The 56384-nt window shown below is 64.6% G+C and carries 54 protein-coding genes and 2 tRNA genes (2 of these 56 only partly in view); 27 read left to right on the plus strand and 29 right to left on the minus strand.

The window, feature by feature from the left end; translation table 11 throughout:
- Together AC58EF_RS17780 and AC58EF_RS17785 are read left to right on the plus strand one after the other, a co-directional pair.
- Positions 1-141, plus strand: partial view of an alpha/beta hydrolase gene (locus tag AC58EF_RS17780; protein WP_497277682.1) — the final stretch only. Its footprint begins 822 nt before the window's first position; only the last 141 of its 963 coding nucleotides appear in the window; its start codon lies off the left edge, out of view; it ends in the stop codon at positions 139-141.
- 67 nt (positions 142-208) lie between these two features.
- On the plus strand, positions 209-1381 hold the full coding sequence (locus AC58EF_RS17785; RefSeq protein ID WP_497277683.1) for an acetyl-CoA C-acetyltransferase: 1173 nt from the start codon (positions 209-211) through the stop codon (positions 1379-1381).
- Between the two features lie 57 nt (positions 1382-1438).
- Here the strand turns inward: AC58EF_RS17785 and alr are convergent, their stop codons facing one another.
- The 11 genes from alr to AC58EF_RS17840 all read right to left on the minus strand — a co-directional run bounded on the left by alr (position 1439) and on the right by AC58EF_RS17840 (position 14153).
- The gene (gene alr, locus AC58EF_RS17790; RefSeq protein WP_497277684.1) at positions 1439-2485 is read right to left on the minus strand and encodes an alanine racemase; all 1047 of its coding nucleotides are present in this window, start codon (positions 2483-2485) and stop codon (positions 1439-1441) included.
- Positions 2486-2510: 25 nt separating this feature from the next.
- Positions 2511-4100, minus strand: a complete 1590-nt coding sequence (locus AC58EF_RS17795; protein WP_497277685.1) for an MFS transporter — start codon at positions 4098-4100, stop codon at positions 2511-2513.
- Positions 4101-4765: 665 nt separating this feature from the next.
- Positions 4766-5206: an anthrone oxygenase family protein gene (locus tag AC58EF_RS17800; RefSeq protein ID WP_497277686.1), complete on the minus strand. Its 441-nt coding sequence runs from the start codon at positions 5204-5206 to the stop codon at positions 4766-4768.
- 225 nt (positions 5207-5431) lie between these two features.
- The gene (locus tag AC58EF_RS17805) at positions 5432-5803 is read right to left on the minus strand and encodes a tRNA-binding protein (protein ID WP_497277687.1); all 372 of its coding nucleotides are present in this window, start codon (positions 5801-5803) and stop codon (positions 5432-5434) included.
- Positions 5804-5969: 166 nt separating this feature from the next.
- A complete protein-coding gene (locus AC58EF_RS17810; protein WP_497277688.1) occupies positions 5970-7970 on the minus strand; it encodes an ATP-binding protein in 2001 nt (666 codons plus the stop codon).
- A 143-nt stretch (positions 7971-8113) separates the two neighbouring features.
- The gene (locus AC58EF_RS17815) at positions 8114-8353 is read right to left on the minus strand and encodes a hypothetical protein (protein ID WP_497277689.1); all 240 of its coding nucleotides are present in this window, start codon (positions 8351-8353) and stop codon (positions 8114-8116) included.
- Entirely contained in the window at positions 8350-9357 is a 1008-nt protein-coding gene (gene bioB / locus AC58EF_RS17820; protein WP_497277690.1) for a biotin synthase BioB, read from the minus strand. Before bioB ends, AC58EF_RS17815 begins: the two co-directional genes overlap by 4 nt.
- Positions 9358-9469: 112 nt before the next feature.
- Complete coding sequence (scpA, locus tag AC58EF_RS17825; RefSeq protein WP_497277691.1) at positions 9470-11635, minus strand: methylmalonyl-CoA mutase; 2166 nt, start codon at positions 11633-11635, stop codon at positions 9470-9472.
- Positions 11636-11727: 92 nt separating this feature from the next.
- On the minus strand, positions 11728-12165 hold the full coding sequence (gene mce / locus AC58EF_RS17830; RefSeq protein ID WP_497277692.1) for a methylmalonyl-CoA epimerase: 438 nt from the start codon (positions 12163-12165) through the stop codon (positions 11728-11730).
- A 49-nt stretch (positions 12166-12214) separates the two neighbouring features.
- On the minus strand, positions 12215-12505 hold the full coding sequence (locus tag AC58EF_RS17835; RefSeq protein ID WP_497277693.1) for a GIY-YIG nuclease family protein: 291 nt from the start codon (positions 12503-12505) through the stop codon (positions 12215-12217).
- Between the two features lie 115 nt (positions 12506-12620).
- Positions 12621-14153 (minus strand): acyl-CoA carboxylase subunit beta, encoded by a 1533-nt coding sequence (locus AC58EF_RS17840; RefSeq protein ID WP_497277694.1) that lies wholly within the window; start codon positions 14151-14153, stop codon positions 12621-12623.
- A gap of 155 nt (positions 14154-14308) precedes the next feature.
- On the opposite strand from AC58EF_RS17840, the gene AC58EF_RS17845 reads away from it, so the two are divergent.
- The gene (locus tag AC58EF_RS17845; protein WP_497277695.1) at positions 14309-15724 is read left to right on the plus strand and encodes a helix-turn-helix domain-containing protein; all 1416 of its coding nucleotides are present in this window, start codon (positions 14309-14311) and stop codon (positions 15722-15724) included.
- A gap of 5 nt (positions 15725-15729) precedes the next feature.
- Here the strand turns inward: AC58EF_RS17845 and AC58EF_RS17850 are convergent, their stop codons facing one another.
- Both AC58EF_RS17850 and AC58EF_RS17855 read right to left on the minus strand, forming a co-directional pair.
- Positions 15730-17028, minus strand: a complete 1299-nt coding sequence (locus AC58EF_RS17850; RefSeq protein WP_497277696.1) for a chloride channel protein — start codon at positions 17026-17028, stop codon at positions 15730-15732.
- Positions 17029-17096: 68 nt separating this feature from the next.
- Positions 17097-17537: a DUF983 domain-containing protein gene (locus tag AC58EF_RS17855; RefSeq protein WP_497277697.1), complete on the minus strand. Its 441-nt coding sequence runs from the start codon at positions 17535-17537 to the stop codon at positions 17097-17099.
- Positions 17538-17689: 152 nt separating this feature from the next.
- On the opposite strand from AC58EF_RS17855, the gene ychF reads away from it, so the two are divergent.
- The gene (gene ychF / locus AC58EF_RS17860; RefSeq protein WP_497277698.1) at positions 17690-18790 is read left to right on the plus strand and encodes a redox-regulated ATPase YchF; all 1101 of its coding nucleotides are present in this window, start codon (positions 17690-17692) and stop codon (positions 18788-18790) included.
- A gap of 61 nt (positions 18791-18851) precedes the next feature.
- On the opposite strand, the gene AC58EF_RS17865 is transcribed toward ychF, so the two are convergent.
- A complete protein-coding gene (locus tag AC58EF_RS17865; protein WP_497277699.1) occupies positions 18852-19874 on the minus strand; it encodes a DUF2167 domain-containing protein in 1023 nt (340 codons plus the stop codon).
- Positions 19875-19927: 53 nt separating this feature from the next.
- Between AC58EF_RS17865 and AC58EF_RS17870 the strand changes: the two genes are divergently transcribed.
- From AC58EF_RS17870 to AC58EF_RS17885, 4 genes are all read left to right on the plus strand, one after another.
- On the plus strand, positions 19928-20446 hold the full coding sequence (locus AC58EF_RS17870) for a DNA-deoxyinosine glycosylase (protein WP_497277700.1): 519 nt from the start codon (positions 19928-19930) through the stop codon (positions 20444-20446).
- Positions 20447-20524: 78 nt separating this feature from the next.
- On the plus strand, positions 20525-21796 hold the full coding sequence (locus AC58EF_RS17875; RefSeq protein ID WP_497277701.1) for an alkaline phosphatase family protein: 1272 nt from the start codon (positions 20525-20527) through the stop codon (positions 21794-21796).
- An 11-nt stretch (positions 21797-21807) separates the two neighbouring features.
- Positions 21808-23361 (plus strand): alkaline phosphatase D family protein, encoded by a 1554-nt coding sequence (locus AC58EF_RS17880; protein WP_497277757.1) that lies wholly within the window; start codon positions 21808-21810, stop codon positions 23359-23361.
- A 55-nt stretch (positions 23362-23416) separates the two neighbouring features.
- Positions 23417-23884, plus strand: coding sequence for a MaoC family dehydratase (locus AC58EF_RS17885; RefSeq protein ID WP_497277702.1), 468 nt, complete (start codon positions 23417-23419; stop codon positions 23882-23884).
- A 7-nt stretch (positions 23885-23891) separates the two neighbouring features.
- Here AC58EF_RS17885 and mutL read toward each other — a convergent pair whose 3' ends face one another.
- Entirely contained in the window at positions 23892-25682 is a 1791-nt protein-coding gene (gene mutL / locus AC58EF_RS17890; RefSeq protein WP_497277703.1) for a DNA mismatch repair endonuclease MutL, read from the minus strand.
- A gap of 159 nt (positions 25683-25841) precedes the next feature.
- On the opposite strand from mutL, the gene AC58EF_RS17895 reads away from it, so the two are divergent.
- The 6 genes from AC58EF_RS17895 (at position 25842) to AC58EF_RS17920 (ending at position 31729) form a co-directional block, all read left to right on the plus strand.
- On the plus strand, positions 25842-26888 hold the full coding sequence (locus tag AC58EF_RS17895; RefSeq protein ID WP_009821586.1) for a rod shape-determining protein: 1047 nt from the start codon (positions 25842-25844) through the stop codon (positions 26886-26888).
- A 17-nt stretch (positions 26889-26905) separates the two neighbouring features.
- Positions 26906-27823, plus strand: coding sequence for a rod shape-determining protein MreC (gene mreC, locus AC58EF_RS17900; RefSeq protein ID WP_497277704.1), 918 nt, complete (start codon positions 26906-26908; stop codon positions 27821-27823).
- A complete protein-coding gene (gene mreD, locus AC58EF_RS17905) occupies positions 27820-28347 on the plus strand; it encodes a rod shape-determining protein MreD (RefSeq protein ID WP_497277705.1) in 528 nt (175 codons plus the stop codon). Before mreC ends, mreD begins: the two co-directional genes overlap by 4 nt.
- A complete protein-coding gene (mrdA, locus tag AC58EF_RS17910) occupies positions 28344-30422 on the plus strand; it encodes a penicillin-binding protein 2 (protein ID WP_497277706.1) in 2079 nt (692 codons plus the stop codon). The genes mreD and mrdA overlap by 4 nt, the downstream gene beginning before the upstream one ends.
- On the plus strand, positions 30419-31531 hold the full coding sequence (gene rodA / locus AC58EF_RS17915) for a rod shape-determining protein RodA (RefSeq protein WP_497277707.1): 1113 nt from the start codon (positions 30419-30421) through the stop codon (positions 31529-31531). The genes mrdA and rodA overlap by 4 nt, the downstream gene beginning before the upstream one ends.
- Before the next feature lie 122 nt (positions 31532-31653).
- Positions 31654-31729: transfer RNA gene (locus AC58EF_RS17920), tRNA-Lys, on the plus strand.
- A 23-nt stretch (positions 31730-31752) separates the two neighbouring features.
- On the opposite strand, the gene AC58EF_RS17925 is transcribed toward AC58EF_RS17920, so the two are convergent.
- The gene (locus AC58EF_RS17925; protein WP_497277708.1) at positions 31753-32730 is read right to left on the minus strand and encodes a GlxA family transcriptional regulator; all 978 of its coding nucleotides are present in this window, start codon (positions 32728-32730) and stop codon (positions 31753-31755) included.
- A gap of 109 nt (positions 32731-32839) precedes the next feature.
- Here AC58EF_RS17925 and AC58EF_RS17930 point away from each other — a divergent pair, with 109 nt between their 5' ends.
- A complete protein-coding gene (locus AC58EF_RS17930) occupies positions 32840-33478 on the plus strand; it encodes an HD domain-containing protein (RefSeq protein WP_497277709.1) in 639 nt (212 codons plus the stop codon).
- Here AC58EF_RS17930 and AC58EF_RS17935 read toward each other — a convergent pair.
- Positions 33467-33540 (minus strand) — tRNA-Gly (locus AC58EF_RS17935). The genes AC58EF_RS17930 and AC58EF_RS17935 overlap by 12 nt on opposite strands.
- A gap of 47 nt (positions 33541-33587) precedes the next feature.
- Positions 33588-34496: a sugar kinase gene (locus tag AC58EF_RS17940; RefSeq protein WP_497277758.1), complete on the minus strand. Its 909-nt coding sequence runs from the start codon at positions 34494-34496 to the stop codon at positions 33588-33590.
- A gap of 178 nt (positions 34497-34674) precedes the next feature.
- On the opposite strand from AC58EF_RS17940, the gene AC58EF_RS17945 reads away from it, so the two are divergent.
- Both AC58EF_RS17945 and AC58EF_RS17950 read left to right on the plus strand, forming a co-directional pair.
- Positions 34675-36636, plus strand: a complete 1962-nt coding sequence (locus AC58EF_RS17945) for a hybrid sensor histidine kinase/response regulator (RefSeq protein ID WP_497277759.1) — start codon at positions 34675-34677, stop codon at positions 36634-36636.
- A 252-nt stretch (positions 36637-36888) separates the two neighbouring features.
- Complete coding sequence (locus tag AC58EF_RS17950; protein WP_497277710.1) at positions 36889-37815, plus strand: alpha/beta fold hydrolase; 927 nt, start codon at positions 36889-36891, stop codon at positions 37813-37815.
- Here AC58EF_RS17950 and AC58EF_RS17955 read toward each other — a convergent pair.
- Positions 37785-38717 (minus strand): NAD(P)H-dependent flavin oxidoreductase, encoded by a 933-nt coding sequence (locus tag AC58EF_RS17955; RefSeq protein WP_497277711.1) that lies wholly within the window; start codon positions 38715-38717, stop codon positions 37785-37787. The genes AC58EF_RS17950 and AC58EF_RS17955 overlap by 31 nt on opposite strands.
- 135 nt (positions 38718-38852) lie before the next feature.
- Between AC58EF_RS17955 and AC58EF_RS17960 the strand changes: the two genes are divergently transcribed.
- Both AC58EF_RS17960 and AC58EF_RS17965 read left to right on the plus strand, forming a co-directional pair.
- Positions 38853-39911, plus strand: coding sequence for a hypothetical protein (locus AC58EF_RS17960; RefSeq protein ID WP_497277712.1), 1059 nt, complete (start codon positions 38853-38855; stop codon positions 39909-39911).
- Positions 39912-40325: 414 nt separating this feature from the next.
- Positions 40326-40646, plus strand: coding sequence for a hypothetical protein (locus AC58EF_RS17965; RefSeq protein WP_497277713.1), 321 nt, complete (start codon positions 40326-40328; stop codon positions 40644-40646).
- A 413-nt stretch (positions 40647-41059) separates the two neighbouring features.
- Here AC58EF_RS17965 and AC58EF_RS17970 read toward each other — a convergent pair whose 3' ends face one another.
- The 5 genes from AC58EF_RS17970 to AC58EF_RS17990 form a co-directional block, all read right to left on the minus strand.
- A complete protein-coding gene (locus tag AC58EF_RS17970) occupies positions 41060-41674 on the minus strand; it encodes a F0F1 ATP synthase subunit B family protein (protein ID WP_497277714.1) in 615 nt (204 codons plus the stop codon).
- Complete coding sequence (locus AC58EF_RS17975) at positions 41667-42161, minus strand: F0F1 ATP synthase subunit B family protein (protein ID WP_497277715.1); 495 nt, start codon at positions 42159-42161, stop codon at positions 41667-41669. The genes AC58EF_RS17970 and AC58EF_RS17975 overlap by 8 nt, the downstream gene beginning before the upstream one ends.
- Positions 42162-42249: 88 nt before the next feature.
- The gene (locus AC58EF_RS17980) at positions 42250-42477 is read right to left on the minus strand and encodes a F0F1 ATP synthase subunit C (protein WP_004207392.1); all 228 of its coding nucleotides are present in this window, start codon (positions 42475-42477) and stop codon (positions 42250-42252) included.
- A 53-nt stretch (positions 42478-42530) separates the two neighbouring features.
- The gene (locus tag AC58EF_RS17985) at positions 42531-43316 is read right to left on the minus strand and encodes a F0F1 ATP synthase subunit A (protein WP_497277716.1); all 786 of its coding nucleotides are present in this window, start codon (positions 43314-43316) and stop codon (positions 42531-42533) included.
- A gap of 46 nt (positions 43317-43362) precedes the next feature.
- The gene (locus tag AC58EF_RS17990; protein ID WP_497277717.1) at positions 43363-43686 is read right to left on the minus strand and encodes an AtpZ/AtpI family protein; all 324 of its coding nucleotides are present in this window, start codon (positions 43684-43686) and stop codon (positions 43363-43365) included.
- A 191-nt stretch (positions 43687-43877) separates the two neighbouring features.
- Between AC58EF_RS17990 and AC58EF_RS17995 the strand changes: the two genes are divergently transcribed.
- The gene (locus AC58EF_RS17995) at positions 43878-44183 is read left to right on the plus strand and encodes a metalloregulator ArsR/SmtB family transcription factor (protein ID WP_497277718.1); all 306 of its coding nucleotides are present in this window, start codon (positions 43878-43880) and stop codon (positions 44181-44183) included.
- A 164-nt stretch (positions 44184-44347) separates the two neighbouring features.
- Here the strand turns inward: AC58EF_RS17995 and AC58EF_RS18000 are convergent, their stop codons facing one another.
- The 3 genes from AC58EF_RS18000 to AC58EF_RS18010 are packed head-to-tail and all read right to left on the minus strand — an operon-like array spanning position 44348 to position 48179.
- The gene (locus tag AC58EF_RS18000) at positions 44348-44761 is read right to left on the minus strand and encodes a YdbL family probable chaperone protein (protein WP_497277719.1); all 414 of its coding nucleotides are present in this window, start codon (positions 44759-44761) and stop codon (positions 44348-44350) included.
- Positions 44758-44946 (minus strand): YnbE family lipoprotein, encoded by a 189-nt coding sequence (locus tag AC58EF_RS18005; RefSeq protein ID WP_497277720.1) that lies wholly within the window; start codon positions 44944-44946, stop codon positions 44758-44760. The genes AC58EF_RS18000 and AC58EF_RS18005 overlap by 4 nt, the downstream gene beginning before the upstream one ends.
- Positions 44943-48179, minus strand: a complete 3237-nt coding sequence (locus AC58EF_RS18010) for an intermembrane phospholipid transport protein YdbH family protein (RefSeq protein ID WP_497277722.1) — start codon at positions 48177-48179, stop codon at positions 44943-44945. The genes AC58EF_RS18005 and AC58EF_RS18010 overlap by 4 nt, the downstream gene beginning before the upstream one ends.
- A 138-nt stretch (positions 48180-48317) precedes the next feature.
- Between AC58EF_RS18010 and radC the strand changes: the two genes are divergently transcribed.
- Positions 48318-49013, plus strand: a complete 696-nt coding sequence (gene radC / locus AC58EF_RS18015; RefSeq protein WP_497277723.1) for a RadC family protein — start codon at positions 48318-48320, stop codon at positions 49011-49013.
- A gap of 174 nt (positions 49014-49187) precedes the next feature.
- Here the strand turns inward: radC and AC58EF_RS18020 are convergent, their stop codons facing one another.
- On the minus strand, positions 49188-49688 hold the full coding sequence (locus tag AC58EF_RS18020; RefSeq protein WP_497277724.1) for a hypothetical protein: 501 nt from the start codon (positions 49686-49688) through the stop codon (positions 49188-49190).
- 305 nt (positions 49689-49993) lie between these two features.
- Positions 49994-51103 carry a glycosyltransferase family protein gene (locus AC58EF_RS18025; protein WP_497277760.1) on the minus strand — a complete coding sequence of 370 codons (1110 nt, stop codon included), beginning with the start codon at positions 51101-51103 and terminating at the stop codon, positions 49994-49996.
- A 68-nt stretch (positions 51104-51171) separates the two neighbouring features.
- Here AC58EF_RS18025 and AC58EF_RS18030 point away from each other — a divergent pair, with 68 nt between their 5' ends.
- The 6 genes from AC58EF_RS18030 to AC58EF_RS18055 all read left to right on the plus strand — a co-directional run.
- Positions 51172-52038: a lysophospholipid acyltransferase family protein gene (locus AC58EF_RS18030; protein WP_497277761.1), complete on the plus strand. Its 867-nt coding sequence runs from the start codon at positions 51172-51174 to the stop codon at positions 52036-52038.
- A 33-nt stretch (positions 52039-52071) separates the two neighbouring features.
- Positions 52072-52716, plus strand: a complete 645-nt coding sequence (locus tag AC58EF_RS18035; RefSeq protein WP_497277725.1) for a phosphoribosylanthranilate isomerase — start codon at positions 52072-52074, stop codon at positions 52714-52716.
- Positions 52717-52812: 96 nt separating this feature from the next.
- The gene (gene trpB / locus AC58EF_RS18040) at positions 52813-54054 is read left to right on the plus strand and encodes a tryptophan synthase subunit beta (protein WP_497277726.1); all 1242 of its coding nucleotides are present in this window, start codon (positions 52813-52815) and stop codon (positions 54052-54054) included.
- 8 nt (positions 54055-54062) lie between these two features.
- A complete protein-coding gene (gene trpA / locus AC58EF_RS18045; protein ID WP_497277727.1) occupies positions 54063-54884 on the plus strand; it encodes a tryptophan synthase subunit alpha in 822 nt (273 codons plus the stop codon).
- A complete protein-coding gene (gene accD, locus AC58EF_RS18050; protein ID WP_497277728.1) occupies positions 54881-55729 on the plus strand; it encodes an acetyl-CoA carboxylase, carboxyltransferase subunit beta in 849 nt (282 codons plus the stop codon). Before trpA ends, accD begins: the two co-directional genes overlap by 4 nt.
- A gap of 37 nt (positions 55730-55766) precedes the next feature.
- Positions 55767-56384: the 5' end (the start) of a bifunctional folylpolyglutamate synthase/dihydrofolate synthase gene (locus AC58EF_RS18055; protein WP_497277729.1), read on the plus strand. It continues 717 nt past the right edge of the window; only the first 618 of its 1335 coding nucleotides appear in the window; the start codon lies at positions 55767-55769; its stop codon lies off the right edge, out of view.

Here is a 56384-nt window from a genome sequence, read left to right on the forward strand (position 1 = left end):
ATCGTGCCCGCCGCCGCTGGCCCTCGTCTTAGCGAGGAACGCAGCCTCTCGCTCGGCCATGTCGGCATGGTCGTGGGCGGGCGGGCGCGCGAAATGCTCTGGGAGCCGCTTTCGCTCTGGCTTTCCAGCCATGGCGGTTGATGCCCGATGACCGTTGGTGCTATGTGCGCTTGCGAAAAAATATTCACCATCAACGAGGATCAAGGCATTGTCAGACATCGTCATCACCGCCGCCAAGCGCACGCCGGTCGGCAGCTTTCTGGGGGCCTTCGGTTCCACTCCTGCGCATGAACTCGGTCGGCAGGCGATCCTCGCCGCGCTTGCTCAGGCCGGCGTCGCGCCCGAGGAAGTGGATGAAGTGATTCTCGGCCAGGTTCTCGCCGCTGGTCAGGGACAGAATCCCGCACGCCAGGCTGCCGTCAACGCCGGTATCCCGGTGGAGCGCACCGCGATCGGCCTCAACCAGCTTTGCGGTTCGGGCCTGCGCGCCGTCGCTCTGGCCGCCCAGGCCATCCGCGCGGGCGACGCCAGCATCATGGTCGCCGGCGGCCAGGAAAGCATGTCGATGGCGCCGCACGCCCAACTGCTGCGGCCCGGTGCGAAGATGGGTCCGGTGACGTTGGTCGACACCATGATCCATGATGGCCTGACCGACGCCTTCAACAATTATCATATGGGCATCACCGCCGAGAATCTGGCGGAGAAATATCAGATCAGCCGTGAGGCGCAGGACGTCTTCGCCGTCGCCAGCCAGAACAAGGCGGAAGCCGCGCGCGCGGCGGGCCGCTTCGCCGACGAAATCGTGCCGGTCACGATCAAGGGGCGCAAGGGCGACACGATCGTCGACCAGGACGAATATATCCGCGCGGGCGCGACGATCGAAGCGATGCAGAGCCTGCGCGCCGCGTTCAAGAAGGACGGCACCGTCACGGCCGGCAATGCGAGCGGCATCAATGACGGCGCGGCCGCGCTGGTGCTGATGACCGCCGATGCCGCCGCCAAGCGCGGCGCGACAGTGCTGGGCCGGATCGCCGGCTTCGCCACCTGCGGCGTCGATCCGTCGATCATGGGCATCGGCCCGGCCCCGGCCAGCCGCAAGGCGCTGGAAAAGGCGGGCTGGTCCATCGCCGACCTCGACCTGATCGAAGCCAATGAAGCCTTTGCCGCGCAGGCGCTGTCGGTTGGCCAGGAACTGGGCTGGGACCCGGAGAAGGTCAACGTCAATGGCGGCGCCATCGCCATCGGCCATCCGATCGGCGCTTCGGGCGCGCGCGTCCTGACCACCCTGCTCTATGAAATGGGCAAGCGCGACGCGAAGAAGGGCCTCGCTACCCTGTGCATCGGCGGCGGCATGGGCGTTGCCATGTGCATCGAGCGCTGAGGCGGAACTGACGGACGGAAAGGGCCGCCGGTCGAAGGATCGGCGGCCCTTTTCCTGTCACGTCCAGAGCCGGTCGTAACGGGCGCCCAGCCCGGTCAGCAGCTCATATTGCGACAGGCCCGACAGGGCGGCGGCTTCGCCAAGATCATAAGAGATATCGAGCCAGTCGCCTTCTCCGACGTCCGGTTGCGCGCTGACGTCGATGGCGACGAGGTCCATCGACACCCGGCCCAATAGCGGAAGGCGCGTGCCACCGCATAGGGCGGCGCCACGGCCGGAAAAGCCGCGCAGATAGCCATCGGCATAGCCCAGGTTCAACACCGCGACTTCCAGGTCCCGGTCGGCCCGATGCGTGGCGTTATAGCCGATCGTGTCCCCTGCCGCGACGCGCCGCCGCTGTAGAATCTGCGCCTGGGGCCGGACGACCTGCCGGATATGCGGCGCGGCAATTTCGGAGGGCAGGCCGCCATAGAGGGCGAGGCCCGGTCGTGTCAGATCGAAACCATAATCCGCGCCGAGGCAGATGCCCGCGCTGTTGGCAAGGCTGTAGCGCGGGGCGGCGACCCGCGCCCGCACCTGACGGAAGCGATCCAGCTGGGTCGCATTGAGCGTCGTTTCCTCGTCGGCGGAGGCGAGATGGCTGAGCAAGGTCCCGATCTCCAGCGCCTGCGTCCATGTCGCGACATCGCCGCGCCAGTCGAGACCGAGCCGGTTCATGCCGGTGTCCACCATCACGTCGCACGCCCCGCCGCCAGCCGCCCGCCAGCGGGCGATCTGGGCCGGTGTGCAGAGCACGGGATGCGCGCGCGAACCGAGCGCTTGATGCATATCCTCTTCCCGCACACCGTGCAGGACCGACAGGCTGATCCCATCCTCCAGAAGATGCTCGATGGCCGCGGCCTCGCCCCAGTTGGATACGAAGAAGTCGCGGCATCCTGCACCCAGCAGCCGGCTCATGACTTCGGCCGCGCCCAGGCCATAGCCATTGGCCTTGATCGCCGCGCCACAGGCCGCCCCGCCGCTCATGGCCGCAAGCCAGCGCCAGTTGGAGACAAGCGCATGGCCGTCGAGGCGCAGGCGCAGCGGAGCGATATAGCCGTGCATGTGGCTGCCGATAGCGCCCCCGGCCTCAGGCGTCGAGGGGGCGATCCTTGGTTTCCGGCAGCGCGACCAGACAAGTGAGCAGCGCCAGCGCCACCACGGCCAGCGTATACCACAGGCCCGCATAGGGATCGCCCGTCCGCGCAACGATATATTGGCTGACCAACGGCAGGAAGCCGCCGAAATAGCCGGTGCCGATATGATAGGGGATGGAGAGCGAGGAATAGCGGATGCGCGCCGGGAAATATTCCGACAGCAGCGCCGCAACCGGCCCGTAGGTCGCGCCTGACAGCGTCCAGAGCAGCAGCAGCGCGCCGAACAGCATCAGGGCGCGGGGCCAGTCCGGCGTCACCGTGCCGAAATCATAGCCACGCGCGGTCAGCGCGGCGTCCAGTCCCTTTGGCGTGAGATCGTGCACGGGAACGCCGCCGATCGCCACGGCGGGCATGGCCGCTTCCGTCTTGTCATAGGGAATGCCGCGCTTGGAAAAATGATCGAGCAGCTTGCCGCAGGACGTGGCCTGCACCTTCGCGAAGGGATCGAAACGGCAATCGGGGCCGCTCACCACCACCGGCGCGCGGGCGGCGGCCGCTTTCAGGTCGGGGTTCGCCGTCGCCCCCATGAACTGATAGAGCGGTAGCGCCAGCAGCAGCACCAGCGCATAGCCGATGACGATCGGCGCTTTACGTCCCACGCGGTCGGACAGCCAGCCGAAGAAGATGAAGCTCGCCACCCCGGCGAAGGCACTGCCGCCGACCAGCAATTGCGCGATGCCCGGCGCGACATGCAGGCCGTTCTGGAGGAAATAGAGCGCCTGGAACATCACCGTATAGGCGATGACGGTGAAGCCCGCCGCGATGCCGATCATCGCGACGAACATGCGCCGGATATTGCCCGGCGCGGTAAAGGCTTCCTTGAGCGGGTTCTTCGCCTGCGCGCCCGCCGCCTTCATCGCGGTGAAGACCGGGCTTTCGCGCAGCATGAGCCGCATCCAGAGCGATATGCCCAGCAGCGCCAGCGACAGGATGAAGGGAATGCGCCAGCCCCAATCGTCCCAGACCGCCTTGCCGACGATCCATTGCGTGCCGACCACCACGATCAGCGACAGGATGAAGCCGCCGATCACCCCGGCCTGGATGAAGCTGGTGTAGAAGCCGCGTTTTCCCGCTGGCGCATGTTCCGCGACATAGATGGCCGCGCCGCCATATTCGCCGCCCAGCGCAAGCCCTTGCGCGATGCGCAGCAGAATGAGGATGATGGGCGCGGCGATGCCGATGCTGGCGGCCGATGGGGTCAGGCCCACGCCCGCCGTCGCCACGCCCATGAGGACGATGGTGGCGAGAAAGGTATATTTGCGCCCCAGCCGGTCGCCCAGATAGCCGAACAGCATCGCCCCGATCGGCCGAAAGGCGAAGCCGATGGCGAAGCCGGCGAGCGTGTAGAGCAGCTCGACGGTCGGATTGTCGGTCGGAAAGAAGGTGCGCCCGATGATCGGCGCCAGCACGCCGTAGATGTAGAAATCATACCATTCGAACACGGTCCCGAGCGCCGAGGCGGTGATGACCAGCCGGTCCCGCCGCGCGTCCATCACATAGTCGCTGCCGATCGTTTTCGTCATCCTGCCCCCGAAGTTCACACCGTCGCTGGACGGCGTAAAAAGCCCGTTCGTCCCGAAGTTCACACCGTCGCAGGGCAGTGCCGAGCGGCTGCGGCGCCGAAGTTCACACCGTCACAGGGCGTTGCCGAAACGACGGTCGCCTTGTCGCAAATGTCCCCGCGATCGTCATTGCGTCGAAGTTCACTCCCTTGTTGAAATCCTGTTTCACCCGGCCGCCATCCTGCATAACGATGCCCCTCCCCAACAGATCGCCGCCGCCCCTGCCCTGCGCCCGCAGCCCGCCACTGCTCGACTATGACGCGAAGATCGCATGTAGGACAGCCCTCATTCCGTTTTGTCGCGAACATGGGCCGTCATGGAATCGGAGCGAGCCTTGCTGCACGGTTTTGCATTGGTGCAAGTTGGGATGCAGGGGATGGGGTAGGGAGCGGACCTTGCCTAACTCCGTCATCCCGGCACACGCCGGGATGACGGAGTGGCTGTGCACAACCCTGGATGCTGACTTTCGTCAGCATGACGGGAAAGGTGGGTAGCTGCCGGACATCACTTATCTCGTCATTCCCGCGAAGGCGGGGATCCATCTCTCCAACGCCGGGCTGGACGCAAGGTCAGGAGATGGGTTCCCGCCTTCGCGGGAATGACGAGTAAGGGTGGATATGCGACCGTCAGCTTATCGACGCCAAAGCCCATGCAAAAAGTAGTGTCGATGCAAGGCCCAACAGGCTTCTGACATTATGCAGCCTACCCCAGGACAGAAGCAACCGGCGACTATCCGCGCCTGCTTGATCCGGCGCTATCGCCTTGAGCCGGTTGTTCGTCGGCATTATCGCCAAAAGCGTGAAGGGCCAGTTTGCAAGCAGTGCCACGCTTCCCGCCAGCCATAGCCATTCGCTTGACAGATACCATGCGGCGATCCCGGTAACACCGCCAGCTATCGCTAGGCCTGACTGAATTGGCAGCGCGCTGTTGTAGCTCGGTTTCCACTGCGCCAGTAACGGTGCGTCATCCAGTCGTAATCGGGCAGGGTGTTCGACGAGAGTGATGTAACCCGCCGCGCCAGTGAACAGAGCCGCACAAATCAGAGCGATGATTGAGGTCAAAATCATGAGTATCTCTTGGCCTAAGCCGGGAAGACGCAGAACCCATAAACAGCGTCTTCCCAAGCAGGTTGGGTCAACGCCGTGGCAGGGAAGAACCCGCTAGACGGGCGCAGGAGCTACCGACCTGCTACTCTATTTTCGGCATCCTATATTTTGTCTGAGGTTTGTAAAATATCAAGAGGGCGTCCGCAGATGGTCGTTAGCCGATAGTGCGATTGACTTCGCTCTGGTTCAGAACAGCCGCGATCCGTTCGGCACGGGCTTGTCCGGGGCGAAGAGGATGACGGCGCCGGTATCGTCGGCGAAGCCCAGGGTCAGCACTTCGGACAGGAACTTGCCGATCTGGCGCGGCGGGAAGTTGACCACGGCGGCGACCTGACGGCCGGGCAGATCCGCCAGCGCGTGATTCTCGGTGATCTGGGCGCTGGATTTTTTCTTGCCGATCGCGGGGCCGAAATCGATCAGCAGCTTATAGGCGGGCTTGCGCGCTTGCGGATAGGGTTCGGCCGAAACGATCGTGCCGACGCGGATGTCGACCTTCAGGAAATCGTCGAAGGAAATGGTGTCGGCGGCGGGAGCGCCGGGGTCGTGGGTCAGGTGCAATCCAAACCTCCGTTCGAGCTGAGCTTGTCGAAGCCCTGCACTTCTCTTCAAGAAAAGAACAGCCCCCTTCGACGCCGCCTGCGGCGTCGCTCAGGTTCAAACGAGGCACGTGACTCGTTTGAAGCTTCGACAGGCTCAGGGTGAACGGAAGTTGAAGATTGAATCTCTACTCCAATTCCAGGATCACCGCATCCACCGGCAGGCTCTCGCCCTGCGCGGCCGATACGCTCTTGACGGTCCCTGCCTTCCCGGCGCGCAGGATATTCTCCATCTTCATCGCCTCGATCACGGCGAGCGGCTGGCCGATCTCAACCTTGTCGCCTTCCTTGACGTTCAGCGCGACCAGCAGGCCGGGCATCGGGCAGATGAGGAAACGCGACAGGTCCGGCGGAATCTTCTCGATCATATGCGCGGCATAGGGCGCGGCATGAGCGGGCAGGATGCGCAGCCTGTGGCTGGCGCCGTGCGCCGTCAGCACGAAGCCCGAACGGACCGGAGCGATCTTCACCGCCAGCGCGTCCTCGCCGAACTCCGCCTCGATCAGGCGGTCGCCGGGCGTATATTCCAGCGCCATGTCGATCGCCTCTCCATCGACCGTGACATCGTCCCCGTCGATCACCACGTCATGGATCGAGTCCCCGATCTTGACCTGCCAGCCGGTCGGCGGCGCAAGGCGCTTGCCTAGCTGGCCGTCGATGCGACGGGCGCGGTCGGCCTGCGCCATCGCCGCGAAGGCCCCGATCGCCGACAGGCGCTGGAGCAGTTGCGGCGACGCGGGCGCGCCGGTGAAACCCTCGGGATATTCCTCGGCGATGAAGCCGGTGGTGATGTTGCCCGAACGGAAGCGCTCATGCTGCATCAGGGCGGAGACGAAATCGATATTGTGGCCCGGCCCCTCGATCTCGAACTTGTCGAGCGCTTCGATCTGCTTGTCGATCGCTTCAAGGCGCGTGGGCGCCCAGGTGATCAGCTTGGCGATCATCGGATCGTAGAAGATCGATACCTCACCGCCCTCCTCCACGCCGTCATCGACGCGGATCAGCGCGCCGCTTTCGTCCGCGCCGGTTTCGGGCGGGTTGTAGCGGATCAGGCGGCCGGTGGACGGCAGGAAGCCGCGATAGGGGTCTTCGGCATAGACGCGGTTCTCGATCGACCAGCCGTTGATCTTCACATCGGCCTGGTTGAAGCTCAGTTCCTCGCCATTGGCGACGCGGATCATCTGTTCGACCAGATCGACGCCGGTGATTTCCTCGGTGACGGGATGCTCGACCTGGAGCCGGGTGTTCATTTCGAGGAAATAGAAGCCGTCGCCGGTCTTGTCCTCGCCGCTGACGATCAGTTCGACCGTGCCGGCGCTGAAATAGCCGACCGCGCGGGCGAGCGCGACGCATTGTTCGCCCATCTTCCTGCGCATTTCGGGGCTGACGAAGGGCGACGGCGCTTCCTCGACCACCTTCTGGTGGCGGCGCTGGATCGAACATTCGCGCTCGTTGAGGTAGACGATATTGCCGTGCTGATCGCCAAGGATCTGGATTTCGATATGGCGCGGGCTTTCGATGAACTTCTCGATAAAGACGCGGTCGTCGCCGAAGCTGTTGAGGCCCTCGCGCTTGGTCGCCTCGAAGCCTTCGCGGACATCCTGCTCGCTATAGGCGAGGCGCATCCCCTTGCCGCCGCCGCCGGCCGAGGCCTTCATCATCACCGGATAGCCGATCTCGTTGGAGATGCGGACGGCATGGTCCGTGTCCTCGATCACGCCGACATAGCCGGGGACGACGTTGACGCCGGCTTCCTTGGCGAGTTTCTTGGATTCGATCTTGTCGCCCATCGCGGCGATGGCATTGGCGGGTGGGCCGACGAAGATGATGCCCTCGGCGTCCAGCGCCTTGCGGAAGCTTTCGCGCTCGGAGAGGAAGCCGTAGCCGGGGTGGACGGCATCCGCGCCGGTGGCCTTGCACGCTTCGATGATCTTGTCGGCCAGCAGATAGGACTGGGCGGCGGGCGACGGGCCGATATGCACGGCTTCATCCGCCATCAGCACATGCGGCGCGCGGGCGTCGGCATCGGAATAGACCGCGACGGTCTTGATGCCCATCTTCTTGGCCGTGCGCATGACACGGCACGCAATTTCGCCACGGTTCGCGATCAGGATCTTGGTGATTGCCATTTCAGTCCTTGCCTCAGTCCTATCCTATCAGCCGTTCGGGCTGTTGAGCCGAGCCGCTTGTCTCGGCTCAATGTCGGAGCCCCGTTCTTCACTTCGGGAAGAAGTGCGGCCCTTCGACAAGCTCAGGGCGAACGGATGTTGATTTATTGCTTATCCACTCCCGAAAGCCGGGCCTTGAAATAGGCAAAAGTAAGTCCAGCAAAAATGAGGAGCGACAACACTCCGGTAATAACGGGCGATACGCCATTGCAGTCCTCCGGAGCGTCCGGCCCCATCCCGCAATTGCCGATTGCCGCCAACAGAATGACAATCATCGCGATCAGCCAATAGGCTACGCCGAGCACCACAAAGAGTCCGATCTTCATGGTGCTCGGTTTGCTCACTCCGCCGCCTCCAGCTCGACCTTCACCTCGGCCTGCATCGGCACGACGCCCAGCTTCGCGAACAGGGCCGCGTCGGCATTGTCGCCTGCGTTTGCCGTGGTCAGCAGCTTGTCGCCGGTGAAGATGCTGTTCGCGCCCGCCATGAAGCACAAAGCCTGACAGGCGTCCGACATGCTCTCGCGGCCCGCGCTCAGGCGCACCATGCTCTGCGGCATCACGATCCGCGCGACCGCAACCGTGCGCACGAACTCGATCTCGTCGATCTTGGCGAGCGGGGTGTCAGCCAGCATATTGCCCAGCACCGTGCCCTTGACCGGCACCAGCGCGTTGATCGGCACGCTCTGCGGATGGACCGGCAGCACGGCCAGCGCATGGAGGAAGCCGACGCGGTCCTCGCGCGTCTCGCCCATGCCGACAATGCCGCCAGAGCAGACATTGATGCCCGAATTGCGGACATTTTCCAGCGTCACCAACCGGTCGTCGAAGGTCCGGGTGGTGATGACCTTCTCATAATGTTCGGGCGAGGTGTCGATATTATGGTTGTAATAGTCCAGCCCCGCGTCCGCGAGCGTCTTCGCCTGATCCTCGCTGAGCATCCCCAGCGTCATGCAGGTTTCCATGCCCATCTGCCGCACGCCCTTCACCATCTCGACGATGGCGGGCATGTCGCGATCCTTGGGGTTGCGCCATGCCGCGCCCATGCAGAAGCGCGAAGACCCTGCATCCTTCGCCTGCGCCGCCGCCTGCATCACCGCCTGCACGCTCATCAGCTTTTCGGCCTTGAGGCCGCTTTCCGCCGATGCCGACTGGTTGCAATAGCCGCAATCCTCCGGGCAGCCGCCGGTCTTGATCGACAGCAAAGTGGACAATTGCACTTCGTTGCGCGGGAAGTTGGCGCGGTGGATCGACTGCGCCTCGAACATCAGGTCGTTGAACGGCAGGTCGAACAGCGCGGCGATTTCCTCGCGAGTCCAGTCGTTGCGGGCGACGGTCATGGCGGTCATTCCCAACCTCCGTTCGTTTCGAGCATAGTCGAGAAGCGAGGAGCGCGCGCTATCCGCTTCTCGACTATGCTCGAAGCGAACGGCTGTGGGATGCGGATCAGGGCAACGATATTCAAGCGGCTTCCTCCAGCCCCGCCGGGGGCATGTTGTGGCCGAGCAGGCGCAGCACGTCGGCAGCGCACTCCACGACATTGGAACCCGGCCCATAAATCCCCTGGACCCCTGCGTCACGAAGATAGTCATAATCCTGCGGCGGGATGACTCCGCCCGCGATCACCTTGATGTCGCTGCGCCCCTTTTCGCGCAGGCGGTTGATCAATTCGGGGATCAGCGTCTTGTGCCCCGCCGCCAGCGACGACGCGCCGACCACATCGACCCCGGTATCCAGCGCGAGCACCACCGTTTCCTCCGGCGTCTGGAACAGCGGGCCGGACACGACGTCGAAGCCCATATCCCCGAAGGCCGAAGCGATGATGTTGGCGCCCCGATCGTGCCCATCCTGACCCATCTTGGCGACGAGCAGTTTGGGCTTGCGACCGAGGCGCCGTTCGACGGCCTGCACCCCGTCGAGAACCTGTTGCCAGCGGCTGTCGCCTTCATAGGGCGCGCCATAGACGCCCTTAACCGGCGTCGGCTGCGTGCCGTAGCGGTTGAAGCTGTCCTCCATGGCAGCGGAGATTTCGCCCAGCGTGGCGCGGGCGCGCGCCGCTTCGACGGCGTGGGCGAGGAGGTTGTTTTCGATCGATTGCGGACCGGCGGCTGCGGCACGGAGCGATTCCAGCGCGGCCCGGCACTTCTCCTCGTCACGCTCGGCCTTGACCCGGTTGATGCGGGCGATCTGGGCTTCGCGGACCTTCGTATTGTCGACTTCGAGGGTTTCGAGCAGGTCTTCGTTGGCGAGGCGATATTTGTTGACGCCGACGATGACGTCCTCGCCCCGGTCGACGCGCGCCTGACGGGCGGCGGCGGCGGTTTCGATCATCGCCTTGGGCCAGCCGGCGCCCACGGCCTTGGCCATGCCGCCTTCGGCTTCCACGCGATCGATGATCTCCTGCGCGGCGTCGACGAGTTGCTGGGTCAGCGCCTCGACATAATAGCTGCCGCCCAGCGGATCGACGACATTGCACATGCCCGTCTCTTCCTGGATGACGATCTGCGTGTTGCGCGCGATGCGGGCGGAGAAGTCCGTCGGCAGCGCGATCGCTTCGTCCAGCGCATTGGTGTGGAGCGACTGGGTGCCGCCCAGCATCGCCGCCATCGCCTCGATGGTGGTGCGCATGACATTGTTATAGGGGTCCTGCTCGGTCAACGAGACGCCCGAGGTCTGGCAATGGGTGCGCAGCATCTTGGAGCGCTCGTCCCTGGCGCCGAGCTTGGTCATGACCCGATGCCACAGCACGCGGGCGGCGCGCAGCTTGGCGATCTCCATGAAGAAGTTCATGCCGATGGCGAAGAAGAAGCTGAGGCGCCCCGCGAACTTGTCGATATCGAGGCCGCTCGCCACGCCGTATCGCACATATTCCGCGCCGTCCGCGATGGTGAAGGCCAGTTCCTGCACCTGCGTCGCTCCGGCTTCCTGCATATGATAGCCGGAGATGGAGATGCTGTTGAACTTGGGCATCTCGCGGCTGGTATAGCCGAAAATGTCGGAGATGATCCGCATCGAGGGTTCGGGCGGGTAGATATAGGTGTTGCGGACCATGAACTCCTTGAGGATGTCGTTCTGGATGGTCCCGTCGAGCAGTTTGCGCTCGACGCCCTGTTCTTCACCGGCCACGATGAAGAAGGCGAGGATCGGGATGACCGCGCCGTTCATGGTCATCGAAACCGACATCTGGTCGAGCGGAATGCCGTCGAACAGGATCTTCATGTCCTCGATCGTGTCGATCGCCACGCCCGCCTTGCCGACGTCGCCGACGACGCGCGGATGGTCGCTGTCATAGCCGCGATGGGTGGCGAGGTCGAAGGCGACGGAAAGGCCCTTCTGACCGGCGGCGAGGTTGCGGCGGTAGAAGGCGTTGGATTCCTCGGCGGTGGAGAAGCCCGCATATTGGCGGATGGTCCAGGGACGGCCGGCATACATGGAGGCGCGCACGCCGCGAGTGAAGGGCGCGAAGCCGGGCAGACCCGGATCGACGGTCACATCCTCGGCAGTGTAGAGCGGCTTCACCACGATACCTTCGGGGGTATCCCAGTTCAGATCCTTGCCCTTCACTTCCTTGGCGGCGGCGGCGGCCCACTGGTCGATTGTCGGCGCTGGCGTCGGCTTCTCGGTCACTTCACACTCTCCGTTCGTCTCGAGCGAAGTCGAGAGACGATATGGTTGCGCTATCCGTGTCTCGACTTCGCTCGACACGAACGGCTGTGGGCTCAATGCGCCTCTTTGGGCGTCTCCATGATCTCGGTCAGCACCCCGTTCATATCCTTGGGGTGGACGAAAAAGATCGGCGTGCCATGCGCACCGATGCGCGGTTCGCCGAGCACCTTCTTGCCCAGCTTCTCGAACCAGGCCTTGGCTGCGTGAATGTCGGGCACTTCATAGCACATATGATGCTGCCCGCCGGCCGGGTTCTTGGCGATGAAGCCGTGGATGGGCGAGTTTTCGCCCAGCGGCTCGATCAGTTCGATCTGCGTGCCAGCCGTGCCATTCTCGCCCGGCGTGTCGACGAAACACACTTTGACCCCCTGCGCCGGCAGGTCGAACGGTTCGTGCGTCAGCGTCGCGCCCATCACGTCGCGATAATAGGCGAGCGAGGTCTCCAGCGAAGGCGTCGCCACGCCGATATGGTTGAGACGGCCGAGTTTCATATCCTGTCCTTCGTCGTTGCGAGCGTAGCGAAGCAATCCATGCCACGTTTCACCCTTGAGCGATGCTCTGATACAAATCCTGCCAATCGGGATTGAACCCGACGATTAATGCCATCTTCTTCGCCCGTGAGCCCGCCTTGATCTGCTTTTCGCGCGCGATCGCCGTTTCCATCGTTTCCGCCATCTCGTACCAGACCAGCATCTTGCAGCCGTAACGCCGGGTGAACCCGCCCGTGACGCCTTCCCGATGTTGCCACACCCGTTGTGGCAAGTTCGAGGTGACGCCGGTGTAAAGCGTCCCGTTGCGCTTGCTGGCCATGATGTAAACCGCCGGTTGCATCATCCCGCTCCGTCATTGCGAGGAGCCGAAGGCGACGTGGCAATCCAGATGGTGCGCCAATGGATTGCTTCGCTGCGCTCGCAATGACGGAGGAAGAGATAGCGCTCATCGTCTATCACAGCGGAATATTGTCATGCTTCTTCCAGGGGTTCTCCAGCGCCTTGTTGCGCAGCTTGCGCAGTCCCAGCGCGATCCGCTTGCGGGTCGAGTGCGGCTGGATTACCTCGTCGATGAAGCCCTTGCCCGCCGCCACGAAGGGATTGGCGAAGCGGTCTTCATATTCCTTGGTCTTTTCCGCGATCTCCTCCGGCGTCTTGCCGCGGAAGATGATCTCGACCGCGCCCTTGGCGCCCATCACCGCGATTTCGGCGGTCGGCCAGGCATAGTTCAGGTCGCCGCGCAGATGCTTGGAGGACATGACGTCATAGGCGCCGCCATAGGCCTTGCGCGTGATGACGGTGATCTTCGGCACGGTCGCCTCGGCATAGGCGAACAGCAGCTTGGCGCCATGCTTGATGATACCCGAATGTTCCTGCGCGGTGCCCGGCAGGAAGCCCGGCACGTCGACGAAGGTGACGATCGGGATTTCAAACGCGTCGCAGAAGCGCACGAAGCGGCCGGCCTTCTTGGACGAATTGATGTCGAGCACACCGGCCAGCACCATCGGCTGGTTGGCGATGATGCCCACCGTCTTGCCCTCGATCCGCCCGAAGCCGCAGAGGATGTTGCCCGCATGGGCCGGCTGCACTTCGAAGAAATCACCCTCGTCCACGACCTTGCGGATCAGTTCGTGCATGTCATAGGGCTGGTTGGCATTGGCCGGGATCAGTGTGTCGAGGCTTTCTTCCATCCGGTCCCAGGGGTCGGCGCTCGGGCGCTCGGGCACCGGTTCCTTGTTGGAGGCAGGCAGGAAGTCGACGAAATCGCGCACCGCCAGCAGCGCCTCGATATCATTTTCGAAGGCCACGTCGGCCACGCCCGACTTGGTCGTGTGCGTCACCGCGCCGCCCAGTTCCTCCTGGGTGACGACTTCGTTGGTCACGGTCTTCACCACATCGGGGCCGGTCACGAACATGAAGCTCGAATCCTTCACCATGAAGATGAAGTCGGTCATCGCAGGCGAGTAGACGGCGCCGCCCGCGCATGGGCCCATGATGACGCTGATCTGCGGCACCACGCCCGATGCCAGCACATTGCGCTGGAAAATCTCGGCATAGCCGGCGAGCGAGGCGACGCCTTCCTGGATGCGCGCGCCGCCGCTGTCGTTGAGGCCGATCACCGGCGCGCCGACCTTGAGCGCCATGTCCATGATCTTGCAGATTTTCATCGCGTGCCGTTCCGACACCGCGCCGCCATAGACGGTGAAGTCCTGGCTGAAGACATAGACGAGGCGGCCGTTGATCGTGCCCGATCCCGTCACCACGCCGTCGCCGGGGATATGCTGTTCATCCATGCCGAAGTCGATGCAATTATGCTCGACATACATATCCAGTTCTTCGAAACTATCCTCGTCCAGCAGCACTTCGAGCCGTTCGCGCGCGGTCAGCTTGCCCTTGGCGTGTTGCGCGTCGATGCGGCGCTGGCCCCCGCCCAGGCGCGCGGCGTCGCGCTTGGCTTCGAGCTGTTCGATGATGGCGAGCTTCGACATATCAGGCTTTTCTCCGGCTTGTCGCGGACGTTTATGTCCGCCCCCTTCCCAATCTTTCCCAATTTTCGCAAATGCAATTTTGCCAATTTGCAAATCGCGACTTCGCAAATTATGGACAGCGAAGCAATGACGGCGCGACCAAGGAATAGGCCATAATGGCACGCGGCAATCGTATCTTCGCAGGTCCACGCCTGCGCCAGCTTCGCCTGGACCATCGGATGGACCAGGCGACGATGGCGCAGGCGCTGGGCATATCCGTATCCTATCTTTCCCAGATGGAAAATGACGATCGCCCCTTGACCGCCAAGGTCAAGGCCGCGCTCGCCAGCGCCTTTCCCACCGACTGGGCCAGTTTCGATGCCCGCGAGGAGGAGCAGTTGCTGGGCGCCTTCACCTATGCGCTGGCCCATCCCGAATTGCCCGGCGCGCCGATGGAACCGGAGCGGATCGAGAAGCTGCACCTGCAATTTCCCGAATTCGCGGCACGCTATGTCGACCTCTATAACGCTCATATGCGCGCCAATGAGCGGATCAACATGATCGAGGAAGCGATCGCCAACGATCATGCGGTGCAGGCGCGCCTGCCCTGGGAGGCGGCGCGCGACTGGTTTCACGAGGCGGGCAATTATGTCCATCCGCTCGACTGTCTGGCGGAGGAGATGGCGGAAAGCTTCACGCAGGGACAGGTGCTGGACGAGGGTATGCTGGTGGAGGCGCTGGCCCGCCGCCACGGGATAGAGACGCTGATCGCCGAGACGCCCGACAGCGCGCTGCGCGCCTATCGCGCCGCCGAGCGGCAGTTGTTCGTCAATGCGGCGCTGCCGACCGAGAGCCGCAAGTTCATGCTCGCGCATCAATTGATGATGCTGGAGGGGCAGGCGGTGATCGCCGATGTCGTCGGCAAGGCCGCCCTGCCCGTCCCCGGCGCCGACCGGCTGCTGGCGATCGGGCTGGGCAATTATGCCGCGGGGGCGCTGCTCATGCCCTATGCCGCCTTTCGCGAAGCGGCGCGGGCGATGCGGCATGATATCGACCGGCTGGCCCGCACCTTCGGCGTGAGTTTCGAGCAGGCCTGCCACAGGCTGTCGACCCTGCAACGGCCGGGGCTGCGCGGCATCCCCTTCTTCTTCTGCCGGGTGGACATGGCTGGCAACATCACGAAACGCCACAGTGCCACGCGCCTGCAATTCGCGCGCTTCGGTGGCGCCTGTCCGCTGTGGAACGTGCATGAGGCGGTGGCCGTGCCCGACCGGATCAATGTGCAGCTGGGCGAGACGCCCGACGGCGTGCGCTATGTGTCGATGGCCAAGGGGCTGGTGAAGCCGTCGGGCAGCTACAAGCGGACTCCGCGCCGCTATGCCGTGGTACTGGGCTGCGAGGTCGCCCATGCGGCGAATTTCGTCTATGCCGATGGCCTGCATTTGCAGGAGGAGGGCGCGGCGACGCCGATCGGCATCACCTGCCGCCTCTGCCCGCGCCAGAGCTGTGACCAGCGCGCCTTCCCGCCCGCCGACCGGCCGATCCATGTCGATCCCGACAACCGGCAGATCGTCCCTTACTGGATCGGGTAGAAGGCTCAGCGGACCGGCAGGAAACGCTGTGACAGGCCGTGATAGAGCTTTTCCTTGCAGACGAGCTGGGCGGCAAAATCCGCGACCAGGGCAGAGGCAAGCAGCGGCATCATCAAGCCGCGGCTGGCGGTGGTTTCGGAGATGATGATGACGGCTGTCAATGGCGCACGGACTACGCCGGTGAAATAGGCGACCATGCCCAGCAGAACGATCGCGCCCGGCGGATAGGCGGGAAAGAGGCTGCGCAGCATGTCGCCTATCCCGGCGCCCACGGACAGGGACGGCGCGAAGATGCCGCCGGGCAGGCCCGATAGCGCGGTCGCGAGTGTCGACAGGAATTTGGCGACGCCGAACCAGATCGGGACATCCTGCCCTTCGATGATGGCGCGCGCCGTCTGGTAGCCTGTGCCCCAGGTCAGGCCGGTGGCGACACCGAGCAGCGCCACCACTATGCCGCAGCCCAGTGCAAAGGCGACGGGACGCGCCCGGCACCAGGCGATGGGCGCAAGCTGGGCCGAGCCGAAGGACAGCATGAGGCGCGAGAAAAGCCCGCCCGCAATGCCGCCGATAATGCCGGCAACCGGGGTGACGAGCAGCGCTTCCTTCACACCCATGGTCTGACGCATGGCGCCGAAATAGACATAATCGCCCGCAATGCCGAGGCTGACCATGCCGGCGATCAGCACGGCGGTCATGACGAGCAGGGTCATCCGCTGCTCATAGGCGGCGGCCAGTTCCTCGATCGCGAAAGCGACCCCGGCGAGCGGGGTGTTGAAGGCCGCCGCCACGCCCGCCGCGCCGCCCGCGATGAAGACCGAGGCGCGCAGCGGGACATGCAGCATCCGGTGCGCATAGCCCATGATGCTGGCGGCGATCTGCACGGTCGGGCCTTCGCGGCCGACCGATGCGCCGAACAGCAATGTCGAGGTCGTCAGGAAGAATTTGGCGATAGCCGTGCGCGCAGAGACCAGATGGCGCATACTGGCTTCAGGGTCCTTGGTGGCGGCCATGACCTGCGGGATGCCCGATCCCTTGGCGGCGGGCGCGAATTTCAGCGCGATCCACGCAACGAACATGAAACCGGCGGGGGTGACGATCAGCGGGGCCCACCACCAGCGCGCGACAATGCGGATGAAGATATGATTGGCCTCGTCCGCCATGTCAGCGAATAGCAGCGCCACGATGCCCACCAGGATGGCGCCGGCCAGCGTCGCGATGCGGCGGCGCCAGGCCATGGCTTCCGGCCCGTGGCGTCGCGTCATGACGCGCGCCCGGCGCAACAGGAGGGAAAGGCGCTGCTTCATGCGGCCTCATAACCGGCAAGACCCGGAATGATAACCGCTCTTTCCAACTTTATTCGGCCCTGATCTGGTCAGTGTCGCTCGTCGCCATGGAGCTTGGCCCACAGGTCGGCGGTGCCGGCTTCCTGCGCTCTGGTCGTGAACTGGGCTGCGATCAGCCAACCCTTGATCGGGCGCAGCGGCAGCACGGCGGTCAGGATCAGCACCGGCAGGCCGACCGCCAGATGCACCCACAGGCCCGGCCGCGCCAATATCTCCAGCATGATGATGAAGACGACGCCCGGCACGCAGGCGAACAGCTGGACGAAGACAGCCGGGCCGTCGGCCGGGTCGGCGAAGCTGTAATTGAGGCCGCACACCTCGCAATGGTCGCGCACGGTCAGGAAGCCGTGGAAGATATGCCCCTCGCCGCAGCGCGGGCAACGGCCGAAGACACCGGTTTCATGCGGCGGGCGCTTCTTCCACTGGCGCCCGGATTCGTCGACCCAATGGGCTTCGCTGCTTTGTTCCATGTCGCCTCCTGTCATCCTGCCCCATGTGGGAAGAACCCGGCGCCTGTCCACTGCGCCTTTTGTCCCACCCATGTTCTTCGCCCAAGGCTGGCCTTTATGCGCGCAAGGCGCTATCGGGCGCGCCAATCATCCCGATCTTATAAGGCAGTCAAATGGGCTTTCGTTGCGGTATCGTCGGTCTTCCCAATGTGGGCAAGTCCACCCTGTTCAATGCGCTCACCGAAACGCAAGCGGCGCAGGCGGCGAACTATCCCTTCTGCACGATCGAGCCGAACGAGGGCCGCGTGGCCGTGCCCGACGAGCGGTTGCAGACCATCGCGAAGATCGGCGGATCGGCCAAGATCATCGAAACGCAGCTGAGCTTCGTCGACATCGCCGGGCTGGTGCGCGGCGCATCCAAGGGCGAAGGCCTCGGCAACCAGTTCCTGGCCAATATCCGTGAGACGGATGCGATCGTCCATGTGCTGCGCTGCTTCGAGGATGGCGACATCACCCATGTCGAGGGCAAGGTCGATCCCATCGCCGACGCCGAGACGGTCGAGACGGAACTGATGCTGGCCGACCTGGAAAGCCTGGAAAAGCGCGTGCCCAACCTCGCCAAGAAGGCGGCGCAGGGCGACAAGGAGGCCAAGGCGGCCGCGGCCGTTCTGGGCCAGGCGCTCGACCTGCTGCGCGACGGCAAGCCCGCGCGCCTGACCGTGCCGCGCGACGTGGAGGAAGAAAGGCTGTTCAACCAGGCGCAGCTGCTGACCGCCAAGCCGGTCCTCTATGTCTGCAATGTCGAGGAAGACGCCGCATCCCAAGGCAATGCCCATTCGGCCCGCGTGTTCGAGAAGGCTGCCGCCGAAAATGCCAAGGCGGTCATCGTGTCCGCCGCGATCGAGGCGGAACTCGTCACCATGCCGATCGAGGAGCGCGCCGAATATCTGGAAGCGCTGGGCCTGACCGAAGCCGGCCTCGCCCGCATCATCCGTGCGGGCTATGAGCTGCTGGGCCTCATCACCTTCTTCACCGTGGGGCCGAAGGAGGCACGCGCCTGGACCGTGACCAAGGGCAGCAAGGCGCCCCAGGCGGCCGGCGCGATCCACACCGATTTCGAGAAGGGCTTCATCCGCGCCGAAACCATGGCCTATGCGGACTATGTCCAGTTCAACGGCGAAGCCGGCGCCAAGGAGGCGGGCAAGTGGCGGTCCGAAGGCAAGGACTATGTGACGCAGGACGGCGACATCATGCTGTTCCGCTTCAACGTCTGACCGGATCGATAGGGCCGGATCGATTGGGGGAAGGGCGCGTCGCCCGTCCCCCGCCGCCTCGTCAGGTTTCGGAGGGACGCGATGCGCCCTCCGCAGGGGGTTCGGCGAAAGATTCCGCATCACTCTCTGCGGACGCTTCATAAGCGACAGCTTCTTCCTCCACGGCCTTGTTCCTGCTGAACCGCGCCTTGATCCAGCGCCAGCCCACGCCGAAGAACAGGATGATCGGCAGCAGCAACTTCTTGCCGAAGGCCAGGACCAGCGCCAGAAATCCGAGCTTCTTCGCCGCCAGCAATCCCGCGCCGGCCGCAACCAGGCCGCCAATGCCATATTCGGCGACCTTGTCGACATCGGGCACGAAATCGGCATAGCGCGCTCCTTGGTCGAAAGTGACCGACGCGCCGAACTTGGCGGCCGCCGCCTTTACTTCGGGCAGATGCGGCATGGTGGAGATCATGTTGAGGCTGAGCACGCCGAAGCGGCCCAGCAGCCGCACATCATAGTTGAGCGTGCCTTCACCTCCATTGCTGAACTGGATGTTACGCGCCCAGATCACGCTGTGATGCGCACGGTCATAGGCGGGACGCTCCGCCCAGCCGACCAGATGCACCGGCGGATAGCCTGCTTCTGTCCGCTCCTTGTTCCGATCTTCCTCGCCCGACTTCATATCGGTCATCAGCGCATCGAAATCGGTCGAGGCGGCGTCGTCATCCTTCACATAGCCGCTCTGGTCATAGGTGATGACCGCGCCCCAGGCATCCTCGTCAAGGAAAGTCTTGCCGGCCGGGAAGACCAGACCCAGCACGCCGTCCGCCTGCGCGGCAGGATTGCCCCAGGCGTCCACGATCACCTCGCGCGCGGCCTTGGCGTCGAGATAATAATAATCCTGGCCCAGATGCAGCGTCGCCTTCGCATTCGGCAGCGCGATATCGCCGGTCTGCGGTTGCTGGCGTTGCAGCATGTCCTTGACCTTCGCCTCATAGGCGCGCTGTTCCGCCGTCGGCGCGGGTTGCTGCGCCGAAAGCGCCCCCGGCGTCGCGCCGAGCAAAAGCATGGCGCCGACCGCCCCCCATATTCTTCTCATGACAATTCCCCCTTAGAATAGGTAACAGTCTAGAAATAAACGGATAGATGGCAATGGCTGAAAAAACATTGGCGCGCGCGCCCAGAAAGATCGCCTTCCCGCCCAGCGTCGATGCGGAGACGAAGCTGCTGATCCTCGGCAGCCTGCCTGGCGATGCGTCGATCAGGCAGGGCGAATATTATGCGCATCGCGGCAATGCCTTCTGGCAGTTGATCGGCGACGTGCTGGGCGAGGATCTGCGCGGACAGCCCTATGCGATGCGGCTGAAGCGGCTGCGGGCGCGGGGCGTGGGACTGTGGGACGTGATCGAGCGCGCGGAACGGCCGGGCAGCCTGGACAGCAGCATAAGGGGCGCGGAATTGCGCGACCTTAGGCTGTTTGCGGAGCGGCTTCCGGCGCTGCGGGCGATCGGTTTCAACGGGAAGACGGCGGCGCTGCATGGCCGGCGGCAACTGGGCGATCGGCCGGGGCTGACGCTGATCGACCTGCCCTCCTCCAGCGGCGCCTATGCCAGCCTGTCGCGGGAGGCGAAGCGACAGGCCTGGGCGGCGCTGCGCGATCATCTGGGATAAAGCCTACCAAAACGTAACTTTACCGTCATGACATGACTGCTAAGCGATTTTGATTCGAACAAAATCCGAAGAGTCGCCATGTCGCCCCGTTCCCTTGCCCCTGCCCTGTTCGCCCTGGGCGCGCTGAGCGCCTGCACCACCGCCACCGTCGAACGCCCCGCAGTCGTCGCGCAGGCGGAGCAGCGCGCGCCCGTCACCATCCTCGTGTCGATCGACGGATTCCGCGCCGACTATCTGGAGCGCGGCGTGACACCCCATCTGGCGGCGCTGGCTGCGGGCGGGATCGCGGCGCCGATGCGGCCCTCCTTCCCCACCAAGACCTTCCCCAATCACTGGGCGATCGTCACCGGCGACCGGCCCGATCGCAGCGGCATCGTCGCCAACACCATGGAGGATGCCAGCCGCCCGGACGAGAAATTCACCATGGCGAGCGACGATCCCTATTGGTGGAATGAGGCCGAGCCGATCTGGGTGACGGCGGAGAAGGCGGGCGTGCGCACCGCGACGATGTTCTGGCCCGGCTCCAACGTGCCCTGGGGCGGGACGAAGGCGTCCAGCTGGCCCTATGCCATCACCGGCGGCACGCGCCCGAGCGACTGGGCGCAGTTCAACCAGGCGATCAGCGGCGCGCAGCGCGTCAACATGGTGCTGGACGTGCTGCGCCGCCCGGCCGACATCCGGCCGACATTTGTGACGCTCTATTTCGACATCGTCGACACCTCTGGCCATATTTACGGTCCCGATGCGCCGGAAACGACGAAGGCGCTGGCCGATGTCGATGCCCATATCGGCGATTTGGTCGCCGGCCTCAAGGCGATAGGCCAGCCCGCCAATCTCGTCATCGTCGCCGACCATGGCATGGCCGCCAGCTCCAGCGAGCGGGTCGTGGCGCTGGACAAGGTCGCCGATCCGGCGAATTACCGCGTGGTTGAATCCGGCCCCTATGCGACGCTCGCCGCCGTGCCGGGTCGCGATAAGGCGTTGGAAGCCGCGCTGCTCAAGCCCCACGCCCATATGCAATGCTGGCGCAAGGGCGACATTCCCGCCCGCTTCCACTATGGCACGCACCGGCGCATCCCGCCCTATCTGTGCCTTGGCGAAACCGGATGGGAAATCCAGCCGACCGCGCCGACCAAGTCGGTCAGCGGCGGCAGCCATGGCTGGGACGATCGCGCGCCCGAAATGCAGGCGCTGTTCATCGCCAACGGCCCGGCCTTCACGCCCGGCGCCAAACCCGCGCCCGACTTCTCCAATGTCGATGTCTACCCGCTGCTCGCCCGGCTGCTCGGCATCGCGCCGCGGCCGTCGGACGGCAATCCCGCCACGCTTTCCGGCATCGTCGCGCAATGAAGGGCTCCATCATGTTCACGCGCCGCCAACTCCTGACCGCCGCCACCGCAACGCCGTTGATCGGCGCGCCCGCCATCGTCCACGCGCAAAGCTGGTTTGCCGGCTATCCCTTCGCGCTCGGCGTCACCTCGGGTGATCCCGCGCCCGATGGCTTCGTCATCTGGACCAAGCTCGCGCCCAGGCCGTTCGAGCCGCATGGCGGGATGCCGACGGCGCCGCTGCCGGTGAAATGGGAGGTGGCGAGCGACGAGCGTTTCAAGACGATCGTCGCGTCGGGCGAAGTGATCGCGCGGCCGGAACTGGGCCATAGCGTCCATGTCGAGGTGGCGGGGCTGCAACCCGACCGGCCCTATTGGTATCGCTTCGCGCTGGGCAGCGACCAGTCGACGCGGGGCCGGGCGTGGACATTGCCGCTGCCGTCCGCCAGCCCCGCCACGCTCAAATTCGGGGTCGCGGGATGCCAGAATTACGAGGATGGCCTGTTCACCGCCTATCGTCATCTGGCGCGGGAGGATGACCTCGCCTTCGTCTACCATTATGGCGACTTCATCTATGAATATAAGCAGCGCGGGCCGGACTATGACAAGGACGGTCTGCCGGCGCCGCAGGTGCGCCAGCATATCGGGCAGGATTGTTTCGACGTCGCCGATTATCGGCTGCGCTATGCGCAATATCTGAGTGACTATGACCTCCAGGCGGCGCGTGCGCAGCACACATGGTTCCCGACCTTCGACGATCATGAAATCCAGAATAACTGGGTCGGCGATTTCGACGGTCGGGGCGAGGCTTCGCCGGACATCTTCCGCCTGCGCCGACAGGCAGGCTTGCAGGCCTGGTATGAATATATGCCGGTCCGCGCGGCGATGCTGCCGCGCAACGGGATCATTACCGACATGTATCGGGAAGCGCGCTATGGCGACCTGCTGTCGATCGACTTTCTCGACACCCGTTCCTTCCGCACCGACCAGCCCTGCGGCGACGGGTTCAAGCCTTATTGCAGGGAGATTGACGATCCCAGGGCGCAGGTGGTGTCGCCGGAGGAGGAAGGCTGGCTGATCCGCAACCTGACGCGCGGGCAGGCCAGGTGGAACTGCGTCGCGCAACAGGTAATGATGATGTCGCTCGATCGTCGCCGCTATGCCGACGAGAAGCAGAAAATCCTCAATGACGACACATGGGCGGCCTATACGGCGCAGCGGGGACGGCTGCTGGCGAAGATGCGTGGCCTGGATAACGTCATCGTGCTGACCGGCGACGAGCATCAGAATTTCGCGGGCCTGCTGGAAAGCGACGGCAAACCCGTGGCGGTGGAATTCGTGTCCACCTCCATCTCCTCGGGCGGCGACGGATCGGACCTGCGCGCGGGCAGCGACATCATCTTGAAGAACAACCCGGAACTGAAATTCATCAACGACCAGCGCGGCTATCTGCTGTGCGAGGTGACGCCCGATGCGTGGACGACGCGCTTCCGTGTGATGGATCAGGTGTCGAGCGCGGGCGGCGCGATCAGCACGCGCGCAAGCCTGACCGTGCCGCGCGGCCAGCCGTCCATCACCATTTCCTGACATTGACGTAAACGGAAGGCGCTTCTACATAGTCCGTTGCAATAGGAGACGGGTGATGCAGGACGAGATTCTCTATTTCGAAGACATACAGGTCGGCGACAGCTTCGATTTCGGGCCGCTCACCGTTTCGCGCGAGGAGACTGTCGCTTTCGCTGCCGAGTTCGATCCCCAGCCCTTCCATCTGTCCGACGAGGCGGCGGCATCCACCCATTTCGGCACCATCTCCGCAAGCGGCTGGCATACGACCGCGCTCTTCATGAAGATGTTCGTCGCGGAGATGCGGAAGCATCCGGGCCGACAGGCGGCCAGCCTGGGTGCGATGGGTGTTGATGAACTGCGCTGGCTGCGGCCGGTGCGGCCCGGCGACACGCTACGCGGCATAAGCGAGGTGATCGACAAGAAGGCGTCACAGAGCCGCCCGGAAATGGGGATCGTCCGCAACAAGGTGACGATCCTCAATCAGGACGACCAGCCGGTCCTGACAATGATCCCGATCGCTTTATGGCGGACGCGGCCGGCCTGAACGCTGCTCATTTCCGCCCGAACAGCTTTTCGATATCGCCATGACCGAGTTTCACCCAGGTCGGGCGGCCATGGTTGCACTGGCCCGAACGGGGCGTGACCTCCATTTCGCGGAGCAGTGCGTTCATCTCCGCGACGCTCAGCACGCGGCCGGCGCGGACGGAGCCATGGCAGGCCATGGTCGCGGCGACGAGGTCGAGCCGTTCCTTGAGGGATAGGGCACTGTCATAGGCGGCGAGATCATCGGCCAAATCCGTGACCATGCCCTGCACGTCGGACTGGCCGAGCATGGCCGGCACGGCGCGGACCAGCATGGCGGAGGGGCCAAACCGCTCCAGGTCGAGGCCAAATTCCCGGAGTTCCGCGATACGCGTTTCCAGTCGGTCGCAGGCGGGTTCGTCCAGTTCCACGACTTCGGGCAGCAGCAACGCCTGGCTGGCGACGCCCTGCCCTTCCATCGCCCGGCGCATCCGTTCGAGGGTCAGCCGCTCATGCGCGGCATGTTGGTCGACGATGACGAGGCCGTCCTCCGCCTCGGCCACGATATAGGTGCGCGCCACTTGCCCACGCGCGACCCCGAGAGGGAAGCTGCGCCCTTCGGGCGCGGGCGCGGCGGCGGGTTCGGCCCGGGCCTGCGGTGGGGGCGTCTGAAAGGATGGGCGGCGATCCGCGAAGGAGGATTGCACGAACTGGTTGAAGCTCACCGGCGCAGGCGCCGCCGCCTCGAAGATCGGCATGGCGCCGATCGGGGTGGGCGAGATCGGCTCGGGCTTCCAGGCGGACAGGCCCGCCGGGTCGGCATGTTGGACGGCGCGGAACCCTTCGGCATCGAGCGCGCGACGCAGGCCCGAGACGATCATGCCGCGGATCAGCGCCGGATCGCGGAAACGCACCTCGGTCTTGGCGGGATGGACGTTGACGTCCACCTCCAGCGGCGGCACGTCGAGGAACAGCGCCACCACCGGATGCCGGTCGCGCGCCAGCATGTCGGCATAGGCGCCGCGCAGGGCGCCGATCAGCAGCCGGTCCTTCACCGGCCGGCCATTGACGAACAGATATTGATGATCGCCCACGCCGCGATTGTAGGTCGGGAGGGAGGCGACGCCGGACAGTTGCACCCCGTCCCGCTCCAGCGACACGATCACATGATTGTCGGCCAGCTGCCGGTCGGTGAGCGCAGCGACCCGATCCTCCCGCGCGTCATTTTCCTGCACGCCCAGCACCCGGCGGCCGTCATGCTCGACCGAGAAGGCGACGGCGGGATGCGCCATGGCGAGGCGGCGGACGATGTCGAGGCAGGCAGCATATTCGGCCTTGGGCGAACGCAGGAATTTGCGGCGTGCGGGCACCTTGCCGAACAGCTGATCGACGGTGACACGGGTGCCGGGCGGCAGGGCGGCCGGTCCCTCTGATAGGAGCTGGCCATTGTCGACGGTGCGGTTCCAGCCGTCGCGGCCGCGCGGGCGGCTGTCGATCGACAGGCGGGCGACGCTGGCGATCGACGGCAAGGCTTCGCCGCGGAAGCCCAAAGTGGCCACATTTTCAATGGCATCGTCGGGCAGTTTCGAGGTCGCATGACGCTCCAGCGCGAGCGCCATGTCGGCCGAATCCATGCCGCAGCCATCGTCGCTCACCTCGATCCGGTCCAGCCCGCCGTTGGACAGCCGGACGGCGATGCGAGTCGCGCCCGCATCCAAAGCGTTTTCAACGATTTCCTTGAGCGCGCTGGCGGGTCTTTCGACCACTTCACCGGCAGCGATACGATTGACCAGATGTTCGGGTAGACGGCGTATTGACATTGATTAGTGACTAGCCCAAGCGAGCGCTTTCCGCGAGCCGCGAACCCCAACTTTTTTGCACTGCAAGGCGCAAGGAAGCTAGGCAAGCGGACAAGCGAACCGTAATCCGACCGAACCCCAGAACGCGTCGCGGGGGCGGCGGGCGAAACAGGATAAGGCATGTCGATCTTTTCGCGTCTCTTGAAATTCTCCTCTCAGGATATGGCTATCGACCTCGGCACCGCCAACACGGTGGTCTATGTGCGCGGCCGCGGTATCGTTCTGAACGAGCCTTCGGTGGTCGCGGTCGAGACGCTGAACGGCGTCAAGCGGGTCAAGGCCGTGGGTGAAGACGCCAAGCTGATGATGGGCAAGACCCCGGATTCGATCGAGGCCATCCGCCCGCTGCGCGACGGCGTGATCGCCGACATCGACGTCGCCGAGCAGATGATCAAGCATTTCATCACCAAGGTGCATGGCGGCAAGCACAGCCCCTGGCGCGCGCCGGAAATCGTGATCTGCGTGCCGTCCGGCTCAACCAGTGTCGAGCGCCGCGCCATCCGCGACGCCGCCAGCAATGCCGGCGCCAGCCAGGTCTTCCTAATCGAGGAACCGATGGCCGCCGCGATCGGCGCCGACATGCCCGTGACCGAGCCGATCGGTTCGATGGTCGTCGATATCGGCGGCGGCACAACCGAAGTTGCGGTGCTCTCGCTCCGTGGCCTGGCTTACACCACTTCGGTCCGCGTCGGCGGCGACAAGATGGACGAGGCGATCGTGTCCTTCGTCCGCCGCCACCATAATCTGCTGATCGGCGAAGCCACGGCCGAGCGGATCAAGAAGCAATTCGGTGTGGCCCAGCCGCCCGAGGATGGCGTTGGCGAGACGATTCACATCAAGGGTCGCGACCTGGTGAACGGCGTGCCCAAGGAAATCTCGATCAACCAGGGCCAGATCGCCGACGCGCTGGCGGAACCGATCAGCACGATCGTCGAAGGCGTGCGCATCGCGCTGGAAAACACCGCGCCTGAACTGGCGGCCGATATTGTCGACCAGGGCATCGTCCTGACCGGCGGCGGCGCGCTGCTCAAGGGGCTGGACGACGAACTGCGCGACGAGACCGGCCTGCCCGTCACCATCGCCGAAGATCCGCTGACCTGCGTCGCGATCGGCACCGGCCGCGCGATGGAGGATCCGATCTTTCGGGGCGTCCTGCAAACCGCCTGACCAGAGGGGCTTGAGAGATGGCGCGGCCACCCAGCCGACGCCCCGGCATCAACCGGAAGGCGCAATATAGCCTCTTCGCCAGTTATGTGGTGGCGGTTGCCGGGGCGGCGGCCGGCCTGCTGCTGATCGTGGTCGCGATTTTCGACCCGACCGGCTTTGCCGGGCTGCGCACCGCCACCGCCGAACTGACGCGTCCCGTGTCGACCGGCCTCAAGAATATGGTGAGCGGCATCAATTCGGTCGACGAGGTGCTGGCGTCCTATTGGCGCGCCGGATCGCAGAATGTCGCCCTGCGCCGCCAGGTCGAGGCGGATCGAAACCGCATCATCGAGGCGAAGGCGGTCAAGCAGGAAAATGCGCGGCTCAAGAAGCTGCTGAAGCTGGTCGACGAGGATCAGAGCGATCTGCTGACAGCCCGGCTCATCAGTTCCTCTTCCTCCAGCGCGCGCCGTTTCGCGCGGCTGAACGCCGGGCGCTGGCAGGGCGTGCGGCCGGGTATGCCGGTGCGCGCCGCCGAAGGACTGATTGGCCGCGTCCACACCACCACGCCCAACACTGCCGAAGTGCTGCTGCTGACCGACACCGGCAATATCGTGCCCGTGCGCCGCGCCAATGACAGCGTGCCCGCCATCTCGACCGGCGCGGGCGACGGGTCGCTGGAAATTCGTGCGCTGTCGGCCGGCCGCAACCCGTTCAGGCCGGGCGACCTGCTGGTGACGTCGGGCATCGGCGGCATCTACCAGCCCAATATTCCGGTCGCGGTGGTGGTTCGCGTCGAGGGCGAAATCGCCTGGGGCTTCCCGCTCGCCAATCCGTCGCGCGTCGATGCGGTGGTGGTCGAACGCGCCTTCGAGGAAGTGGTGACGCGGGGCGATCCAGCGGCCGAAGCCGCGCCGCAGGAGGCGGCGAACGCCAGCAACGCGAGCGCGCCGTGATCGATCCGCATCTGCTGCACGTCCCGCGCCTGGGCCGACATCCCGGCCGGTTCCGGCTAGCGGGAACGCCCGTCATTACCGTCATGCTGGGTTCGCTGGCCAGCGCCGTGCCGCTGATCGCCCAGTCGCCGGTGATGCCGACTTTCGGCCTGCTGCTGTTGCTGTCCTGGCGGCTGTTGCGGCCGGAATTGTGGCGGGCCTGGATCGGCCTGCCACTCGGCCTGTTCGACGATATGGTGAGCGGCCAGCCGATCGGCTCCGCCATGTTCCTGTGGACCGTCGCGCTGATCGGCGTTGATTATATCGAACATCGCCTGGTCTGGCGCAGCTATCGGCAGGACTGGCTAATTGCCTCTGTCGCCATTATCTTTTGCCTATCAGGAGGTGTGTTCTTCGCGCGCATCACGGGCGGAGGCGAAATCAGGTTGTTGTTGGTCGCACCGCAAATGGTCTGGACGGTTCTGCTCTTCCCCTTCATCGTCCGGCAATGCGCCCGGATCGACCGCTGGCGCGTGATGGCATGACGTTCATCAACGCCAAGCGCAAGATCGTCACCGAAGCCACCCAGACCTTCACCTTCTCCCGCCGCGCCATGGTGGTGGGCGGGTTGCAGGGGGCGATCGGTGCGCTGCTGATCGGCCGCATGGCCTGGATCAGCGTGGCGGAGAATGAGAAATACAGCCTTCTTTCGGAAAGCAACCGCGTCAACCTGACGCTCATTCCGCCGCGGCGCGGCTGGATACTCGACCGGCACGGCAAGCCGCTGGCGAACAACCGCACCGACTTCCGCGTCGACCTGATCCCGCAGCGCGTCGTCGACGGTGAAGCGACCATCCGCCACCTCGCCCAGTTGCTGAGCCTCCAACCCGATGATGTCGATCGCATCCGCGAGGAACTGGACAAGTCGGCGGGTTTCCGTCCGGTTCAGGTCGCCGACAAGCTGACCTATGACCAATATGCCGCGATCAGCGTCCGCCTGCCCGACCTGCCCGGCGTAGCGCCGAGCCAGGGCTTTTCGCGCTATTATCCGGCGGGCGCGACGGTCGGCCATCTGCTGGGCTATGTCGGGGCGGCGACGGCGGAGGATTACAAGGCGCGCAAAGACCCGCTGCTGATCACGCCGGGCTTCAAGGTCGGCAAGGACGGCCTGGAAAAGGCGTTCGACCGGCATCTGACCGGCAAGCCCGGCGCCAAGCGGGTGGAAGTCACCGCGCGCGGCAAGATTGTGCGCGAACTGACCACGCGCCCCGACACGCCAGGGCGGCAGGTGCGCCTGACGATCGACGCGGGGTTGCAGGAATATGCCGGCCGCCGCCTGGCGACGCAGAGCGGATCGGTGGTCGTCATCGACTGCGCCAATGGCGACGTGCTCGCCATGGCCTCCATGCCCAGTTACGATCCCAACAGCTTTTCCGACGGCATCAGCCATCTGGAATATGAAATGCTGTCGAAGGACGATCATGTCCCGCTGCGCAACAAGACGTTGCAGGGGCTGTATCCGCCCGGATCGACGGTCAAGCCGATGGTGGCGCTGGCGCTGCTGGAGGCGGGTGTCGGGCCGCAGGAGACGATCAGCTGCGCCGGCGCGATCCGGGTCGGCAATACGCTGTTCCACTGCCACAAAAGGCGTGGCCATGGGTCGCTCAACATGCGCGGGGCGATCGCCCAGAGCTGCGACATCTATTTCTACCAGATGGCGCAGCGCATCGGCATGGACCGGATCGCGCAAATGGCGCGGCGGGTCGGCATGGGCCAGCGCTTCGACCTGCCCTTTCCCAGCCAGAGTTACGGCACCGTGCCCGATCCTGCCTGGAAGGAGCGAAAATATAACCAGTCCTGGCAGGTATATGACACGGTGAACGCCACCATCGGCCAGGGCTATATGCTGATCAACCCGCTGCAAATGGCGGTGATGGCGGCGCGGCTGGCGACCGGCAGGCAGCTGATGCCCAATTTCCTGCTGGGCGCGCAGCGCGCCGCACCGGCTCCGGTCGGGGCAAGCGAGGAACATCTGGCGGTCATCCGCGACGCGATGAGCGCGGTGGTGAATGGCGGTGGCACCGGCGGCGCGGCGCGGATGAACATTCCGGGCGTGCTGATCGCGGGCAAGACCGGCACCGCGCAGGTGCGGCGCATCACCATGGCGGAGCGCGCCGGCGGCGTGCGCGGCAACAGTTCGCTCGCCTTCAAGCTGCGCGACCATGCGTTGTTTCAGGGTTTCGCGCCGTTCGACAATCCACGCTATGCGGTCGCCTGCATCATCGAGCATGGCGGACACCTGATCCGCAATGAGGATGCGCCGATGATCGCGAGCGACACCATGTCCTATCTGTTCGACCCGGCCAAGGCGATGGAGAAGCTGGAAACGCTGGAAAAAGGCTGGGGCGGCCCGCCCGCCGAGCGGCAGGCGCGGCAAATGGCCGCCTTTCGCCTGGCCAAGGCGATCGAGAAGGGGCAGGCGCCCCCGCCCGTCGCCGACAATGCATCCAACGCCGCGATCGCCAATGCGACGGCCCCGGCGTCCGCCGCCCCGCCAGCGCCCGACGACGCGAACGACGCTCCACCGCCTCCGGGCAGCAACACCACGGACGCGCCATGAGTATCGTTCCCCAGCCGCTCACCCAATTCCCGTGGCGGGTCGTGCTGCTGCTGCTCGCCATCGCCACCTTCGGAACGCTCGTTCTTTACAGTGCGGCAGGCGGCAATATCTTCCCCTGGGCGGTCAATCAGGGCGTCCGCTTCTGCATCTTTTCCGGCATGGCGCTGGCGTTGAGCCGGGTGCCTTTGGAAATCTTCTCCCGCTTCGCTTTCCCGGCCTATGGCGCGGTTCTGGTCGCGCTGGTGCTGGTCGAGCTGATCGGCGGCGTCGCGGGCGGCAGCCAGCGCTGGATCAACCTGGGCTTCATGCAGTTGCAGCCCTCGGAGTTCATGAAGCCGATCATCGTGCTGGCCGTCGCCAAATTCTACGCCTTGTTGCCGGTGGGCGAGATACGCCGATGGAACGCGATTTGGCCGGCGCTGATATTGATCGGCTTTCCCTGGGCGCTGGTGCTGGTGCAGCCCGACCTTGGCACCGCGACCATGATCATGGCGGGCGGCATCACCGTCATGTTCCTGGCGGGGCTGCCGCTGCGGCTGTTCGTCGGGTCGGGCCTCGCCGTCGCCGCGATCATCCCGATCGCCTTCAGTTTCCTGCATGATTATCAGAAGAACCGCGTCCTCATCTTCCTGGACCCGGAAAGCGATCCGCTGGGCGCCGGCTATCATATCAGCCAGTCCAAGATCGCGATCGGATCGGGCGGCCTATGGGGCAAGGGCTTCCTTCAGGGCACGCAAAGCCATCTCGACTATCTGCCCGAGGGCCATACCGACTTCGTCTTCGCGACCATGGCGGAGGAATGGGGGTTGCTGGGCGGCACATTGCTGATCCTGGGTTTCATGCTGCTGTTCCGCTGGGGCATTCGCGTGTCGATGCGCACGCCCGACAAGTTCGCCCGACTGGTCGCGGCGGGCCTTACGACCACCATCTTTTTCTACGTCGCGATCAACCTGATGATGGTGATGGGGCTGGCGCCGGTAGTGGGTATTCCCCTGCCCTTCATGTCCTATGGCGGATCGTCGATGCTGACCGTGATGCTGTGCGTCGGCATCATCATGGCGATCGACCGTTCGACCAGGCGCCGGGCGAACCCTGGAAATTGGGCCTGATGCCGGTCGGACTGAAAAAATTTCGTAACAAAGCAATTTAATGTTTGCAGAATCACGGGCGACTGCTAACAGCCCGCCCACGCCGGAGCGATACCCCGAGGGGTGCCGCTGAAAGCCAGCGTGGACGCATAGCTCAGTTGGTAGAGCAGCTGACTCTTAATCAGCGGGTCCTAGGTTCGAGCCCTAGTGCGTCCACCATTTTTCACTAGAAAATTCATTAATCAGCGGGCCATCCCCGCGAAGCGCTTGCGATATTCGGCGGGGGTCACGCCGACGTGCCGAACGAATGCACGGCGTAGCGTATCGGCGTCGGCGAAGCCGCAATGCGCCGCTACCTGCTTGGGTGCCTCACGCCCATCCTCAAGCAGCCGGCGCGCCGCGCCCACCCGCGCTTCCTCGACCCAGCTTGCCGGCGTGATGCCGACCTCCTTGCGAAACAGCCGTGCAAAGTGGCGTGGGCTAAGGTCGAGGCGCCCGGCAAGCGCCGCAATGCTGTGGTCGAGCGCAGGGTTCGCCGCTACCCAGCGCTGAAGCTCCTGCAGCGCCGCGCGGCCGGCAGGGACGGCCTCGCCCCTGCGGCTGAACTGCATCTGGCCCCCAGGGCGCTTGAAAAACATGACAAGCTGGCTCGCGACGCGCATTGCAATCATGCGCCCCAGATCCTCCTCGACAAGCGCCAATGCAAGGTCGAGCCCTGCCGTCACACCCGCTGCGGTGCGCACCGGTCCGTCACGGACCAGGATCGCATCTTCATCGACTGTCACCTCAGGAAAGCGCCCCGCCAGTTGCGCGGCCACCGCCCAGTGCGTAGTCACCCGCCGTCCGTCGAGCAGATCCGCAGCGGCGAGAAAGAAGGCGCCGCTGCACACCGAACCAAAGCGCCGCGCCGCCGACGCCTGCCACCCCAGCCAGTCAACCAGCGTCTGATCGACCGGCATGTTCGCCGCATCGGGGCATCCGGCAACGAGCAGAGTGTCGATCTCCGCGTCAGGATCGCGCCCGATGACATGGTCGGGAACGAGCCGTACGCCCGAAGAGCTGCGAATGGGGTCCGGTGCGCGTGCCGCGACCATCAGGCGGTAGACCTCCTCGCCGGCCTGAGCATTCGCTTCGGCGAAGACATCAAGTGGCCCCGAGACATCAAGCAATTGCACGCCGGGCAACGCCACCATCATCACCGTTCTTGTGCGCTGGCCCATTGATGTCCGCCTTGGTCCGCTTTTGTCCTGATTAGACGTATTACCTCGATTGAAGACAGGTTTAGCGACTCCCTATCCTGCTGGCGAGCAAAAATGAAGGAGAAAGCCAATGTCACTCACCCAACAGACAAGCATTCCTGACAGCAAGCTTGCGCGCGCGATCACCGAATTTATCCGTGACACCGAGACCGACCTGCTCTTTAACCATTCGAGCCGCGTCTATCATTTCGGCGCGCTGGCCGGCGTCCATCGCGGCCTGACTTTCGACCACGAACTGCTCTACGCTGGGGCCATGTTCCACGATATCGGGCTAATGCCGAGCCATAGCAGCCAGGACGAGCGCTTCGAGGTCGATGGCGCGCACGCGGCGCGGGACTTCCTGCTGAGCCACGGCATCCCCGAGGCTGACGCCTATATTGTCTGGACGGCAATCGCGCTCCACACGACGCCGGGCATCCCCATTCACATGCACCCGGTCGTCGCGCTCGTCACCGCTGGCGTCGAGATGGATGTGCTCGGCCTGACCTATGATCAATATTCGGATATCGAGCGCGAAGCGATCGTCGATGCCTTTCCGCGCACTCCGACCTTCAAGGACGATATCATCCAGGCCTTCTACGACGGCATCAGTCACAAGCCCGACACAACGTTCGGCAACGTCAAGGCCGACGTCATTGCCGACAAGGAACCCCATTTTCATCGGGGCAATTTCTGCAGCATCATCCGCTGCTCGGCCTGGAGCGGGTGAGGGGAATCGAACCCCCGTCGTCAGCTTGGGAAGCTGCTGCTCTACCATTGAGCTACACCCGCTTGGTCCCGCGTCCATGGCCCAAGCCATGGGGCGCTGTCAACGGGACTTAATAGGGCGCATCCGCATCCTTCGCCGGGATGGCCCCGCGACGACCGATATTCCATCCCGCGAGGCGATGCCCGGCCAGCGCCGCATCGGCCGGCATCATCCCTGCCAGCCGGGCATGGAGATAGCCCGCATTGAACGCGTCACCCGCACCGCTCGAATCGATGACGTCGATCAGGCGTGGCGGCGCGACCAGTTCGTCGCCAACAAGACAACCTTCGCCGCCCAACTTGACGATGATCTCCCGCCCCTCGTTCGCGCCCCAGCGCGCTGCCGTGTCGCGGGCATCATCCGCCTCGCCCATCTCGACCTCGTCCGCGAGCGTCGGCAGGCCGATGTCCGCGAGCGCGATCGCCCGGTCGCGCCAGCGCCGCGCGGTCGCGGCATCGGGCCAGAGCCGCGCTCGATAATTGCCGTCGAACGCGACCTTCCCGCCCCGCGCCTTCACCGTCGCGCTCAGCGACAGCAACGCCTCGCGGCCTTCATCGGGCAGGATCGCCAATGTGATGAGCGAGAAATAGAGCAGGTTCGATTGCGCCGCCTGCTCCACCATAGCCTCGCTGGCCGGTAGGGCGAACATCCGCTTTGCGGCCGCCTCGCTCCGCCAATAATGGAAAGTGCGTTCACCCGTCGCATCGGTTTCGATCGCATAGAGGCCCGGCAGGCAACCGTCGGCCGCCAGCACCAGCGAGGTGTCCACCCCCTCGGCTTCCCATTGCGCACGCAGATCTGCGCTCATCGGATCGGCGCCGAGCGCGCTTGCCAGGCGCACCTTGTCGCCAGACCGGGCCATATGCACTGCGGTATTGATGACATCGCCGCCATAACGCAGGTTCCAGTTGTCGCCCTGCCCGCGGCTCAGTTCCAGCATCGCCTCGCCAATGACCGTGATCGTCGCGCCTGCGCCCATGCTCATGCCTCGTCCCATTTCCATTGCTGCGCTGCGTCGTGGGCAGAGCGACCGCCCGAGTCAAGCCATCCCGCTCGTCGGCGCGCGCACGCGCACCTACGGAACGTTCGCCCGCAACCCGCGTTTCGTCCTTGGCACCAGAGACGCCGCCAATTCGCGCGTCCTGATCGGGGAACCCATGACCACCGTCCTGTCCGACGCGAACAGCAATCGTTTCGAACTGCTGGTGCAGAGCATCACCGACTATGCCATCTTCATGCTGGACCCCAATGGAATCGTCGTCAGTTGGAATGCGGGCGCGCGTCGCTTCAAGGGCTATGAGGCCCAGGAAATCATCGGTGAGCATTTTTCCCGTTTCTACACGGCCGAAGAGCAGGCGGCGGGCATTCCCGTCCTCGCCCTCTCGACCGCCGAGCGTGTCGGCCGGTTCGAGGCCGAAGGATGGCGTGTCCGCAAGGACGGCACGCGCTTCTGGGCCAATGTCGTCATCGACCCGATCCGCGACCCGGCGGGCAATCTCCTGGGCTTTGCCAAGATCACCCGCGACCTCACCGAACGGCGTGAAGCACAGGAGGAATTGCGCAAGAGCGAGGAGCGATTTCGCCTGCTGGTCGAAAGCGTCACCGATTATGCCATCTTCATGCTTGATCCGGTCGGGACGATTACGAGCTGGAACAGCGGCGCTGCGCGGTTCAAGGGCTATAGCGCGGAAGAGATTATGGGAGAGAATTTCTCCCGCTTCTATTCGGAGGAGGACCGGCTCGCCGGCCTGCCTTCCCGCGCGCTGAACACGGCCGAACGGGAAGGCCGGTTCGAGGCGGAGGGGTGGCGCATCCGCAAGGACGGCACGCGCTTCTGGGCCAATGTCGTCATCGACCCGATCCTCGACCCGACGGGCAATCTCCTGGGCTTTGCCAAGATTACCCGCGACCTCACCGAACGGCGCGAGGCGCAACGCGCGCTCGACGAAGCGCGCGACGCCATCATCCAGACGCAGAAAATGGACGCCATCGGCAAGCTCACCGGCGGCGTCGCCCATGATTTCAACAATCTGCTCGCTGTGATCGTCGGCAGCCTGGATCTGGCGCGGCAGCGGATGGCGAGTGGCGCCGATATCAGCCGCTATCTCGACAATGCGATGGCGGCGGCCGAGCGCGGCGCCACCCTGACCCAGCGGATGCTCGCCTTCGCCCGGCGACAGGAACTGAAGCTGCAAAGCGTCGATTGCGTGGCGTTGGTGCGCGGCATGGCCGAGTTGCTCCAGAGCACGATCGGAACCAGCGTCGCCATCGACACGCGATTTCCGCTGACCCTGGCACCGGCCTATGCCGACCCGGCCCAGCTGGAACTGGCGCTGCTGAACCTGGCGGTCAATGCGCGCGATGCCATGCCCGATGGCGGCCGGATCACGCTGGAAGCGACCGAGGCGCTGATCGCCGACGAAACGCTCTCCGGCCTTTCGCCGGGCTCCTATATTTGCCTTTCGGTGGTCGATGACGGCGAAGGCATGGACGCAGGCACGCTGGAACATGCGCGCGAACCTTTCTTCACCACGAAGGGCGTGGGCAAGGGCACAGGCCTTGGACTGTCTATGGTGCATGGCTTCGCCCAGCAATGCGGCGGCGCGCTGACCATCATCAGTGCGCCGGGAGCGGGCACCACCGTGTCGCTCTGGCTTCCCGTTTCGCTGGTGGACCCCGCCGAGGAACGGGACACCGCGGTCGATCTGCACGGCAGCGCCGTCATCCCGATGGTGATCCTGGCGGTGGACGACGACAATCTGGTGCTGACCAATACAGCCGGCATGTTGGAGGATCTTGGTCATACGGTCTTCCAGGCCGGCAGCGCGGCGGATGCGCTGCACATGCTGGAGGAAGCCAATGTCGATCTGGTCGTGACCGATCATGCGATGCCCGGCATGACCGGCGCGCAACTGGCGGACCTGATCGAACAGAAGCATCCGGGCCTACCCGTCATCATTATCACCGGCTTTGCCGAACTGCCCCCGCACGCCAGCGACAGGATTCGGCTGGATAAGCCGTTCAAACAGGCGGAACTGGCGAGAGCCGTCATGGTCGCCAGTCATGATGCGACCTCGGGTCGATTGATCCGGTTCGCCACGCCACTCGACAGTGATTGATATCCGGCACTGGGCGCGGGTAGCAATGAAGAGGGATCATTCCGTAAGCGCTATCCCCCGCAGAGATCGAAATTTGCAGCGCAAGAGCCCATATCAGTGGTTGATATGATTTGCTGCGTTACCACAATTATTTGCGATCGCGCAGCAGAAGCATAAGAAAAATCATGTTTTTCATTCATTCGCCCTTGCAAGCATGGCAGAGTTGCCCAATGGGATCGGAACAACCATCCCCTCCAGCTGCCGCAGGACCGAATGGACATGCCGACCGCGCCTACCCCGACTTCCCATTTCTTTACGTCGCTGCGGTCGCGGCTGCACTATCTGGATTGGGGCAATCCGTCCGCGCCTCCGCTGATCCTGGTCCATGGCGGTTTCGATCATGCGCGAAGCTGGGACTGGACAGCGCGCGCCCTGGCGCAGGACTATCACGTCATCACCCCCGACCTTCGCGGCCATGGCGATAGCGCCTGGTCGCCCGAAGGCTCTTACATGATGGCCAATTTCGTCTATGATTTGGCCTTGCTGGTCGATCTGCTCGATCGCGCGCCCGTTACGATCGTCGGCCATTCGCTCGGCGGCGCGATCAGCCTGCGCTATGCCGGCCTGTTCCCCGAAAAGGTCGGGCAGATCGTCGCCATCGAGGGGCTGGGTTTCTCGCCCGAGCGGCTGAAACAGAAAGCGGAGGATGCGACGCCCGACGTCTGGCGCCAGTGGATCGACGGACGCCGCGCCAGTGCCCGCCGCGGGACGCGCCATTATCCCACAATTGAAGCCGCCGTCGGCCGTATGCGCGAACGTAATGAGCATCTGTCGGTCGAACACGCGCTGCACCTGACGCACCATGGCGTGAATCGGAACGAAGACGGCAGCTATAGCTGGAAATTCGATCCCTATCTCAACCATGCCGCGCCGCACATGGGCACGGATGCCGAACTGCCTGACTTCTGGTCGCGGATCAGTTGCCCGACCCTGCTCTGCCTGGGCAAGGACAGTTGGGCATCCAATCCGGCCAAGGATGGACGCATGGCCCATTTCCGCGACGCCCGGCTGGTGGAGTTCGCCAATGCCGGCCACTGGCCCCACCATGACCAGTTTGACCGCTTCATCGCCGAACTGCGCGCCTTCCTTGCGCCGCCCGGGCGTCCGGGTCAAACCGTGAAACCCTCCACCGCCGCCTGATATTCCGCCTTCAGCCGTGCGATGAAATCCGCGGCCGGCTGAATCCGGTCGATCGCGCCGATGCCCTGCCCCGCGCCCCAGACATCGCGCCATGCCTTTTTCTCGCCGCCGGTCAGGCTGGCAAAATCCATGTCCTTGGCCTCGGGCAGACTGTCCGGGTCAAGCCCCGACGCGACGATGCTGGGCCGCAGATAATTGCCGTGGACCCCGGTAAAGACGTCCGAATAGACGATGTCGCCCGCGCCGCTGTCGACGATCATCTGCTTATAGGCGGTATCGGCGTTGGCCTCCGTCGTGGCGATGAAGGGCGACCCCATATAGCCGAGGTCCGCGCCCATCATCCGCGCCGCCGCGATCGCGCGTCCGGTCGCGATCGCGCCGGACAGGGCCAGCGGCCCGTCGAACCACTGGCGGATTTCCTGGATCAGCGCAAAAGGCGACAGCGTCCCGGCATGGCCGCCCGCGCCCGCCGCCACCGCGATCAGGCCATCCGCGCCCTTCTCGATCGCCTTGCGGGCAAAGACATTGTTGATGATGTCGTGCAGGACGATGCCGCCATAGCTGTGGATCGCCTGGTTCACATCCTCCCGCGCGCCGAGCGAGGTGATGACGATCGGCACCCGATACTGGACGCAGAGCTTCAGATCCTCCTCCAGCCGGGCATTGGTCCGATGGACGATCAGGTTGACCGCGAAGGGCGCATCCCTCTCCGTCAAGGCCTCACCCAGTTGCCGCAGCCACGCCTCGAACATGCCCGAGGGTCGGGCGTTGAGCGAGGGGAAGGCGCCGACGATACCGCTGCGGCACTGGGCGATGACCAGATCGGGCTGCGACACGATGAACATCGGAGAACCGATCAGCGGCAGCGACAGGCGGTCACGGAGCAGCGGCGGCAGGGTCATATAGGGCGTCCTCTCTTCTGATTCTCTCGCGCTAACACCGCTGAACCCGCAGAAAAAGGCGAAAAATTGCTGTATTGATGATATAATACAGTAATGATAGCATGACGTCGGCACAATGTCCCGGGAGCAGGACCGATGTATAGCGAGAGCGATCTACAGGATGCCGTAACGGCCGGTGCATTGACACCCCAGGCCGCGCAGGCGTTGCGCGACCATGTGGCGCAGCTACGCGCCACCCCGGTGGTCGATGAAGAGCATTTTCGGCTGCTGACCGGATTCAACGATATCTTCGTGACGATCGCCAGCGTGATCCTGCTCGTGGCGCTCGGCTGGCTCGGAAACAGCCTGCGATTCGGGGCGGCCGATCATCACCCCGCCTTCATGTCCGGCGTGCTGGTCGCGGCGGCGAGCTGGGGCCTGGCCGAATATTTCACCCGCCAGCGACGGATGGCGCTTCCTTCCATATTGCTGCTTTGCGGCTTCGTCGGCGGTATCGCCTTCGCGCTCGGCACCCTCGCGTCGCAGATATTTCCGCGCGCCGGGGACAGTGCAGCAGCGCTGATCCTGTCGGGCGTCGCCGCGATGAGCGCCCTCGCGGCCTGGGCGCATTGGCAGCGCTTCATGGTCCCGATCACGGTGGCCGCCGGCGCGGCCGCCGCGGCGGGCGTGGTCGCGGGTCTGGTCATCGCCGCCTTCCCGGAAGACGAAACCCTGCCCTTCCTGCTGCTGCTCGCATCCGGCATCGCCATCTTCCTGCTCGCCATGCGCTGGGACATGAGCGACCGGGCGCGGATCACCCGCCGGTCGGACGTCGCCTTCTGGCTGCATCTCGCCGCCGCGCCGATGATCGCCCATTCGCTGTTCCACCTGCTCGGCGTGCTTGACGGCGACGAGATCGGCGCCGGCCGGGCGCTGCTGGTCATCGCGCTCTATGTCGCCTTCGGCCTCGTCGCGCTGGCGATCGACCGCCGCGCGCTGCTGGTATCCAGTCTCGCTTATGTTCTCTTCGCCCTCTATGCCCTGTTCAGGCAGGCCGGTGCGGTGGAACTGTCCTGGGCGCTCACCAGCCTGGTCATCGGATCGGCGCTGCTGCTGCTCTCCGCGCTCTGGCACCATGCCCGCGCGCTGATCGTGCATGGCCTGCCTCCGGCCCTGACCGATCGCCTTCCCTATCTCGATCGCGCCGCCGTCTGACGACCGGCGACTGAAGCCGTCCATTATCCTGCGAAGTTCACTCTGTCGTGGGCCAAATTCCCGCAAACGCGCCCGTGAAGCGTCTGCAACGCGCCTGCAAAGCGACACCGGCGCAACGGGAGAAAGCGGCTGGGGAAGGACGGCCTGGCGACGGGCCGGCGCTGGAAAGGCGCCTGCGATATAGCGCGGCGCCGGAAACGCAAGGGGAGCAGGCTGTTCCATCGCACAGGACAGATCAGAGAAAATCCTACATTGGAAGGCGCTTCGCGACGTGCGCAGCGTAACCCCTGCGGATCGGCACACGCCCTTGGGGGGCGGATCATTGGAGACGACCAGTTTTCGCCGTTCCCAATAGCAACCTGTCACCCTAATACTTGCCGTTGCGTGCCCCCGTCCATTGAGCAGATTGCCAACATGGAAATCTCTATCATCTTCGACACCGCGTTTCAGGGTCAGGCGGCAGGCGCAGTCTGGATCGTTCAGAGCGACGATAACCGCCGATGGTTTGATAAGCAGTCTGATCTTGATGCTGGAAGCGCCATATTCTTTCCGGAGGGTGAGGAGATCGGGCGTGATGCGATATTACGGTCCATCTGGAACGTTCAGGAGCATTATCCGGATTGGTCACGGATCAACGTCTATGGCGCGGTCCTGACCCAAGAGTTGGCGAGCGAACTCCGTGATGAGGGGCACGCGATGGAGACGGAAAAGGGGTTCGCGCTCGTCTGCACATAGACCGCTTCCCCATCGAAACGACCCGAAAGCCGCCTTTCCGCTTTCCACCCTTTTTCGTCATTGCGAGCGCAGCGAAGCAATCCAATGTCACCCCCTTATGGATTGCTTCGCTGCGCTCGCAATGACGATGGGTGATTTGAGCAAGGGCCGCCTGTCCGCTTCCCACCCTTTTCGTTATTCCCGCAACCCAAAGGGCTGCCCCGGGCCAATGCGGGAACCCATCTCATGACCTTGCGGACAGCACTGCGTTGGGGAAATGGAACCCCGCCTGCGCGGGGATGACGGTAGGAAAGGGGATGGCGGCAAGAAAGAAGTCAGTCCGCAATCCATCGTCACGGAGCGGATCGCCATGACCGAAAAGGGCCGGTGCGTTTCCGCACCGGCCCTTTTCTATTGATCCATGGTCGGACCGATCAGTTGATCGTGCCCAGCCCCTTGATCGCGCCATCGACCAGATCCTTGTCCGCCTTGGCATCATGATTCTGGGCGATCAGGGCGGCGGCGGCGGCGGTGGCCGCGTTCACCGTCTTGGTGCGGATGCTTGCGATGGCGGCGCGTTCGGCGGCGCCAATCTTGTCCTCGGCCATCTTCTGACGACGAGCGACCAGCGCCTCGGCGTTGACCCTGGCGTCGGCGATCAGCCCTTCGGCTTCATGCTCGGCCGCCTTGCGCATGGCATCGGCTTCGCCGGCGGCAGCGGCCAGCTTCGCTTCATATTCGCCCTTGAGCGCTTCGGCTTCGGCGCGAAGCTTCGAGGCTTCGGCCAGTTGCGCCTTGATCTGCGCGATCCGGCCGTCCAGCGCGCCGCCGATCAGGGCAGGCACCTTCTTGACCAGCAGGATGACGATGAACACCGCCATCGCCAGGCTGACCCAGGCGGTAGCGTCCATGCCGACCGCCTTGGGATCGGTATGCGGCTCGACGCCCTCATGCGCGACGGTGCCGACCGGCTCCATGCCTTCGCTGTGGATCGCTTCGCGCAGCGACGGAGGCGTCGCTGCATTATGCTGTGCTGCTGCCTCAGCCATGGGCCAGTGCCGCCTTTACTGCGTTGCGGGCCGCTTCGTCCGACGCTTCGGCGCCGGAAATGCGAGCCACCATGTCGCGCGCCGCATCGGCGGCGACGGTTTCGATTTCTGCCAGCGCCGCGTTGCTCGCGACCTGGATGCGCGCTTCGGCCGCGGCGATCCTGGTCGCGACGTCGGCATCGGCGGCGGCGAGCTTCGTTTCCGAAGATTTGGCCGCTTCCGCCTTCGCCTTGGCCATCACGGCCTGAGCGGCGGTGCGGTTTTCGGTATCGCGGGCGCGATAATCCGCTTCCGCCTCGTCAGCGCGGGCAAAGGCCGCCTTCGCCGCGTCCAGATCACCGCTGATCTTCGCGTCGCGCGCGTCCGCCGTGCCCTGAACCTTGGGCACCATGCCAAGGCCAATGACGAAGAAGACGAAGCCGAACGTCACCAGCAGCCAGAAAATCTGACTGGAATAGGTTTCGGCGATTTGCGCGATTTGAGGCATTTTACGGGTCCGTCCGATCAGAGGGCGGTCAAATATGGGAAGCGGGCAAGGTTCAGGCGAGAGCCGCCCCGCCCGCTCCAGTCGTGCTTTAGGCCACGAACACCAGGATCATGGCGATAACGAACGCCAGCAGACCCAGAAGTTCCGCCGCGGCGAAACCGATGAACAGGCGACCCTGCTGGCCGTCAGCGGCGCCCGGATTGCGCAGCGCGCCTTCCAGGAACGAACTGAAGACGTTGCCTACACCGAGGGCGGCGATGCCCGCGCCGATCGCGGCCAGGCCAGCACCGAGCAGCTTTGCGGCTTCTGCGTCCATGTCGTAAACTCCCTTGTTAAACAATTAAAAACGTTGAAGAAATTTTTGAAAAGTCAGTGCAGATTCTCGGCGTCGTTCAGATAGACCGAGGTCAGCAGCGCGAACACATAGGCCTGGATCACCGCGACCAGCACTTCCAGTGCGCTGATGCCGATCATCAGAACGAAGCTGGCGGTGCCCACGGTCAGGCCATAGCCGACCCCCGCATTCGAGCTGTTGATGACGAAGCCGGCCAGAACCTTGAGCAGGACGTGGCCGGCGGTCATCGCGACGAACAGTCGCAGGCCCAGGCTGAACGGACGCACCATGAACGAGATCAGCTCGATCGGGAAAATGACCGGGATCATCGGCAGGGGCGTGCCGTGCGGCACGAACAGCGAGAAGAAGTGGAAACCATGCTTCCAGAAGCCGACGATCAGCACGATCGAAAAGCTCATGATGGCGAGCACGCCGGTCGCGGTGAAGTGGCTGGTGAAGGTGAAGGGATGAACCCCGAACAGCCCCAGCGGCAGCAGGCCCAGCAGGTTCGCCAGCAGGATGAACATGAACAGCGAGAAGACGTAGGGGATATATTTGCGCCCCTTGTCGCCGATATTGGCGACCAGCAGATTCTTGATGAAGCCGGTCATATATTCGACCGCCATCTGCCATCGGCCCGGAACCAGTTCGCGCTTCATGCCGCCGATCACGAAGATCCACAGCACCACGGCGGCGAGCACCATGTAGAGCGCGCTGTTGGTGAAGGCGATGTTGAAGCCGCCGAGCGACAGATGATCCGTCCCGAACAGCGGTTCGATCGCAAACTGGTGCATCGGATCGATTTTGCCGGATTCTGCCACGTTGACCCCTGTAACGTTCAAGTCTTCGGACTATGCCGAGGCGGCCCTATCGGTCGGGACGCTTCGTCGTCGTCAATCTGATGATGTTCCTGAACGCCACCACGATCCCAAGACCGAGGAACAGAAGCAGGAGCCAAGGGGATGTATCGAAAAGCCGGTCGAGAACCCAGCCGATCAACGCACCGCCGACAAGACCGCCGATCAGTTCCGCCAGAACCCGGTTGCCCAGGCGCGACCCATCGTCCGCCTGCTGCTCCCTTGCCCCCTGCCTGACCTTTTCGACATGCTCGGCCTTCGCGATCCGCTCCTCAAGCGAAGCGATCCGCGAGTCCTCGCCCGCCGGGTCCTGTTCGGGTGTGTCCGCCGCCATCGTCATCCTCCATCGGGCATTTCAACCCGTGTCGGTCGGCATGGCGCTTGCGGCTGCACCCGTCAAGGCGAGGCCCCTCTAGAAAGGGTTGAAGAGAGTGTCAACCCGCCCAAAGGCCGGGAAATCGGCGTTTTGGATCGAATGGATTTGCCGCCTTGCATTCAGCTATTTTCCTATTTAGCTAAATTTGCATGGACAAGATCTTCAAGGCGCTGGCGTCCGAACCGCGCCGCCGCATCCTGAATCATCTGGCCGTCGAGCCGATGACCGTGGGCGAGATCGCCGACAATTTCGAGATGGCGATGCCCTCCATTTCCCGGCATCTGGCGGTGCTGAAAGGGGCTGGCGTCGTGCGCGAACAGAAGCGCGGGCAATATGTCCTCTACTCGCTGGCGGCGGATCATCTGACCGACCAGCTTTATGATTTCCTGTCGCCTTTTTGCGCGCGGGCGCGCGGAATCGTGGAGGAGCGGCCGCCGCGGCGCAGGCGGGATTGAAGGGTTTCCAATCTCCGTTCGCCATGAGATTGTCGAAGGGCTGGCCTACATCGGGAGAAGTGCAGGGCTTCGACAGGCTTAGCCCGCACAATTCGCTCTAACGATAGGTAAAGGCGCGGTGACGGGGCCACCGCGCCTTCTTTTCATTCCGTCCGCGAGGCTGATCAGCCGGCCGTGGCGCAATAGGGCGGCAGGGCGATCGCCCCGGCGCCCTTGGTCTGCCATCCGCCGGCGCCGATGCGATAGACCTGACCCTGCTTCACCCGACTGCTGAGCGTCTGGCAGCCGGTCGCGGCGGCGACGTCCTGCACGGTGACGCCGCGCTGGCCAGCGAGCTGGGTATAGGCCGCGCGGCGCTTGATATTGATCGATTCGACCTCCGAACGAACGTCGGCGCCCACCGACCCGGCGATGCCGAGATAGCCGTCGGCCTGCTCGCCCACCGTCCCGGCGTTCATGGCGGCTACGACGGCGCCGGACTGGGCGCGGGCGGGCGCGGTCATGATGAAGCCGCTCGCCAGCGCAGCCACGGCGCCAGCGGCGATCATCAGCTTAGGCATAAGCAACTTGCGTGTCATTGCGGGAACAACTCCGGGTTATTCTGGATGAGATCCTGCGCGTCGCGTTGCAGCTTCACGACGACCTCCTGCTGCACCTTGACGTTCAGGTTGATTTCGATGGGGCGATCAGGGGCCTTCACCTGAATGCATCCCCCCAAAGCGAGGCCGGCGAAACCGGCGGTCATGATTGCGCGTGTCTTCATTTCGGCTCCCCGTCTGGCACAGTCTCGCTTTCCCGCGGCTGAACCGCAAGATTTTGTTGCGGACCCGTTCGCATTTCGCCCTGCACCTGATCGCCGATGCTGTTCTGGATCAGTTGCGAGGGATCGATGAAGGATTGGGCGGTGCCCATCAGCCCGCGGAAGGGCGCGGCGATCCGCACGTTGAAGATGAAGGGCAGACCGATGAAGTTGCGCGCGATCCCGCCCGGCGCGTCGCCCAGCTTGCCCCGGTTGACGCCATTGAAGACGACGTTCGTCACCATCTCTCCGTCGAGCGCGCCGTCCATCAGGATTGTCAGACATTTATATTGCAGATTCTTAAGCGCGTCGAAGGCCATCTTGCCCATCATGCCCAGTTGCTCGTTCGACACCGGGCCGACATAGGACAGCACGCCCGACTGGCGGGTCGGATCGCAGGGAATGGTCGGCAGCACCCCTTCGGGCATGATGAGCGGCGGCATACCCTGCTGCCGCGCGACCAGCACGCCGCCGGAAACCCGGCCGCCCTTGGCGTTGAAGATGAGCGGCATGATGCCGTCGAAGGTGCCGGTCGCCGACACATTGTCCAGTTCCATCGCCTGGATGAAGGCGCCCGCGTCCAGCCCGATGACGCGGAAGGTCATGTAGCGGTCGACATCCTCGCCGAAGTTCATGGTCGTGGGCAGCAGGTCCAGCTTGCCGCCGGAGAAGGGCCAGCCGCCCCCTTCGATCCGCACCTTCTGCCCGGCTTCCAGACGATAGCGGACCACGCCGTCCTCCACCTCAACGCCGGGATTGACCTTTTTGATGCGCACTTCCTGCCCCGGCGCGGTGATCATGCCGATCAGGTCGGTGAAGCGGATTTCGCCAGACAGCCCCTCCACCGGGCCGAAGGCGGCGGCGAAATTCGCATTGTCGGTGCGGAAGGTGCCGCTGCTGGTGACGGTGGCGCCGGTCCAGTCGATTCGTCCCTGCCCCGTCACGGTCGCCTTCACATTGGCGATGACGCCCAGGGTCAGCGGCGTCACCGCATCGGGCTGGAAGGCGGGATTGAAGGTAAGGTTGGGGACGGCGAGATCGGCATGGCCCCTCCCGCTGCCGAGATCATGGATAATGTCCGCCTTTGCCACCGTCGCGCCACTGCGGGTCATCGTGCCGGTGGCGGCGATGCGGCCATCCTTCAGCGTCAGCGCGAAATCGGGGACGGAGAGCGGGTTGAAGCGCGCCGTTTCCTGCGCATCACGCACGGTCATGGCGGCGCGCAGGCCGAGCACGCCCCTGACGAAGCTCCAGTCGCCCGCCCCCTGCTCGACGATCAACGGCACGGCGCCGATCTGCCCGCCCGCGCCGGTCAGCTTGCCGGCAAGGCCATCGGCGGTCATCGCGCCGTCCATGGCGGCTGCGGACAGGCGGACCGGGGCGTCCTGCGGGCCGATGGTCAGCGCCGGATTGGCGAGCGCGAAGCCGGTCTTGCCGAGCGCGACGCGCACCTGATCGGCGATCAGGCGCATCGGGCTGTCGCCGCTGCGGCCTTCGAGCGCCAGATCGCGGATCGCCGCCCCGCCCCGGACGCCGCCCGGCCCCATGGCGAGCATCGCCCCGCCCTCGACCGGGCAAAACGTCTGTCGGGTCTGGCCCAGTGCGAAATTGCCGTAGCGCGCCTCCAGCAGCGACACCGGCACGCAGCCCGGATTGATCGCCACCGCGCCGTTGGCGGCGACACGCCCCTCGACCGGCAGGCTGAGGCCGCGCACATGGCCATCGGGCAGCGGACCATCGAGCCGCATCGCGGTCGCAAAATGGGTCGCGCCATTCCGGTCGGCGGTGAACCGCACCCGATCGAGCGCCAGTTTCGCCTCACCGGCCGCATAGGGTTCTACGAACAATTGTCCGCCAAAGCCGCCGCCCGGCCGCCGCGCAAGCCGCAGCGCGGCCTGCGGCAGGCCGCCGCCCTGCGTCGTGATCGCGCCGTCGAGCGCCCAGTCCATCCCGGCCGCCTTCCCCGGCTCCCTGCCCGGCCAAGCCAGCGTCACCCGCCCGCCCCGCGCGATGCCGATGCGCGCGCCGCTCCGCGCGTCAATGGCGGTGTCGGTAATGACCAGGCTGCCATTGCCGGGCTTCTGCACCAGGGCGAAGGTCGTGCGCAGCCGGTTGCGCCGCCCGGCCTGTTCGACCGCATCGGCGAGCTTCACCGCCAGCGGCCCGACCGGCGTGCCGGCGGCGGATGCGCGCAAGCCCGTCAGCGGATTGCCGCCAGCCATATGCAGGTCTTCGCCGGACAATGCGCCTTGCAGGCTCTGGCCGTCCTTTCCCAGCACCCAGTCACCCGCCAGAAAAGCGTCGCGCAGCACCGCGCCGTGCCCGGTCAACGCCTTTGCGCCCATGCGGACCTTGCCGCCGGTGCGGGCCGCCGTGCCGTCGAAATCGACGCGACCGTCAGGTGCGGCCAGCACCAGCCCCCCGCCCCTCAACGCCTCGCCCGACAGGTCGACATGGCCCGTCCATCGATCCAGCGCCTTGCCCAGGGTGAGATCAATCGCCGCCGCCGGTTTCGAGATCGCCGCGCCGGCATCGCGGCAGGCGATGGCGTCCGCCCGCACCGGGCCGGTCAGGTGCGGCGCGCCCTGCCGCATCGCGATCGTCACCATCGCCGTGCCCCGCGACAGGCCGCAGCCCGCCAGCGACGCGCGCGGCATGGCGGCCGCCAGCCGGCCCCGGAAACCGGACTTCAGATTGCCGTCACCGTCGATCTGCATCCCGATCCGGCCGGCGTCGGTGTCCAGCGTCACCCGCGCATCGGCGAGCGAAACGCGGATATCGGGCAGGCTGAAGGGCGCGGTCGAATCCGGGTCGCGGAACCGATCCAGTTCGCCCAGCCGCATTACGCCGTCATGGAAAGAACCGCGCAGCCGCACGCCGCCGGCCCGCACCGCCGCGACCTGCGGCGTCAGCCCGGTGAAGGCGATGTCCACCTCGACCCAGTGGGCGGTCAGGTCTGGCTTTGCCGGATCGCCCAGCACGATATTCTCGATCCGCTGAGTGCGCAGGCCCACATCGACCAGATCATAATTGGCCTGGACACCGCGACGGTTGAGTTCGCGGCTAACGAAATTCTCCGCGATCGGCGCGCGCTGAGTCCACAGGCCAACCAGCACCAGCGCCAGTGACCCCGTACCCACGCCCAGCCAGCGCAGCCATGCCCGGCGAACCGCTTCTTCGCCGTTCTCTTCTTCCATGCCTATGGCAAACCCCGGCTCTCATGTTGACGCTGACGGTCCGTGACGGGACCATAACGTCTCTCCTCCCCTAAATATCCTTGCTCCACGATTCCGCAACGCATAGCGTCGTTTAGCGTCGACAAGGGGGACGGAAGATTGGCCGAACAGGACGCGAAAGCCAGCCATGACGGCACGGGCCATCGAGCGCGATTGCGGCAGAAACTGGCCGAAAATGGCGGCGATGCGCTGCACGACCATGAACTGATCGAATATCTGCTGGCGCTGGCCATCCCCCGCCGCGACACCAAGCCGCTGGCCAAGTCATTGTTGCGGACCTTCGGCGGCATCGGCGGGCTGATGACCGCCGACTGGCAGGCGATCGCCCGTGTGCCCGGCATGGGCGACACCAGCGTCGCCGCAATCAAGATCGTGCAGGCGACCGCGCTGCGGATGCTCCGTAACGAAGTCGCGGCGCGGCCGGTGCTGGGAAGCTGGCAGGCGCTGCTCGACTATCTGCGCGCCGACATGGCCTGGCTGGGGGTCGAGCGGGTGCGGGTGCTGCACCTCAACAGCCGCAACATGCTGATCCGCGACGATCATATGGGCGACGGGTCGATCGACCAGGCCGCGATCTATACGCGCGAGGTGATCAAGCGGGCGATCGATTTCGGATCGGCGGCTTTGATATTGGTGCATAACCATCCCAGCGGTTCGCCCGAGCCGAGCCGGCAGGATATCGATGTGACCCGGCAGATCATCGATGCGGGGAAGCGACTGGGCATCAGCGTGCATGATCATATCATCATCGGCGCGCAGGGGCATGTCAGCCTGCGGGCCAAGGGGCTGTTGTAGGGCATTTGAGCGTCAGGGCGGCGACAGGCGGACGGGGGCGAGAGCCGGGAGACTGCGCTTTCTTGCAATCCATCGCGGTAACGCCCGATGGATGCCGAGTTTTTGCCGGCAGGACGGGAAAGGGTGGATTGCGGACGGTCTGGTCCTGAGGTCGAGTAAAGCGGGGAGATGTCTTTAAGATTTCCAATCCATGCCTTTTAACAACGCCGCAGTAACATCCTGCGCATCGAGTATGACGGATTCCTGCTCAAGTCGCTCTGCGTTGGCATCAGAGAACAACCCGATGTAGGCACCGACTGGCACAATTTCGAGGCCGGGGCGGGCGCCATCCGGCCGCGTCAGCGTTGCCACCGATGCCGATTGTCCCTGCCAGACCGCATAGGTCAGCGTGTAGGGGCGCCCATGCCGATTGTCCGATTTGAACCCGTAAATGAAAATTGTATCTGGTGCGTTGCAACCGGTCCCGTCGACAATGCCGTTGGTTCGCTCGGTAGACCAACTTTGCTTATGATGTTCCAATGCGTCTATAAGAAGGTTACCATTAAAGGTGAACGCCTCGCGGAACGAGCAGAATTTCGTGGTTGGCCTTATCGTCAATTTGCCCAGTCGCTGGATATGAAGCCGGTTATCGTCAGCAAATTTGACCTTTGCCAGCCTATGGACGTGTGACGGCATGGGACTCTTTTCGCAGCCTGCGCACGCCAAGATGACTGCAAGAATGAATTTTTTGGGGACCATGCTTACAACTTATCAACAAGTTAATGTCCGTAGCTGGCGCACTCGATTCGATGCGGGAATGACCACAAAGGGTGGAAAACGGACAGGCGGCTTTTTCATCCTCCCCTGCAAGGGGAGGTGGCAGGCGCGTAGCGCCTGACGGAGGGTGTCACCCTCTCGATAGCGGGACACCCCTCCACCACTTCGTGGTCCCCCTCCCCTTGCAGGGGAGGATTTTATGTCCACTTCATGGTCGAAAGCGGCTACTCCGCCCTCTCCATCCGCGCGACCTTCCCCTTCCTCAGCCAATAGTTAAACCCGCCCCACCTGATCCGGTTCGAACACGCCGCCGCCAACTGCATACCGCAATGCACCCAGCACACCACAAACGGTGCCAGCACATCCCACCAGAGCGACCGCGCAGCTACCCGCATTTGCTCCGGTTCAAGCACGCTCGCCAAAATCCGTCGCCGCACCAGCGCCCGCCCGACAGCCGCGCCATAGCCCACGGCCACAGCCCCCCAACCGCCCCAGGCCAAAGCCCACACCCAGCCCAAAGCCTGGCAAGCCATCACAAGCCAAGCGGCCCACCACATCCCCGGACTGTTGGTGACGATATGCCGATACTGCCGCACCCCGAAGCCGATCGCCCCCCGCCCCTTCAGCGGTGAGGCCACCAGCAAATCCCGCACCGGCCGCAAGCGCAGCTTCGCCCGCCATCCGGCAAGACCGATCGCCATATCGTCCGACAAGCGCCCCGCCAGCGCCGCGTCCAGATCGAGCCGCTCCGCCACCTCCCGGCTCAACGCCATCGCCCCGCCCCAAGGCATGGTCGCGCTCGCCGCCCGTGGCAAAGTCGCCAACTGCATTTCCACCGCCCCCACCAGCGCCGCCACGGGATGCGCCTCCGGCAACAGCAACCGATAGCCGGTCACGATGTCCGCCTTGCCCCGCACCAGTGGAAAGAGCAATCGCCCGGCGAGCCGCACCGGCGGCTCGATATCGGCATCGATGAACAGCAGATAGCGATCGTCCGGCCGCAAGGCCCGCAAGGCCTCGCGTAGCTTATGGACCTTCTGGCCTTCATCCGCGGCAATCCCGGCCCGGACGATCTGCACCCAGTCCGGCTCCCGCGCCGCCAGCATTTCGGCCGCCGGACAGGCGCCGGAGGTTGCGAGCAGCAAACGGAAGCGCGCGGTCTGCGCCTGCAACCGGGCGATGAGGTCCGTCCCGCCATCCCAATCATCCCGCACGGACAGGATCATCACCGCACCGACCGGCGACTCTTCCTGCCGATCAGCGGGCAGGTGACGCAGATAATTGACCGCCCCCAGCAGCGTCAGCGCCTGGAGCAACAGCCACAGCGCCAGCATCATCGTCACACAAGGCCCCCTTCGCGGCTCTTTACCGCTTCATCACCTTCTGTATGACGGGCAAGACCATGCTCTCCAACCCCTTTCTCTTCACCCTGCTACGCCGCCTCCCCGCCCGGACGGCTTCGTGGATCGGCGGCTGGCTCTCCGCCCATGTCGCCCGCCCCCGGATGAAGCTGCGCGACGCCCGCGCGCGGGCCAACCTGTCCCTGTTGCGCCCTGAACTGAGCCAAGCGGAGCGGGAGATGATCCTGACCCGGCGCTGGGAGAATATGGGGCGGACGCTGGCGGAACTCGCCAATATCGACCGGCTCGTCAGTCCGCGCCACATCAGCGTGCAGGACGAGGCGGGCTATCGCGCGGTGCTCGACATGCCGGGGCCGATGATCTTTCTCACCACCCATATCGGCAATTGGGACTTGATGGCCGCGCACCTGAAGGCATCGACTGATCGCCCGCCGCTGGGCGTCTATGATCCGCCCGCAGACGAAAAGGTGGCGGCGCAGCTCAAGCGGGCGCGCAAAAGCTATATGGGGGAAGCGATCACCGGCAGCGGCGGCGCAGCCCGCGCGATCCTGCGCCATTTGGCCAAGGATCGGGCGATGCTTTACATATTGGTGGACGAACGCCGCGAGCAGCAGGTCTGGTTTCCCCGCTTCGGGCGCAACCTGCCCCCGTCGGGCAATCTCGACTTCACGCTGCGACTGGCGCGCAAGGCCGGTGCGCGGCTGACGCCCTTCTACCTTGCCAGGACCAGCGGCGCCCATTTCGACCTTCATTGGCATCCGCCGATCGACCCGGCCAACGCCTCCGACGACGACATCATGGCGATGCTCGACGCCTTCCTGGGACAGGCCTGCATCGATCATGCCGACGACTGGCTGGCGTTGCACGACATGGACCTGACCCAGCGCGGCCACCAGCCCATCATGTGACTTCCCCATGCATCCCCGCTAAAGCCCGCTTCCATGTCCCGACTCGCCATCAAGATTTGCGGCCTTTCAACGGCCGATACCGTTGGAGCGGCCGTGCGCGCAGGGGTGAGTCATATCGGTTTCGTCCATTTTCCCAAAAGCCCGCGCCATGTGGAGCCGGAGCAGATCGGGGCGCTCGCCGCCGCCGTCCCCGTCCATATCGTTAGGGTCGCCGTCTTGGTCGATCCCGATGACGACCAACTCGCCCGCCTGGCGGGCATCGGCGCGCTCAGCGCGTTTCAGCTGCATGGCAAGGAAAGCCCGGATCGCGCCGCAGCCATCCGCCGGCGCTTCGGCCTGCCCGTCTGGAAGGCGATCTCGATCAAGACGCGGGCCGATATCGACGCGGCCAGCGCCTATGTCGACGCGGTCGATCGCCTGCTGTTCGACGCCAAGACGCCCGACGGCGCGGCACTGCCGGGCGGCATGGGGCTACGCTTCGACTGGACGCTGCTGCGCGGCCTTTCCATCCCCTTGCCCTGGGGCCTGTCGGGCGGTCTGTCGACCGATAATGTCTGCGAGGCGATCCGTATCACCGGCGCCCCCCTGGTCGATATTTCCTCCGGCGTGGAAAGCGCGTTGGGCATCAAGAGTGTGGACAAGATCATGGCCTTCTGCAAAGCGGTATCCGCATGTTGACGCAGACACTTCACGTCATGCGCATCGGACAACGATGGCGCTGATCGCTCCTTTTTTGAAGCGAACGCCCCTATTTGTCCCGGAAAGACCGACATCATGACCGACACCATTGCCTTGCCCAACAGCCTCCGCACCCAGCCCGACGCCAGCGGCCATTTCGGCGCGTTCGGCGGCCGCTACGTCGCCGAAACGCTGATGCCGCTGATCCTGGAGCTGGAGAAGGTCTACAACGCCGCCAAGGTCGATCCCGCATTCGACGCCGAGTTCGCCGAACTGCTGCGCACCTATGTCGGCCGGCCCAACCCGCTTTATTATGCGCAGCGGCTGACCGAAGCGCTGCGCGCCAAGGCGCCCGCAGGCAAAGGCGCCAAAATCTACCTCAAGCGCGAGGAACTGAACCACACCGGCGCGCACAAGATCAACAATTGCATCGGCCAGGCGCTGCTCGCCCGCCGCATGGGCAAGAAGAAGGTCATCGCCGAAACCGGCGCGGGCCAGCATGGCGTCGCCACCGCGACCGTCGCCGCCCTGTTCGGCATGGAATGCAAGATCTTCATGGGCGCGAAGGATGTGGAGCGGCAGAAGCCCAACGTCTTCCGCATGAAGCTGCTGGGCGCGGAAGTGATCCCGGTCGTGTCGGGATCGCAGACGCTCAAGGACGCGATGAACGACGCTCTGCGCCATTGGGTGTCGAACGTCCATGACACTTTCTACATCATCGGCACCGCCGCCGGTCCGCACCCCTATCCGGAACTGGTGCGGGATTTCCAGTCGATCATCGGCAAGGAAACCCGCGCCCAGATAGTGGAGGCCGAAGGCCGCCTGCCCGACCTGCTGATCGCCCCGGTGGGCGGCGGCTCCAACGCCATCGGCATGTTCCACCCCTTCCTCGATGACCCGGAAGTCGCGATGATCGGCGTCGAGGCGGCGGGGGAAGGACTGGACAAGAAGCACGCGGCCTCCCTCGCGGGCGGCGCGTCGGGCATATTGCACGGCAACCGCACCTATCTGCTCCAGGACGAGGACGGCCAGATCACCGAGGCGCACAGCATTTCCGCCGGCCTCGACTATCCCGGCATCGGCCCGGAACATAGCTGGCTGCATGAGATCGGCCGGGTCAAATATCTGCCGATCAAGGATGATGAGGCGCTGGAAAGCTTTCAGACCCTTTCGCGCCTGGAAGGCATCATCCCCGCGCTCGAATCCGCCCATGCGGTGGCGGCGGCCGAGCAGGTCGCGCCGACGCTGGACGCGGACAAGATCATCGTCGTCAATCTGTCGGGCCGGGGGGACAAGGATATCTTCACCGTCGCCGACGCGCTGGGAGTGGAGATGTGAGCGCCGTCATGACCGGAGACCGCCTCTCCACCCGCTTCATCGCCTGCAAGGCGCAGGGCCGCGCCGCCCTCATCACCTTTGTAACCGCTGGGGATCCGGACGTCGCCGCAACCCCCGCCATTCTCGACGCGCTGGTCGCGGGCGGCGCGGACATCATCGAACTGGGAATGCCCTTCACCGATCCGATGGCCGACGGCCCCGCCATCGAACTGGCGAACCTGCGCAGCCTGGGTTCGGGCACGAAGACGAAGGACATTTTCGCGCTTGCCGCCGATTTCCGCGTGCGTCATCCCGACGTGCCGCTGATCCTGATGGGTTATGCCAATCCGATGCTGGTGCGCGGGGCCGACTGGTTCGCCGACCAGTGCAAGGCGGCCGGCGTCGACGGCGTCATCTGCGTCGACATTCCGCCGGAGGAGGATGCCGAGATCGGCCCCGCCCTACGGCGGGCAGGCGTCCACCTCGTCCGCCTCGCGACCCCGACCACCGACGCGGCGCGCCTGCCCGCGGTGCTGGATGGCGCCAGCGGCTTCCTCTACCATGTCGCGGTCGCCGGCATTACCGGCAAGCAGCAGGCGGCGCAGGCTTCGATCGAAATGGCGGTCGAAAAGCTCAAGGCCGCCACCGACCTGCCGATCGCGGTCGGCTTCGGCGTCCGCTCGCCCGAACAGGCAGCCGCCATCGGCCGCATCGCCGATGGCGTGGTCGTCGGTTCCGCCATCGTCGACATCATCGGATCGCATGGAGACGCCGCCGCGCCCTTCGTGCAGGAATTCGTCGCGTCGCTGAGCGGCGCCCTCACCACTTTCTCCCGGGAGACCGCAGCATGAGCTGGATCAACCGCGTTCGCAACGCCCTGCCCTTCACCAAGAAGGAAACCACCGCCGAAACGCTGTGGCACAAATGTCCGTCCTGCATGGAGATGATCTTCATCAAGGAATGGGAGGAAAATCTCTCGGTCTGCCCGCGCTGCGACCATCATGGCCGCATCGGTCCCGACGCCCGTTTCGAGCAGATACTCGACGCCGGCTTCATCCTGCTGCCGACGCCGCATGTCGCCGAAGACCCGCTCAAGTTCCGCGACTCCAAACGCTATCCCGACCGGATCAAGGCCGCCCGCGCCTCGACCGGCGATCAGGACGCGCTCATCAACGCACGCGGCGCGATCGATGATGTGCCGCTGGTCATGGGGGTGCAGAATTTCGCCTTCATGGGCGGCTCCATGGGCATGGGCGTGGGCGCCGCCTTCATCCAGGGCGTCAATGACGCGATCGCCCATAGATGCCCTTATGTGATCTTCACCGCCGCCGGCGGCGCACGCATGCAGGAAGGCATCCTGTCCCTGATGCAGATGCCCCGCGCCACCGTCGCGATCCAGAAGCTGCACGCGGCGGGCCTGCCCTATATCGTCGTGCTGACCGATCCGACCACCGGCGGCGTCACTGCCAGCTATGCGATGCTGGGCGATGTCCAGATTGCGGAGCCGAACGCCCTGATCGGTTTCGCCGGCCAGCGCGTGATCGAAAGCACCATCCGCGAAAAACTGCCCGAAGGCTTCCAGCGCGCCGAATATCTGCTCGATCACGGTATGCTCGACATGGTCGTCCACCGCAGCGAATTGCGCGACACGCTGGCGCGCGTGATCGGCTATCTCAGCCCGCGCGTCGCCGCCTGATATCACGTTAACCGCGCCACAGGGGGAGTAGCGCGCCATGGCCGACCACGCCGTTTCGGACGATCCGCAGGTGCAGGCCCAGCTTGACCGGCTCTGGTCGCTCTCGCCCGGCGCCGACGTGCTGGGTCTGGAGCGCATCACCCGGTTGCTGGAGCGGCTGGGCGATCCGCACCGCGCCCTCCCCCCCGTCTTCCATGTCGCCGGCACCAACGGCAAGGGATCGACCTGCGCCTTCCTGCGCGCGGCTATGGAGGCCGACGGCAAGAGCGTCCATGTCTTCACATCCCCCCATCTGGTCCGCTTCAACGAGCGTATCCGGGTGTCCGGTCAGCTCATCGACGACGGCCAGCTTGCCCGCTATCTCGAACGGGTGCTTGATATCGCAGAGGGCGTGAATGCCAGCTTCTTCGAAGTGACGACGGCCGCCGCCTTTCTCGCCTTCGCCGAACATGACGCCGACGCCTGCATCATCGAAGTCGGGCTGGGGGGACGACTCGACGCCACCAATGTTCTGGTCGATCCTGCGGTGTGCGGCGTTGCCCAGCTCGGCATCGACCATCAGGCATTTCTGGGCGACACGCTGGAGAAGATCGCGGCGGAAAAAGCCGCCATCGCCAAGCCCGGCGCGCCGCTGGTGACGCAGCGCTATCCCGAA

This window comes from Sphingobium sp. WR1, from assembly GCF_059693745.1.

Bases quoted from the DNA above. Each gene is read 5' to 3' on its own strand.
- alr (WP_497277684.1), bottom strand. From the start codon at position 2,485: ATGCACGGCTATATCGCTCCGCTGCGCCTGCGCCTCGACGGCCATGCG.
- AC58EF_RS17795 (WP_497277685.1), bottom strand. From the start codon at position 4,100: ATGACGAAAACGATCGGCAGCGACTATGTGATGGACGCGCGGCGGGAC.
- AC58EF_RS17800 (WP_497277686.1), bottom strand. From the start codon at position 5,206: ATGATTTTGACCTCAATCATCGCTCTGATTTGTGCGGCTCTGTTCACT.
- AC58EF_RS17810 (WP_497277688.1), bottom strand. From the start codon at position 7,970: ATGGCAATCACCAAGATCCTGATCGCGAACCGTGGCGAAATTGCGTGC.
- bioB (WP_497277690.1), bottom strand. From the start codon at position 9,357: ATGACCGCCATGACCGTCGCCCGCAACGACTGGACTCGCGAGGAAATC.
- mce (WP_497277692.1), bottom strand. From the start codon at position 12,165: ATGAAACTCGGCCGTCTCAACCATATCGGCGTGGCGACGCCTTCGCTG.
- AC58EF_RS17835 (WP_497277693.1), bottom strand. From the start codon at position 12,505: ATGCAACCGGCGGTTTACATCATGGCCAGCAAGCGCAACGGGACGCTT.
- AC58EF_RS17840 (WP_497277694.1), bottom strand. From the start codon at position 14,153: ATGTCGAAGCTCGCCATCATCGAACAGCTCGAAGCCAAGCGCGACGCC.
- AC58EF_RS17845 (WP_497277695.1), top strand. From the start codon at position 14,309: ATGGCACGCGGCAATCGTATCTTCGCAGGTCCACGCCTGCGCCAGCTT.
- AC58EF_RS17850 (WP_497277696.1), bottom strand. From the start codon at position 17,028: ATGAAGCAGCGCCTTTCCCTCCTGTTGCGCCGGGCGCGCGTCATGACG.
- AC58EF_RS17855 (WP_497277697.1), bottom strand. From the start codon at position 17,537: ATGGAACAAAGCAGCGAAGCCCATTGGGTCGACGAATCCGGGCGCCAG.
- ychF (WP_497277698.1), top strand. From the start codon at position 17,690: ATGGGCTTTCGTTGCGGTATCGTCGGTCTTCCCAATGTGGGCAAGTCC.
- AC58EF_RS17865 (WP_497277699.1), bottom strand. From the start codon at position 19,874: ATGAGAAGAATATGGGGGGCGGTCGGCGCCATGCTTTTGCTCGGCGCG.
- AC58EF_RS17870 (WP_497277700.1), top strand. From the start codon at position 19,928: ATGGCTGAAAAAACATTGGCGCGCGCGCCCAGAAAGATCGCCTTCCCG.
- AC58EF_RS17875 (WP_497277701.1), top strand. From the start codon at position 20,525: ATGTCGCCCCGTTCCCTTGCCCCTGCCCTGTTCGCCCTGGGCGCGCTG.
- AC58EF_RS17880 (WP_497277757.1), top strand. From the start codon at position 21,808: ATGTTCACGCGCCGCCAACTCCTGACCGCCGCCACCGCAACGCCGTTG.
- AC58EF_RS17885 (WP_497277702.1), top strand. From the start codon at position 23,417: ATGCAGGACGAGATTCTCTATTTCGAAGACATACAGGTCGGCGACAGC.
- mutL (WP_497277703.1), bottom strand. From the start codon at position 25,682: ATGTCAATACGCCGTCTACCCGAACATCTGGTCAATCGTATCGCTGCC.
- AC58EF_RS17895 (WP_009821586.1), top strand. From the start codon at position 25,842: ATGTCGATCTTTTCGCGTCTCTTGAAATTCTCCTCTCAGGATATGGCT.
- mreC (WP_497277704.1), top strand. From the start codon at position 26,906: ATGGCGCGGCCACCCAGCCGACGCCCCGGCATCAACCGGAAGGCGCAA.
- mrdA (WP_497277706.1), top strand. From the start codon at position 28,344: ATGACGTTCATCAACGCCAAGCGCAAGATCGTCACCGAAGCCACCCAG.
- rodA (WP_497277707.1), top strand. From the start codon at position 30,419: ATGAGTATCGTTCCCCAGCCGCTCACCCAATTCCCGTGGCGGGTCGTG.
- AC58EF_RS17925 (WP_497277708.1), bottom strand. From the start codon at position 32,730: ATGGGCCAGCGCACAAGAACGGTGATGATGGTGGCGTTGCCCGGCGTG.
- AC58EF_RS17930 (WP_497277709.1), top strand. From the start codon at position 32,840: ATGTCACTCACCCAACAGACAAGCATTCCTGACAGCAAGCTTGCGCGC.
- AC58EF_RS17940 (WP_497277758.1), bottom strand. From the start codon at position 34,496: ATGGGCGCAGGCGCGACGATCACGGTCATTGGCGAGGCGATGCTGGAA.
- AC58EF_RS17945 (WP_497277759.1), top strand. From the start codon at position 34,675: ATGACCACCGTCCTGTCCGACGCGAACAGCAATCGTTTCGAACTGCTG.
- AC58EF_RS17950 (WP_497277710.1), top strand. From the start codon at position 36,889: ATGGACATGCCGACCGCGCCTACCCCGACTTCCCATTTCTTTACGTCG.
- AC58EF_RS17955 (WP_497277711.1), bottom strand. From the start codon at position 38,717: ATGACCCTGCCGCCGCTGCTCCGTGACCGCCTGTCGCTGCCGCTGATC.
- AC58EF_RS17960 (WP_497277712.1), top strand. From the start codon at position 38,853: ATGTATAGCGAGAGCGATCTACAGGATGCCGTAACGGCCGGTGCATTG.
- AC58EF_RS17965 (WP_497277713.1), top strand. From the start codon at position 40,326: ATGGAAATCTCTATCATCTTCGACACCGCGTTTCAGGGTCAGGCGGCA.
- AC58EF_RS17970 (WP_497277714.1), bottom strand. From the start codon at position 41,674: ATGGCTGAGGCAGCAGCACAGCATAATGCAGCGACGCCTCCGTCGCTG.
- AC58EF_RS17975 (WP_497277715.1), bottom strand. From the start codon at position 42,161: ATGCCTCAAATCGCGCAAATCGCCGAAACCTATTCCAGTCAGATTTTC.
- AC58EF_RS17980 (WP_004207392.1), bottom strand. From the start codon at position 42,477: ATGGACGCAGAAGCCGCAAAGCTGCTCGGTGCTGGCCTGGCCGCGATC.
- AC58EF_RS17990 (WP_497277717.1), bottom strand. From the start codon at position 43,686: ATGGCGGCGGACACACCCGAACAGGACCCGGCGGGCGAGGACTCGCGG.
- AC58EF_RS17995 (WP_497277718.1), top strand. From the start codon at position 43,878: ATGGACAAGATCTTCAAGGCGCTGGCGTCCGAACCGCGCCGCCGCATC.
- AC58EF_RS18000 (WP_497277719.1), bottom strand. From the start codon at position 44,761: ATGACACGCAAGTTGCTTATGCCTAAGCTGATGATCGCCGCTGGCGCC.
- AC58EF_RS18005 (WP_497277720.1), bottom strand. From the start codon at position 44,946: ATGAAGACACGCGCAATCATGACCGCCGGTTTCGCCGGCCTCGCTTTG.
- AC58EF_RS18010 (WP_497277722.1), bottom strand. From the start codon at position 48,179: ATGGAAGAAGAGAACGGCGAAGAAGCGGTTCGCCGGGCATGGCTGCGC.
- AC58EF_RS18020 (WP_497277724.1), bottom strand. From the start codon at position 49,688: ATGCCGTCACACGTCCATAGGCTGGCAAAGGTCAAATTTGCTGACGAT.
- AC58EF_RS18025 (WP_497277760.1), bottom strand. From the start codon at position 51,103: ATGCTGGCGCTGTGGCTGTTGCTCCAGGCGCTGACGCTGCTGGGGGCG.
- AC58EF_RS18030 (WP_497277761.1), top strand. From the start codon at position 51,172: ATGCTCTCCAACCCCTTTCTCTTCACCCTGCTACGCCGCCTCCCCGCC.
- AC58EF_RS18035 (WP_497277725.1), top strand. From the start codon at position 52,072: ATGTCCCGACTCGCCATCAAGATTTGCGGCCTTTCAACGGCCGATACC.
- trpB (WP_497277726.1), top strand. From the start codon at position 52,813: ATGACCGACACCATTGCCTTGCCCAACAGCCTCCGCACCCAGCCCGAC.
- trpA (WP_497277727.1), top strand. From the start codon at position 54,063: ATGACCGGAGACCGCCTCTCCACCCGCTTCATCGCCTGCAAGGCGCAG.
- accD (WP_497277728.1), top strand. From the start codon at position 54,881: ATGAGCTGGATCAACCGCGTTCGCAACGCCCTGCCCTTCACCAAGAAG.